Source organism: Streptomyces narbonensis (genome assembly GCF_014649015.1).
GTDB lineage: Bacteria > Actinomycetota > Actinomycetes > Streptomycetales > Streptomycetaceae > Streptomyces > Streptomyces narbonensis.
In genome coordinates this window covers 113599-168785 of sequence record NZ_BMSF01000004.1, presented here as the reverse complement: position 1 = coordinate 168785, position 55187 = coordinate 113599, and the positions used below count along the sequence as shown (strand labels likewise).

Here is a 55187-nt window from a genome sequence, read left to right as displayed (position 1 = left end):
CCACCTTCCGGCCGGCACCGACATGGCGCCGGCGTTCAAGGGCCTGGAGGACGACCTGTGCCCGTGCCCCCACTGGGGTTACCTCCTGAAGGGCCGGATCAGGATGCGGACCGCCTCCGGTGAGGAGATCTACGAGGCCGGACAGGCCTACTACTGGAGCCCGGGTCATGCGCCCGAGGCCCTTGAGGACGTCGACCTCGTGGAGTTCTCGCCGACCGACGAGTTCGCCGCGGTGATCGATCACGTGAAGGCGCAGATGGGCTGAGACGGGCCGATCCGCCGCGAAGGGGCGCCTCAGCGCGCGTCGCTGCCGCCGCCCGTCTTCGCGACGAGGATCTCGAAGCCGTCCAGGAGCCGTTCGAGGCCGAAGGCGAAGTGGTCGACCTCGCGGGAGAAGGTGTCCTCGGCCATGGCCGCCATCAGCGGGTAGGCGCCGGAGGCCATCGCCCGCTCCAGGTAGGGCTGTTGTGTGCGCCAGAACTCCTCGTCGTCCACGCCGGTCTCCTTCGCGGCCTCGACGGTCTGGAGCTCCATGCGGGCGATGCCCGCCGTGTAGCTCTGCACGGTGATGATGACCGAGATGGTCTCGGGGTCGCCCAGCCCCATGCCGTGCGGCCCCTTGAGCCCCGACAGGCAGAGCTCCAGGCCGCGCAGCGCGCTCGGGCCGAGGACGGAGCGGGCCTCGTTGACCTTGAGCAGCCAGGGGTGGGCCCGGTAGAGGCCGAGGGTCGTGCGGGCGAGCTCCGTGATCGTGTCGCGCCAGTGGGTGGGCGGGGGCGGGTCGGCCTCGAAGGACTCGCCCTGGACGCGGTCGAGCATCAGGTCGAGGAGCTCGGTCTTGCCGGGGACGTACCGGTAGAGCGACATCGTGCCGACGCCGAGCTCGCCCGCCACCCGCCGCATCGAGACGGCGTCGAGGCCTTCGGCGTCGGCCAGGCCGACGGCCGTGGCGACGATCCGGTCGAGGGTGAGGCCCGGCTTGGGGCCGCGGCTGGGTCGGTCGCCCGTGCCCCAGAGGAGGTCGAGGCTGCTCGTCGTCATGCCGCCACTCTAAAACTGAGTACGCTGTACTCTTAATTGGGTACGGTGTACTCAGATGCTCGCGGCGACGCGAGTCCACGACCCACCGGAGGTCCCCCATGCCCGAACACGCCGTCCTCGCCGAGGGCTTGAGCAAGCGGTACGGAAAGAAACGGCGCGACGACGTCACCCACGCCCTCGACGGCTTCGACCTCGCCGTCCGCCCCGGCACCGTCCACGGCCTCCTCGGCCCCAACGGCGCGGGCAAGACCACCGCCGTCCGCATCCTCGCGACCCTCCTCAGGGCCGACGGCGGCCGCGCCGAGGTCGCCGGCGTCGACGTGGCCCGCGACCCGCGCGGCGTCCGCGCCCGCATCGGCCTCGTCGGCCAGTTCGCCGCCGTGGACGAGGGCCTCACCGGGCGCCAGAACCTCGAACTCTTCGGCCGCCTCTTCCACCTCGGCGGCCGCGCCGCCCGCGTCCGGGCCGGTGAACTCCTCGACCTCTTCGCCCTCACCGAGGCCGCCGACAAGGGCGCCGGCCAGTACAGCGGAGGCATGCGCCGCCGCCTCGACCTCGCCGCCTCGATGATCCTCGCGCCCGCCGTCCTCTTCCTGGACGAGCCGACCACCGGCCTCGACCCGCGCGCCCGGGGCGAGGTCTGGGACGCGGTCCGCACCCTCGTCGCGGGCGGGACGACCGTCCTGCTCACCACCCAGTACCTGGACGAGGCCGACCGGCTCGCCTCCCGGATCACCGTCATGGACCGGGGCAGGGCCATCGCCGACGACACCCCCGACGGCCTCAAGGACCGGGTCGGCGGCGACCGCGTCGAGGTCGTCGTGGCCGAGCCCGCCGACCTCCCGGCCGCCCGCGCGGTCCTCGCCCGGATCGCGGGCACCGACCCCCGTACCGACGAGGCCGAACGGCGCGTCCACGCCCCCGTCACCGACCGGGTCGCCGCCCTGACCGAGGTCGCCCGCACGCTCCAGGAGGAACGGATCGCCGTCGAGGACCTGGCACTGCGCCGCCCCGCCCTCGACGACGTCTTCCTCAAGCTGACCGGCGGCCGGGAGACCACCACGGACACGGAGAAGGAAGAGGTCGCCGCATGAGCACGGTCAACGACATCACCGGCACCGGCACCGGCACCGGCACTGGTACAGGCGCTGGTACAGGCACCGGCACTGGTACCGGCCCTGGTGCTGCCACCGCCAACCGTGCCTACTGGGCCTGCGCCGACACCCTGACCCTCGTCCGCCGCACCCTGCTCAACTACCGCCGCACACCCTCCGCCATCGTCTGGCAGCTCGGCTTCCCCATCGTCTCCGTGCTCCTCTACGGCTTCGTCTTCGGCAGCGCCATGCTGGTGCCGGGCGGCGGTGACTACCGCGAGTTCCTCATGCCGGGGATGTTCACCATGACCATGGCCTTCGGGCTCATGAACACCGCGGCGGCCGTCGTCTCCGACAACTCCAAGGGGGTCGTCGACCGGTTCCGCTCCATGCCGATGGCCCCGTCCGCCGTCCCCATCGGCCGGAGCCTCTCCGACCTCATGGTCGCCGCCGCCGAGCTCGCCATCCTCGCCGCGACCGCCCTCGCCATCGGCTGGACCTCGGACGGCGGACCCGGCGCGACCCTCCTCGGCTTCGGCCTGCTGCTGTTCCTGCGCTTCAGCCTCATCTGGGTGGGCGTGTGGTGCGGTCTCGTCCTGCCGAACACGGAGGCGGCGGGCGCCCTCTACGCGGTGATCTTCCCGGTCACGATGATCTCCAGCGTGTACGTGGCGCCGGCGCTGATGCCCTCCTGGCTCGCGCCCGTCGCCGCCTGGAACCCGATCTCGTCCACGGTCACGGCCACCCGCGAACTCTTCGGCAACCCCGGCGCGGGCGGCGGTTCCTGGGTCGAACAGCACGCGGTCCTGATGGCCTTCGCCTGGCCCCTGGCGGTCACGGCGGTCTTCCTGCCCCTCGCGGTCCGCCGCTACCGGTCGCTGAGCCGGTGACGCACGAGCACGTACGGGTCCGGTGACGCACGAGCACGTACGGGGCCGGTGACGCACGCGGGCCCGGCGTCGGACGAGATCCGACGCCGGGCCCTTCGTGCGTGCGTACTCCGCGTACTACGGGTTCACAGCTTCTCGATGACGTAGTCGATGCACGCCGTCAGGGCGCGCACGTCCGCCGGGTCGATCGCCGGGAACATCGCGATCCGCAGCTGGTTGCGGCCCAGCTTGCGGTACGGCTCGGTGTCCACGATCCCGTTGGCGCGCAGCACCTTCGCGACCGCTGCCGCGTCGACCTCGTCCGCGAAGTCGATCGTGCCGATGACCTGCGAGCGCTTCGCCGCGTCCGCGACGAACGGCGAGGCGTACTTGGACTCCTCGGCCCAGCCGTACAGCGCGTCGGAGGACTCCTTCGTCCGGCCCACGGCCCAGTCGAGACCGCCCTGGCCGTTGATCCACTTCAGCTGCTCGTTGAGCAGGAAGAGGGTCGAGAGCGCCGGGGTGTTGTACGTCTGGTTCTTCAGCGAGTTGTCGATCGCCGTCGGCAGGGAGAAGAACTCCGGGATGTGGCGGCCGGACGCGTGGATCTTCTGCGCCCGCTCCAGCGCCGCCGGGGAGAAGGCCGCCAGCCACAGGCCGCCCTCGGCGGCGAAGGACTTCTGCGGGGCGAAGTAGTAGACGTCGGACTCGGTGATGTCGACGGGCAGGCCGCCCGCGCCCGAGGTCGCGTCGACCAGGACGAGCGCGCCCTCGTCGGCACCGGCGACCCGCTTGATCGGGGCGGCGACACCGGTGGAGGTCTCGTTGTGCGTGTACGCGTAGACGTCGACGCCCGCCTCGGCCACCGGCTCCGGGTGCGTGCCCGGGTCGGAGGAGATCACGGTCGGCTCGGCAAGCCAGGGAGCCAGCTTGGCGGCCTTCGCGAACTTGGAGGAGAACTCGCCGAAGGTGAGGTGCTGCGACTTGTTCTCGATGAGACCGTGGGTCGCGACGTCCCAGAAGGCGGTGGAGCCGCCGTTGCCCAGGATCACCTCGTAGCCCTCGGGCAGCGAGAAGAGGTCGGAGACACCGGCACGCACTTCGCCGACCAGGTTCTTGACCGGGGCCTGGCGGTGGGACGTGCCGAGGAGAGAGGAGCCGGTCGCGGCCAGGGCGTCCAGCGCCTCCGTACGCACCTTGGAGGGGCCCGCGCCGAAACGGCCGTCGGCGGGCTTGATGTCAGCGGGAATCTGGATCTCAGCCACGAGGCGGAGAGTATCGGGTCGGGAAGGGCCCGGTCGCGGGATGTCCGCCGGATGAGACGAGGACTGAGACATCCTGGCGTTGTGGGGACACACGAGGATCATGCGCCCGCCCTCGCCGCGGAGCTGCGCGCGGCCGTCGCCGGAGACGTCGACTTCTCCGTCACGGCGAGGGCCCTGACGACGATGGACGCCTCCAACTACCGCCGTGTGCCGGTCGGTACGGTCGCTCCGCGCGACGCGGACGACGTGGCGGCGGCCCTGGAGGTGTGCCGCGCCCACGGCACCACGCCGGTCGTCGCGCGCGGCGGCGGCACGTCCATCGGCGGCCAGGCCACCGGGACGGGCGTGGTGCTGGACCTCACACGGCACATGGGCGGGATCGTCTCCCTGGACCCGGAATCGCGCACGGCCGTGGTCCGGCCGGGGCTCGTCCTCGACCGGTTGCGGGAGGCGGCGAGGCCGTACGGGCTGACCTTCGGCCCCGATCCGTCGACGCACGGCCGCTGCACCCTCGGCGGCATGATCGGCAACAACGCGTGCGGGGCGCACTCGGTCGCCTGGGGGACCACGGCGGACAACGTGAGCTCGCTGGATGTGGTGACCTACCGAGGAGCGAGGTTGACGCTGGGCCGGGACGGGCAGGGTGCGCCGCCCGGACTGCGGGAGCTCGTCGACCGCCACCTCGCCCTGCTGCGGACCGGCTATCCGGCGGGCCTGCCGCGCCGGATCTCCGGCTACGCCCTCGACGCGCTGCTGCCGGAGCGGGGGACGGACGTCGTCCGGTCCTTCTGCGGGAGCGAGGGCACGCTCGGCGTGGTGACGGAGGCGATGGTCCGGCTCGTCCCGCTGCCGGCCGACCCGGTCCTCGTCGTCCTCGGGTACGCGGACGAGAGCGCGGCGGCGGAGGCGGCGGCGGGACTGCTTCCGTACAAGCCGCTGACGGTGGAGGGCATGGCCGCCGACCTGGTGCGCGGCGGCACGGCGGCGCTGCCCCGGGGTGGGGCGTGGCTGTTCGTCGAGATGGACGGGGCAGGGCCGGCCGCGGGCCTGGTCCGGGCGGCGGACGCCCTCGACGCGGCGGTGGTGTCGGATCCGGCCGGGCAGCGGGCGCTGTGGCGGATCCGGGAGGACGCGGCCGGGACGGCGACACGGATGCCGGACGGCGCGGAGGCGTGGCCGGGCTGGGAGGACTGCGCGGTGCCGCCCGCCCGGCTGGGCGCGTACCTGCGGGAATTCCGCTCGCTGCTGGGGGAGTTCGGCCTCCGGGGGACCCCGTACGGGCACTTCGGCGACGGCTGCGTGCACGTCCGGATCGACTTCGACCTCTGGACGGGCAAGGGGGTGCGGGACTTCCGCCGCTTCTCGGAGGCGGTGGCTGACCTCGTGGTCGCCCACGGCGGCTCGCTCTCCGGCGAGCACGGCGACGGGCAGGCGCGGGCCGAGCTGCTGCCGAGGATGTACGGGGACGAGCTGGTCGGCCTCTTCGGCGCGGTGAAGGGCGTGTGGGACCCGGACGGGGGACTGAACCCGGGGATGCTGGTCCACCCCAGGCGGCTCGACGAGGGGCTGCGGTTCGAGGGGCTGCCGCTGGTGGGGCTCGGCCGGGAGGCGGCGAGGTGCGTCGGGGTCGCCAAATGCCGTACGGAAGGCCCGAGTTCCGGACCGTCTGTCATGTGCCCCTCCTACCGCGCGACGGGGGAGGAGCGGCATTCCACGCGGGGCCGGGCACGGCTGCTGCACGAGATGGCGCTCGGGGAGGTCGTCACCGACGGGTGGCGCTCGGAGGAGGTCCGGGAGGCGCTCGACCTGTGCCTGTCCTGCAAGGGCTGCCGCAGCGACTGCCCGGTGGGCGTCGACATGGCCGCGTACAAGGCGGAGTTCCTCGACCGCCACTACGCGGGCCCGCTCGGCCTCCTGCGCCGGCCGCGCTCGCACTGGACGATGGGCGGGCTGCCCCGGTGGCTGGACCTCTTCGGGCGGGGTGTGAACACGGCGACGCGGCTGCCCTTCGCGGCGAGGCTCGCGGGGGTGACGCCGGAGCGGGCGCTGCCGAGGGTGGCGGGCCGGACCTTCGTGTCCTGGTTCGGGGAGCGCGGCTCCGGCCGCCCGTCGGCCCTCACCCTGTGGCCGGACACCTTCACGAACCACCTGGCCCCGGAGGTGGGCCGCGCGGCGGTGCGCGTCCTGGAGGACGCGGGCCTCGGGGTCTCCCTGCCGCCGGGCCGGGTCTGCTGCGGCCTGACGTACGTGTCGACGGGCCGGCTGGGGGCGGCCCGGAAGGTGATGCGGCGGACGCTGGACGTGGTGGGGGGCGTGGAGGGACCGCTGGTCGTCCTCGAACCCTCCTGCGCGGCGGCCCTCCGCACCGACCTGCCCGAACTGCTGCCGGACGACCCCCGGGCGGCCCGCCTCGCCGCCTCCGTCCTGACCTTCGCCGAGGCCCTGGAGACCCTGGCCCCCGACTGGGCCCCGCCGCGCCTCGACCGCCCGGTCACCGGCCAGACCCACTGCCACCAGCACGCGGTCCTGGGCGACGCGGCGGACCGCCGCCTCCGCGCCCGTGCGGGCCTGACGGGCGAGCCGGCGGGCGGCTGCTGCGGCCTGGCGGGCAACTTCGGCTTCGAACCGGGCCACTACGAGGTCTCGGTCGCCTGCGCCGAGGACCAGCTCCTCCCGGCGCTGCGCGCGGCACCGGACGGCACGACGCTCCTGGCGGACGGCTTCTCGTGCAGGACCCAGATCGCCGACCTCGCGGGCGCCCGGGCCCGCCACCTGGCGGAGGTGCTGGCGGAGGGCTTGGAGGAGGGCCGGGAAAGGTGACTCGTACACTCGCCTCGCCAGTAGCGGCGCGCGACGAGCTCTCCCGGAGGACGGTCATGTTCAAGGTCAACGAATACTTCGACGGCACGGTCAAGTCGATCGCCTTCGAGCAGGAGCAGGGCCCGGCGACCGTCGGCGTCATGGCTCCCGGCGAGTACGAGTTCGGCACGGCCGCTCCGGAGACGATGCACGTGGTCAGCGGCGCCCTGACGGTGAAGCTGCCGGGCGCCGGTGACTGGGAGACCTTCGGGGCGGGCACGCGGTTCGAGGTCCCGGGTGACAGCACGTTCCAGCTGAAGGTCGAGGTCGCGACCGCGTACCTCTGCGAATACCGCTGAGCGGAGCTCTCCTTCGGTACCTGAGGCGGGAAGTCCGACGGGTTCGGGGCGCCTGGCCGCGCCCGGGCCCGCCGGACACCCCCTAGAGGGCGTCCGGAAAGTCCCTAGTTCCTGTTCAGGGTCCTGGTCATCCCCGCGACGACGGCCGTGGTGAGCATCCAGCCCGTGGCGATCAGCACGTAGGCCAGCCACTGGCTGACGCCGTCCGTCCAGTACCAGGCCGTGCGGTGCCCGAGGCCGCCGATGGGAATGAGCAGGTCGAGGGTGTAGACGAAGGGCTGGAACGGGGCGCCTTCTCCCGGCTTCACCGGGGAGGGGGAGTCGGCTCGGAAGACGAGCGTGCCGAGCAGGGTCAGCGCGAGGAGCCATACGCCGGCCAGCCAGGGGCGGTAGCCGTAGCCGACGGTGACGTCCAGAAGGTGGCCCCACAGGCGTCCGGCGGGGTGCAGCGTGCGGCGGCGGTGGCGCTGTTTCGCGAGGAGCACCCTGCGCGCGTCGCCGTCGTGGCCTATCTGCCGGTACCGGCCCGCCAGTTGCTCGTACGGCTGCGGCGCGTAGCCGGGATTCCTGCGGACCCATGCCAGGCGGTTCGCGACATCGTCGCGTGTCGTCGCGCCTGTTGCGAAGGTCGTGTCCCCGGACCGGATGGAGTCGTACGTGAACCCTTCGAGCAGTACTTCCTCCGGCCAGGACCGCTCGCCGTCCTGACACCAGGTGGCGTGCGCGGACCGGAGATCCACCGCTCCGGTGGGGGGCGTGGCGGTCCTGAAGTCGAAGTCGCCCACGTGCATGGCGGTGCCGACCAGGGCGGTGCCGACCCCGTTCAGATGCGCTCCCTCGAAGGTCAGCATGTCCTCGATGCGCGCACCTCGCAGCCGTACGACGCCCTGGGCGGTGAACCCCTGGGAGCAGTCGATGGTCGAGGCGACGACATGGCCTGCGGCGAGTGCGGTGCCGTCGGGGTTCTCCAGTCGGGCGCCCTGGAGGAAGAGGCCCCCGGGCAGTTGTGCGCCGGGGATCCGGACCCCGCCCCGTGTGATGAGCCGCTTGGCGAACACGGCGCCCTCCATGACGAGTCCGCCGGCGAACACCGCCCATTCCTCCGGGCCGGAGATCCTGGCGTCGGTCAGGGCCAGCTCCCCTGCCACGCGGGCGTGGATGAGGGTTAGGCAGCCGCCTTCGACGGTCGTGCTCCTGAGGTCCAGGGCGCCCTCGATCCGGGCGAGCCCGGCGTCGATTCCGGGGACCCGGCAGTTCCGGATCCGCACCGTCCTGGTCGTCGCTCCCCGTAGCCTCACCGCTTCGTCCAGCAGGCAGTTCTCCAGCCACAGGGTGTGGCCGACCTCCGCTCCGGACAGGTCGAGGGTGCCGGTGATCCGCGCTCCGGCGAGCTGCAGGGCCGAGACGGCGCCGGCTCGCTCGCCGTTCGCGCCGAGGAGCAGCGCTGTGATGACGGCGGCCCGGACGGAGTGTTCGGGGGCGTGCTCGGTGCCGGCGGCGTACCCGCTCGCATCGGACGCGCTCGTACGCAGGCTTACTCGACGCCCCTCGGGGAAGGCATCCCACAACTCCCGCTCCGGCTGGGTCAACTCATCATAGGAAAGCACTCGTGCAGGGTAGTGAACCGCTCTTTCCCGGGGCCCCAGTCGGCGTGTTCCGGCGAACGGAGGGTGGTTGCATGGGTCCGGCCCCTGGTGGGAGCTTCCGGCGTGACGACCGGCTCGTGCTGCGCGAGCTCGTCGCCGGCGACGTACCGGCCGTGCACGGCGTCTACGGCTCCGAGGCCGCGACCGAGCACCTCAGCTTCCCGCCCCGGTCCCTCGACGAGGTCCGGGGGATCGTCGAGCGGTCGATGCTCTCCGCGCGGGCCCTTCCCCGGGAGGAGTACGCCCTCGGGGTCGTCGAGCGGGACACTGCCGCGCTCGTCGGGTTCGGGCGGCTCGCCGTCGATCCGCATCAGCAGCGCGCGGCGACCATGGGCTTCGCGCTGCGGCCCGAGGTGTGGGGCGTCGGGTACGGGCGCGAGACCGTCGGGCTGCTGCTCGCGCTGGCCTTCGGGGAACTCGGCCTGCACCGGGTCTGGGCCGCACGCGCGCCCCTGAACACCGCCTCCGCGCGGACGCTGCTCGCCGCCGGGTTCGTGGAAGAGGGGCGGATCCGGGGGCACGTCCACGTCCGGGGTGCCTGGCGGGACTCGATCACGTACGGGATCCTCCGCGAGGAGTGGGAGGCGCTGGGTTCCTCTCTCACTCCCCCCTGACGATCTCCCGGGCCATCGCGACCAGCGCGGCCGTCGCCGGGTGCGGGAAGGCGTCCCGCCAGGCCAGGACCAACGGCAGGGGCGGCGCGTCGGACAGAGGGCGGTAGGCGATGCCCGGGTGCGGGTGGAGCGTGGCGGTGGAGACGGAGGAGACGCCGGTGCCCCGGCCCGCGGCGATCGCGGTGAGCCAGTCGTCGTTGTTCGCGACGGTCAGGGTGGCCGCCGGGCGGGCCCCGGCCGGCCAGAGCGCGAGCGTGGTCGCACCGGAGACCGTGTTGATGACGATGGTCTCGGCGGCCAGATCCCCGAGGGCGAGGTCGCTTCGGTCGGCGAGCGGGCTGTCGGCGGGCAGCGCGGCGACCCGTTCCTCCGCGGCGAGCTCCTCGGTGACCAGACCCGGTGCGTCGACCGGGCCCCGGAGCAGCGCCGCGTCCACCTCGCCGCGGGCGAGCCCGGCCGTGCGGTCGTCGATGCGGAGGAGTTCGAGCGGGGTCTCGGGGTGGAGGCGCTGCCAGCGCCGGAGCAGCGGGGTGGTGTACGGGCCGAAGGCCGACCAGGCGTGCCCGAGGCGCAGGGGGCGGTGCCGGAGCCTGGCCGGGTCGACGGCGGCGTCGAAGGCGGCGATGGCCGCGGCGGCCCTGTCCTGGAAGGCCCGGCCCTCGGCGGTGAGCGCGAGGTGGTGGGTCGAGCGGTCGACGAGCCGGGCGCCGAGGTGCGCTTCGAGCGCGGCGAGCGTGCGGGAGACGGCGGGCTGGGTGAGGTGGAGCCGGGCGGCCGCCCTGGTCAGGCTGGGTTCCTCGGCGATGGCGAGGAAGCAGCGGAGGTGGCGCAACTCGATGCTCATGTCCTCGGAGCATAACCGCAGCCCAATCGGCATTTCCGGTGCCGCGCGGGTGCTCGTAGCGTGAGAGCGGAATCCTGGCGGGGAGGGCGAGCGAAGTTCACTTCGCTAAACTTCAAGTACAGTGAAGTGAACTATTGATGGTGTGGAGTGGAGGAGTGGCCCGGTGAACAGTCCGGTGAACAGCCCGGTCAAGGACGCGCCGGCGGCCTCCGCGACGGTCGCGCGTCCGAGTCTCTCCGCACCCGGGAAGGCGGCGTCCGGAACCGTGGCGCCCAGGAGGGGCGGTCGTCACCTCGGACCCGTCGCCCTGGTCGTCGCCGGCGGACTCTCCGTGCAGTTCGGCTCGGCCGTGGCCGTCCTCCTCATGCCGCGCGCCGGCGCACTCGGCGTCGTCACCCTCCGGCTCGTGCTCGCCGCCGTCGTCCTGCTGGCCGTCTGCCGGCCCACGGTGCGCGGCTACAGCAAGGCCGACTGGGGCACGATCGTCGCCTTCGGCACGGCCATGGCCGGGATGAACATCCTCTTCTACCAGGCCGCCGACCGGATCCCGCTGGGCGCCGCCGTGACCCTGGAGGTCCTCGGCCCGCTGATCCTCTCGGTGGTCGCCTCGCGCCGGGCGGCGAACCTGCTCTGGGCCGGACTCGCACTCGGCGGCGTCGTCCTGCTCAGCGGCGGCGGCTTCGACCGCCTCGATCCCGTCGGCGCGGCCTTCGCCCTCGCGGCGGGCGCGATGTGGGCGGCGTACATCGTCTTCAGCGCCCGCACCGGCCGCCGCTTCCCGCAGGCCGACGGGCTCGCGCTCGCGATGGCCTTCGGGGCCGTCCTCAGCCTGCCGCTGGGCATCGCGGAGGCGGGCGACAAGCTCCTCGTACCGTCGACGGTCCTGCTCGGCCTGGGCGTCGCCCTGATGTCGTCGGTCCTTCCGTACACCCTCGAACTCCTCGCCCTGCGCCGCCTGCCCGCACCCACCTTCGCGATCCTGATGAGCCTGGAACCGGCCATCGCGGCGGCGGCCGGCTTCCTCATCCTGAGCCAGGCGCTGTCGGTCACGGACGCCCTGGCCATCGCCCTGGTCATCGGGGCGAGCATGGGAGCGGTCCGCATGCAGGCCCGCGCGACGAAGCGCGCCACCTGACGCGGAAGCCACCTGACGCGGAAGCCGCGTGATGCGGAAGCCGCGTGATGCGGAAGCCGCGTGACGTGGAAGCCGCGTGACGTGGAAGCCGCGTGACGTGGAAGCCGCGTGATGCGGAAGCCTCCTGACGCGGATGTCTCCTGACGCGGTCGGCCCCCGCGTCTATAGGCTCCGGACGTGATCGCCGACCTGCAGTGCCTCGTCATCGACTGTCCCGCGCCCCGCGCGCTCGCGGAGTTCTACCGCCAGGTCCTGGGCGGGGAGGTCGACCGGCCGGACCGCCGCTGGTCCCTCGACGAGGCCTGGTCCACGCTGCACACCCCCGGCGGTCTCGTCCTCTGCTTCCAGGGCGTCACCGACCACCGCCCCCCGACCTGGCCGGACCCCGAGCGCCCCCAGCAGGCCCACCTCGACTTCGGCGTCCCGGACCTGGGCGCGGCCCAGGCCCAGGTCCTCGCCCACGGCGCGACCCTCCTGGACGCAGGCCCCGCCACCCGAAGCTGGCGGGTCTACGCCGATCCGGCCGGGCACCCCTTCTGCCTGGTCCGTCACTGAGGCCGTCCGGCGGGTGGCCCGATGTCTGTGATCTTTGGCTTCCGGCCTGTTTCGGGGGTGCGGCTCCCCCTCGGAGGATGAGGGGGTCGTCGGACGTTACGAGGAAGGGAGCCGGTCATGGCCCTGGAGATGCGAGACCGTTGCGAGCGCTGTGAGACCGCGGTCCTGACGGTGGACGGGCCCGCGCGGATCTGTACGTACGAGTGCAGCTTCTGCGTGCCGTGCGCCGACGCCATGGACGACGTCTGCCCCAACTGCGGGGGCGAGCTCGTCGCCCGTCCGCGGCGCACCGCCGCGTAGCTCCCGGCCCTCCGCACGAGCCGCTGCCCCGGCGCCCCGCCGCGGAATTCTCCTGTACGTACGGGAGTTGGCCACGACATGACGAAGCCCGCCGCACCCCGCGCCCTGTCCGACGACGCGCTCTCCGAGCTGCTGAGCTCGCAGCAGTTCGGCACCCTCGCCACCAACAAGAGCAGCGGGCACCCGCACCTCACCACCATGCTCTTCCACTGGGATCCCGCGGAGCGCGTCGTGCGGTTCTCCACCACCGCCGACCGCGTCAAGGTCAAGCAGATCCGGCGCGACCCGCGCGCGGCCGTGCACGTCCCCGGCGGGGACGTCTGGTCGTTCGCCGTGGCCGAGGGTGAGGCCGAGGTCTCCGAGGTCACGACCGTCCCGGGGGACGCGACCGGGCGCGAACTGCTCGCGATGGTGCCGGAGGCCGCCCGGCCGCGGGGCGAGGACGAGGCCGCGTTCCTGGCGCAGCTGGTCGACGAGCGCCGGGTGGTCATCAGGCTGAAGGTCTCCCGGCTCTACGGGACGGCCCTCGACATCAGCGGCTGAGGGGCCCGACGGAGTCCCGGGAAACTTCTTCCGGGATCCCGTCACATCTTCGTTCCGCCGTCCGTCAGTGCTGTGAAGACACCGACCAGACAGCGACCGAGGAGCCGGCCACCATGACGAACACCTCCCCCTCCATCTCCCGGATGTCCAACCCCGCCGAGTTCGTTCCCGAGGTGAACGACATCAGCGCCGCCCTCTTCCGGGCCACCGGCAACCAGTCCGTGCCGCGCACCACGATGAACCTCGTCCACCTGCGCGCCGGGCAGATCGTCCACAACACCTACCTGACCATCCTGAACACCGGGTTCCTCCGGAAGGCGGGGCAGTCCGAGGAGCGCATCACCGCCGTCTCCTCCTGGCAGGACGCCCCGTACTTCACCGACGCCGAGCGCGCCGCGCTCGCCCTCGTCGAGGCCACCCTCCAGCCCGCCCCGCACGGTAAGGAGCGCGTCTCCGACGAGCTGTACGCCGAGGTGGCGAAGCACTACGACGAGAAGGCGCTGGCCACCCTCACCATCGCCATCGGGCAGATCAACTTCTTCATCGCCCTCGCCGTCATCGGCAAGCCGCAGCCGGTCGCCTCCCTCGCCGACGAGCAGTGGGACTGAACAGCGGGGGGTGGCTCACGCCGCAGCGCGGCCCGTCCCCCGGCATCAATCAAAGCAAGCGTGCTTGATTGTTTTCTGGTTCGCTGCCATGCTCCGGGGCACGCCGTCGTGCCGTGGCCGTGTCCCGAGGGGAGCGCACCGTGTCCGATCCCGCCGTCGTCCTCGACGATCTGCGCGAGGAGAGCGAAGAACTCGACCTGCTGGTCGCAGAGCTGGGCGAGGAGCAGTGGGGTGCGCCCACCCCCGCGCCCGGCTGGACCGTCGCCCATCAGATCGCCCACCTCGCCTGGACCGACCGGGCGGCCCTCCTCGCCGCCACCGACCCCGAGGCCTTCGCCGCCGAGACCGAGAAGGCCCTCGCCGCCCCCGACCGCTTCGTCGACGAGGGCGCGGAGGAGGGTGCGAAGCTGCCGCCCGCGGAGCTGCTCGCCGCCTGGCGCGCGGGCCGCGAGCGCCTCCAGGAGGCCCTGCGGGCGGTCCCGCCCGGGGCGCGCTTCCCCTGGTACGGGCCGCCGATGAGCGCCCCGGCCATGGCCACCGCCCGGCTCATGGAGACCTGGGCGCACGGCCAGGACGTCGCCGACGCCCTCGGGGCGGTCCGGGCTCCCACGGCCCGGCTCCGGCACGTCGCGTGGATCGGCGTCCGCGCCCGCGACTACGCCTTCCTCGTCCGGGGCGTCCCGGCACCCGCCGAGCCCTTCCGCGTGGAACTCGCCGGCGTCGATGGGGAGATGTGGGCGTACGGCCCCGAGGGCGCCGCCCAGACCGTCACCGGCCCCGCCCTCGACTTCTGCCTCCTCGTCACCCAGCGCGTCCACCGCGACGACACCGCGCTCGTCGCGCACGGCCCCGACGCCGAGCGCTGGCTCACCCTCGCTCAGGCCTTCGCGGGCCCGGCGGGCCCGGGCCGCGCCCCCAGGGAGGCGGAGTAGTGGCTCCCCCCGGCGCCCCCGACCTCCCCGCCCGTCCCGACGCCCCCGCCCCTTCCGACCTCCCCGCCCGTCCCGACGCCCCCGCCCCTCCCGACCTCCCCTCCCGTCCCGACGCCCCCGCCCCTCCCGACCTCCCCGCCCCTCCCGTCCTCCGCATCGGCAACGCCTCCGGCTTCTACGGCGACCGCTTCGACGCCGTCCGAGAGATGCTCACGGGCGGAGAGCTCGACGTCCTCACCGGCGACTACCTCGCCGAGCTGACGATGCTCATCCTCGGCCGCGACCAGCTCAAGGACCCCGCCGCCGGTTACGCGAAGACCTTCCTGCGCCAGATGGAGGAGGGCCTCGGCCTCGCCCACGAGCGCGGGGTCCGCATCGTCGCCAACGCGGGCGGCCTGAACCCCGCCGGCCTCGCCGAGGCCCTGCGCGAGCTGGCCGCGAAGCTGGGCCTGCCGACCCGGATCGCCCACGTCGAGGGTGACCGACTCCCGCCCGGCGAAGGGGTGGTGACGTCCAACGCCTATCTCGGCGGGGCCGGCATCGCCGCCTGTCTCGCCGCCGGGGCCGACGTCGTCATCACCGGCCGGGTCACCGACGCCGCCCTCGTCACCGGGCCCGCGCAGTGGCACTTCGGCTGGGGACCGGAGGAGTACGACAGGCTCGCGGGCGCGGTCGTCGCCGGGCACGTCCTGGAGTGCGGCACCCAGGCCACCGGCGGCAACTACGCCTTCTTCGCCGACCACGACCCGGCCCTGTTCCGCCGCCCCGGCTTCCCGGTCGCCGAGCTCCACGCGGACGGCAGCGCCGTCATCACCAAGCACGCGGGTACGGGCGGCCTCGTCGACGTCGGCACGGTCACGGCCCAGCTGCTGTACGAGACGGCCGGCGCCCGCTACCCCGGGCCCGACGTGACGGCCCGGCTCGACACCGCACGCCTCGCCCAGGAGGGCACGGACCGGGTCAGGATCCACGGTGTGACGGGCGAGGCCCCGCCCCCCACCCTCAAGGCCGGCCTCAACCGCCTCGGCGGCTTCCGCAACGAGGTCGTCTTCGTCCTCACCGGCCTCGACATCGAGGCCAAGGCCCGGCTCGTCCGCGAGCAGATCGAGGACGCCTTCACCGGCACCGACTCCGCCCCCGCGGACGTCCGTTGGGAGCTGGCCCGCACCGACCGGGAGGACGCCGCCACCGAGGAGACCGCCAGCGCGCTGCTCCGGCTCGTCGTCCGCGCCCCCTCCCCGGACGCCGTCGGCCGCACCGTCACCGGCGCCGCGATCGAGCTGGCCCTCGCGAGCTACCCCGGCTTCCACGTCACCGCGCCTCCCGGGAAGGGCGCCCCCTACGGGGTCTTCGGGACCGCGTACGTCCCCGCCGCCGACGTCCCGCACACGGCGGTCCTCCCGGACGGCACCCGCCAGGAGATTCCCGCACCGGCACGGACCCTCGCCCTCACCCCCGTACCCGGCCCGCCCCTCCCCCCGCCCCTCGCGTACGACTCCACCCGGCGGACCCCCCTCGGCCGGATCGCCGGGGCCCGCAGCGGCGACAAGGGCGGCGACGCGAACGTCGGCGTCTGGGTCCGGACGGACGAGGAGTGGCGCTGGCTCGCCCACGCGCTCACCGTCGAGACCTTCCGCGCGCTCCTCCCGGAGACCGCCGGTCTGCCGGTCGTCCGGCACGTCCTCCCGCACCTGCGGGCCCTCAACTTCACCGTCGCAGGGATCCTCGGCGAGGGCGTCGCCTCCCAGGCCCGCTTCGACCCCCAGGCCAAGGCCCTCGGCGAATGGCTCCGCTCCCGGCACCTGGACATCCCGGAGGTACTGCTGTGACCGTCCTCGCCTCCGCCCTCGACACCGGCGGACCCGAGTACCGAGAGCACCGCTCGGCGATGCTCGACAAGCTCGCCGCCCTCGAAGCCGAGCACGACAAGGCCCTCGCGGGCGGCGGCGAGAAGTACACCGCCCGGCACCGGGCGCGCGGCAAGCTCCTCGCCCGCGAACGCATCGAGCTGCTCGTCGACCGCGACAGCCCCTTCCTGGAGCTGTCCCCGCTCGCCGCCTGGGGCAGCGACTACCAGGTGGGCGCCTCGCTCGTCACCGGCATAGGAGTCGTCGAGGGCGTCGAGTGCCTGATCACGGCCAACGACCCGACCGTGCGCGGCGGCGCCTCCAACCCGTGGACGCTGAAGAAGGCCCTGCGGGCCAACGAGATCGCGTTCGCCAACCGGCTGCCGGTCGTCTCGCTCGTGGAGTCGGGCGGCGCGGACCTCCCCTCCCAGAAGGAGATCTTCATCCCCGGCGGGGCGCTCTTCCGCGACCTCACACGGCTGTCCGCCGCCGGCATCCCCACCGTCGCGGTCGTCTTCGGCAACTCGACGGCCGGCGGCGCGTACGTCCCGGGCATGTCCGACCACACCGTGATGATCAAGGAGCGGTCGAAGGTCTTCCTCGGCGGCCCGCCGCTCGTGAAGATGGCGACGGGCGAGGAGAGCGACGACGAGTCCCTCGGCGGCGCCGAGATGCACGCCCGGACCTCCGGTCTCGCCGACCACTACGCCGTCGACGAGACGGACGCGATCCGCCAGGCCCGTCGGATCGTCGCCCGGCTCAACCACCGCAAGGCACAGGCCGATCCACAGCCTGGGGAAGCGCCGAAGTACGACGAGGACGAGCTCCTCGGCATCGTCCCCGGCGACCTCAAGACCCCCTTCGACCCGCGCGAGGTGATCGCACGGATCGTCGACGGCTCCGACTTCGACGAGTTCAAGCCCCTCTACGGGACGTCCCTGACGACCGGCTGGGCGCGGCTCCACGGCCATCCGGTCGGCATCCTCGCCAACGCGCAGGGCGTGCTGTTCTCCGCCGAATCCCAGAAGGCCGCGCAGTTCATCCAGCTCGCCAACCAGCGCGACATCCCACTCCTCTTCCTGCACAACACCACCGGCTACATGGTCGGCAGGGAGTACGAGCAGGGCGGCATCATCAAGCACGGCGCGATGATGATCAACGCCGTCGCGAACTCCCGCGTCCCGCACCTCTCCGTACTCATGGGCGCGTCGTACGGCGCGGGGCACTACGGCATGTGCGGCCGGGCGTACGACCCCCGCTTCCTCTTCGCCTGGCCCAGCGCGAAGTCCGCCGTCATGGGCCCGCAGCAGCTCGCCGGCGTGCTGTCGATCGTGGCGCGGGCCTCGGCCGCCGCGAAGGGGCAGCCCTACGACGACGAGGCCGACGCCGGCCTCCGCGCGCTCGTCGAGGCGCAGATCGAGTCGGAGTCCCTCCCGATGTTCCTCTCGGGGCGGCTGTACGACGACGGGGTCATCGACCCCCGCGACACCCGCACGGTCCTCGGGCTGTGCCTGTCCGCGATCCACACGGCACCGGTCGAGGGCGCGCGCGGCGGCTTCGGCGTCTTCCGAATGTGAGGGCTCAGATGAGGACGCAGAAGTTGGTCTCGACCGTACTGGTGGCGAACCGCGGCGAGATCGCCTGCCGGGTCTTCCGCACCTGCCGTGAGCTGGGCGTCTCCACCGTCGCCGTGTACTCCGACGCGGACGCCGGCGCCCTGCACGTCCGTGAGGCCGACGCGGCCGTGCGCCTGCCGGGGGCGGCGCCCTCGGAGACGTACCTGCGCGGCGACCTCGTCGTGAAGGCGGCGCTCGCGGCGGGCGCCGACGCCGTCCACCCCGGCTACGGCTTCCTCTCCGAGAACGCCGACTTCGCGCGGGCCGTGACCGACGCGGGCCTCGTCTGGATCGGTCCGCCGCCCGAGGCGATCGAGGCGATGGCCTCGAAGACCCGGGCGAAGGAGCTCCTGGGGATCGCGCCGCTCACGGACGTCACCGAGGCGGACCTGCCCGTCCTGGTGAAGGCGGCGGCCGGCGGCGGCGGCCGGGGCATGCGAGTCGTCCGCGAACTCGCCGCGCTGCCTGAGGAGTTGAAGGCCGCGTCGGCCGAGGCGGCGAGCGCGTTCGGGGACGGCGAGGTCTTCGTCGAGCCGTACGTGGAGAACGGCCGGCACGTCGAGGTTCAGCTCCTCCGCGACACCCACGGCACGTCCTGGGCGCTCGGCACCCGCGACTGCTCCCTCCAGCGCCGCCACCAGAAGGTCATCGAGGAGGCCCCCGCGCCCGGCCTGCCGGCCGAGCTGGAGGCGTCCCTCCTCGACACGGCCGTCCGCGCGGCGGAGGCCGTCGGCTACGTCGGCGCGGGCACGGTCGAGTTCCTGGTGGCGGACGGCCGGGCGCACTTCCTGGAGATGAACACCCGTCTCCAGGTCGAGCACCCGGTGACGGAGGAGGTGTACGGGGTCGACCTGGTCGCCCTCCAACTCGCCGTCGCGCAGGGCGAGGCGCTCCCGCCGGAGCCGCCGGCACCGCGCGGCCACGCGATCGAGGCCCGCCTCTACGCGGAGGACCCGGCCCGGGGCTGGGCGCCCCAGACGGGCGTCCTGCACCGCTTCGAGGTCCCCCGCGAGGGCCGGGTCCGGGTGGACACGGGATACGCCTCCGGGGACGAGGTCGGCATCCACTACGACCCGATGCTCGCGAAGGTCGTCGTCCACGCCGCCACGCGCGCCGAGGCCGCCCGCAAGCTCGCCCACACCCTGGAGCGGACCCGGATCCACGGCCCCGCCACCAACCGGGAGCTGCTCGTCGCGTCCCTGCGCCACCCCGAGTACGCCTCGGTGCGGAGCCTGGACACCGGCTTCTACGAGCGGAACCTCACCGCCCTGACCGCCGCCCCCGAGGGCGCCCGGTATGCCGCCGTGGCCGCCGCCCTCGCCGACGCGAGCGCCAACAGGTGCCGCTTCGGCGGTGGTTGGCGCAACCTCCGCTCCCAGGACGAGACGAGGACGTACGGTGACACCGAGATCCGGTACCGGCCGACCCGCGACGGCGGCTATGAGGTCACCGTGCCCGAGGGGGTGCGGGTGGTGTCGGCCGCGCCCGACCGCGTACGTCTCGAAGTGGACGGCGTGGTAAGGGACTTCGAGGTCGCTGCGTACGGACCGGGAGAGGTCGTCCACGCGGGTCCGCACCGCCTCCTCCCCCGCCCCCGCTTCCCCGACCCCGCGGACCAGCGGGAACCGGGATCGCTGCTCGCCCCCATGCCCGGCACCGTCGTCCGGCTCGCGGACGGCCTCGCCGTCGGCGACCGGGTCGCCGCCGGGCAGCCGCTCCTCTGGCTGGAGGCCATGAAGATGGAGCACCGCGTCACCGCTCCAGCCTCCGGCACGCTCACCGCGCTCCACGCCGCCCCCGGCCGCCAGGTCGAGGTCGGCGCCCTGCTCGCCGTCGTACAGACCGAAGCAACGGAGGAAGACCCCGTATGAGCACCCTCGTCGAGACCGAAGAGCTGTCCGCACTCCGCGCCGCCGTCTCCGCCCTCGGCCACCGCCACGGCCCCGGCTTCGACCGGGCCGCGCTGTGGGCCGAGGCGGGCAAGCTCGGCTACCTGGGCGTGAACCTGCCCGAGGAGTACGGGGGCGGGGGCGGCGGCATGGCCGAGCTGTCGATCGTCCTGGAGGAGGCGGGCGCCGCCGGTGCCCCGCTCCTGATGATGGTCGTCTCGCCCGCGATCTGCGGCACGGTCATCGCCCGCTTCGGCACCGAGGAGCAGAAGCGGGCCTGGCTCCCGGGCCTCGCCGACGGCAGCAAGACGATGGCCTTCGGCATCACGGAACCCGACGCGGGCTCCAACTCGCACCGCATCACGACGACCGCGACCCGCACCGAGGAGGGCTGGGTCCTGAGCGGCCGCAAGGTCTTCGTCTCGGGCGTCGACATCGCCGACGCGACGCTCATCGTGGGCCGCACCTCCGACGCCCGCACCGGCAGCCTCAAGCCCTGTCTCTTCATCGTCCCGCGCGACGCCCCGGGCTTCGGGCGGCGCCACATCGAGATGGAACTCGACGCGAACGAGAAGCAGTTCGAGCTGACCCTCGACGACGTCCACCTGCCCGCCGAGGCGCTCGTCGGCGACGAGGACGCGGGCCTGCTCCAGCTCTTCGCCGGCCTCAACCCGGAGCGGATCATGACGGCGGCCTTCGCCATCGGCATGGGCCGGTACGCCCTCGCCCAGGCCGTGAAGTACGCGAAGGAGCGTCAGGTCTGGAAGGCCCCGATCGGCGCCCACCAGGCCATCGCGCACCCCCTGGCCCAGGCCTACATCGAGCTCGAACTGGCCCGCCTGATGATGGCGAAGGCGGCCCACCTCTACGACGCGGGCGACGACATGGGCGCGGGCGAGGCCGCCAACATGGCGAAGTACGCGGCGGGCGAGGCCTGTGTGCGGGCGGTCGACACCTCGGTCCACACCCTCGGCGGCAACGGCCTCACGAAGGAGTTCGGCCTCGCCCGCCTGGTCACCGCCGCCCGCGTGGCCCGGATCGCCCCGGTCAGCCGGGAGATGATCCTCAACTTCGTCTCGCACCAGACGCTGGGGCTGCCCAAGTCGTACTGAGGTATGACCTCGTATCTGGCTCCACGGTGCGACGCCGGCGGCGCCGTGGGGGCGGGAGAGTCCGGGACGTCAGCACAGCGAGGGTGAGGAGCCCGAAGATGTCCCCGATCGCCAGAACCGTCCGGACCTCCGCCCGCGCGTTCCTCGCCCTCCCGGTGGGCCTGGCAGCGGTCGTGCTGACCCTGACGGGGCAGCGCGACCGGGCCGCCCGCCTGCGGAACCGTGTGGCGCACGACGGGACCCGCGGCACGACCGCGACCGGTGGCCTTGCGGGCGGCCGGGTCCTCGGTCGCGCCGTGCTCGGACTGCCGCTGGACGCGGCGGCCTTCGCCCTGGTCGGGTACGCGCTGTTCAACTCGGTCCGCAACCTCGGCTACCCGATCTGGTACCTGGACACCGACTACCACCAGGCCTGGGGCGGTCCGACGATGGCCGGCGTCTGGACGGTCCACGCCCTCGGCTGGCTGCTGTGCCTGGCCGTGCTCCTGCACTGGCCGGTGCGCTGGCTGGCCCGCGGCCAGGCCGCGTTGGACCGACGTCTCAGCTAGGTCAATCCCGCCTCCGGTTGTGAAGGCCGCGTGTACGATCCCTCCATTTCGCTCACACTCCGAGCGTCATGAGCCAGGGGAGAGATGCGCATGTACCAGCAGCCCAACCCGTACCAGAGCCCTCCCCCGTGGGTGCCGCCGCGTCGCTGGTGGCAGCATCCCGCGCTGGTCATCACCCTGTTGGTGCTCTTCCCGCCGGCCGGCATAGCCCTGGCCTGGCTGAGCCGCTGGACCAGCCGGACCAAGATCGTGGCCACGGTCCTCTCGGCCCTCTGGTTCATCGTCGCGCTCGCCGTCGACGACCCTGAGCAGAACGGCACGGACGACCCGAAGCCCACCACGACGGCCACGGCCCCCGCGACGCCGACACCCACCGAGCCCAGCCCCACCCCGACCACCGAGTCCCCGTCCCCGACCACCGAGGCACCCACCGAGGCACCCACGCCGACCACCGAGGCGCCCACCCCGTCGCCGACGCCCACCGCCGCCGAGCCCACCCCGGAGCCGACCACCGCCCCGCCCCGGACGTCCGCCCCCACCCGCACCCCCGCGCCGGCCCCCACGACCCGGGAGCCCGAGCCCGAGCCCGAGCCGGAGCCCACGCAGACCACCGAAGACGCCCCCGCCCCCGTCTCCTACAGCAACTGCTCCGAAGTCCGCGCCGCCGGCGCCGCCCCCATCTATGCCGGACAGCCCGGCTACAGCCGACGCCTCGACCGCGACGGCGACGGGGTCGCCTGCGAGAACTGACGTGCGGCGAGCGGTCGGTGGGGGATCGCCCGAGTGATCTCCAGGGCGTGCGACGACGTCTCGCACCGGACGCCGGGGCTGCCCAGGTCGTACTGACCGGGGCAGCCCGCCGCGACCACGTCAGCTGACGTGGTCGTACTTCCAGCCCGAGGCGATCTTGACGCGCGGGGCGAACGTGGAGGCGCCGCCGAGGCCGGTGGCCGTGTAGCGGTAGACGTCGCCGCTGGTCGTGACGGCGACCAGGTCGGCCCGCCCGTCGCCGGTCATGTCGCCCGGCGCGACCAGGTGCGCGTACCCGTCCCAGCCGGAGCCGATCAGGACTCGCGGAGCGAACGGCGCGGTGGGCGAGTCGGTGCCCGGGTGCACGTACAGGCGGTTGTCGTACCGGGAGATCAGGTCGGCCCGTCCGTCGCCGGTGACGTCCCCGGCGCCGACCATCCGGTCCACCTTCCAGCCCGTGCCGATCCGCACGCCCGCGCCGAGGCGGGTCGGCGTCTCGTTCTTCAGACCCGGGTAGAGGAACACGCCGCCCCACATGTCCAGGCCGATGACGTCCGTCGGTCCGTCCCCGGTGACGTCGCCGATCGAGATCCGCGCCGCGTAGTCACGGAAGGCCGGGCTGCTGGAGATCATGTAGCCGTCGTCACCCCACAGGCCGGCGTTGTTGGCGGTCAGCAGGGTGGCCCGGTCGTTCCTGTTCATCGCGTGCACGCTGGACATGCCCCAGTGGTAGGCGTACTCCCCGATCGCGCCGAACTGCTTGCGCGCGGTGAACGTGCCGTTGGAGAGCGTCCCGTACGTGTAGGCGGTGCCTGCGGGGTCGACGGCGAACAGACCGTGCTTGCCGTAGGCCGGTACACCGCCCTGGCCGAGGTAGTACGACAGGTTCTGGCCGCCGCCGCCGTAGTACGTCCGCGTCGCGAACCGGCCGCCACCGGAGGAGAGGTAGCGGTAGAACGAGCCGCTGGGGGTGCGGGCCAGGAGGTCGGCCCGGCCGTCGCTGTCGAGGTCGTCGGCGCCGATGATCTGGTTGTAGACCTGCCAGCCGCCGCCGATCCTGACACGGGGCTTGAACGGGACGGTGGCGGAGCCGGTGCCCTTGTAGAAGTAGAGGTCGCCGACGGGCGTCCGGGCGACCAGGTCGGCGATGGCGTCGCCGTCGACGTCGTTGGTGCCGACGAGCTGGTCGTAGGCCTGCCAGCCCTCGCCGACCTTGACGCGGGTCTTGAACGGTCCACCGTTGTAGACGGTGCCGCGGCCGGCGTACAGGTAGAGCGTGCCGGACGGGGTCCGGGCCAGCAGGTCCTGGAAGCCGTCCTTGGTGAGGTCGCCGGGGGCGAGGACCTTGTTGTAGATGTGCCAGCCGTAGCCCTGCCAGACGGCGCCGGGTTCGGTGGCCGTGGGGCTCTTGGCGGCGTGCAGCACGAGCGTGCCGTCGGAGCGGAGGGTCAGGAGTTCGGTTGCCTCGGTGCCCCAGAGGTTGTCCGCCGCCAGGATCTCCGTGCCGACGCTGCCGTCGAGGTCGTCGTTGCCGATCGTGAACGGCGCACTGGTGCCCGTCTTCGACAGGGAGACCGTCAGCTTGCCGGTGGTCGCCGACCGGTAGACCCGGTCACTGCGGCCGTCGCCGTCCCGGTCGAAGCGGGGCTTCGCGGGGGTCGCGGCGGGGGCCGCGTCCGCCGGCGTTGACGTGGGGCCGACGGACAGCAGACCCACGCCGAGCGCGAGGGCCACGCAGGCCGCGAGGCGGCGCGTGTGGAGCAAGGTTTCTCCTGGAACGGACGAGAGAAGAGGATCGGGAGCGTCCGGATCCTAGAGTCCGCGGGAAGCGGAAAAGAAGATCTCCCGCGTACAACCTTTCCCGGGCCCGGCCGCGCACGCGCCTGGCGGCTCGCGTGAGCCCGGCCGCACGTGCCCGGCCGGGCGTCAGGGAGTCGGGCGGCACTTTCGTCCGCTAGCCGACGGCCGTTCCCTCCAGTTCGACCAACTGCCCGGGAATCGCCAGCCGGACGACGCCGAGCATCGTGGTCGCCGGAGCCACGCCGGCGGCGCCCAGACGGCCCGCGAGCACGCCGTAGTGCGGGAAGAGCGCGTCGACGTCGGTCGTGTAGACGTTGAGACGGACGAGGTTCGCGAGGGTCATGCCCGCCTCGCCGAGCACCGCCTCCAGGTTCTCGACGCTCAGGGCCAACTGCGCTGCCATGTCGCCCTCGTGCAGCGGCTTGCCCTCGGCGCTCATCGCGGTCTGCCCGGAGACGTACAGGGTCCGGGTGTGCCCGGAGACGAGCTCGCCCTGGTTGAAGCCCATCTCCAGGGACCACGTCACCGGGTTGATCGCCGTTCGCTCCATCGCCATGTCGACTCCAGTCGGTTCGTCGGTTCTTCGTTCCTTGCTTCTGCGATGAGCCTTCCAACGAATCACGACACCCTCCGTCATGTATTCCGTTAGCGTTCCCGCATGCGCGCCGACCGGCTGGTCTCCCTGGTGCTCCTGCTGCGCCGGCACGGCCGGCTGACCGCGGACACGCTCGCCCGCGAGCTGGAGGTGTCCACCCGCACGGTGCTGCGCGACATCGAGGCGCTGTCCGTGGCGGGCGTGCCGGTCTACGCCGAGCGCGGGCGGCACGGGGGCTTCTCGCTGCTGCCCGGCTTCCGGACCGAGCTCACCGGGCTGAACCACGACGAGGCCCTCGCCCTGCTGACCGCCGGGCCCGGGCGCGGTGAGCAGGTGCTCGGCCTCGGCCCGGCACTCGCCTCAGCCGTACGGAAGGTCGTCGACGCGCTGCCCGAGGGTCGGCTGGCCACCGCGAGCGACGCCGCCCAGCGCTTCCTCGTCGACCCGGAGACCGATCTGCTCTCTCGGCGGCCGGTCACCGACGAGCTTCCCGGCGCCGTCATGACCGAGGTCCGGCGCGCCGTGCTCGCCGGGCACAAGCTGCGCATCCGGTACGCGGCCACGGGCGAGGCGGCGCGCTGGCGCACGGTGGACCCGATCGGTCTCGTCACCGTCCGGGAGCGGGGCTACCTGCTGGCCACGAGGGAGGGCGAGGACCGCACGTACCGGCTGTCGCGGGTGGCGGCGGCCGAGGAGCTCCCCGAAGCTGCCGCGCGGCCGGACGGGGTCGATCTGGACCGGCTCTGGCGGGAGCGCTCCGCGCGGTTCCTCTCCGACGGTCACATCACCGTGCTGGTGCGGGTCGACCCGGCGCGCCGGGAGGACCTGCTGGACACCGCGGTGGCCGTCCGCGCGGAGGAACCCGACGAGGACGGCCGGCTGCGCCTGGAGCTGACCTACCAGGACGCGTGGCATGCCGAATGGGCGCTGTGGCAGCTCGGCACGGACGTGGAGGCCCTGGCCCCGCGGTCGTTGCGGACGGCGCTGCGCGAGAGGGCCGCCGCGATCGTCGCCCGTTACGAGGACGCCCCCCGAGGCGGAGGGGACGGGCCCGCCCGGCGTCGCCCCTCCCAATAATCATGCATGCATGCTTGATTGTTTCGGCGGAGTGCTGACAAGGTCTCCCCAAGTCGTACCGACACGCGCGATCCTGGCGACCACCTTCCACCTCTCCCACCTCTCCAGGGGGCTTGCATGGTGTTCCACAGCGAGTACGAGGCCGTTCCCACCGTCTCCCTGCCGATCCACGACGCGGTGCTCGGCCGCGCGGCCGAGTGGGGCGACACCCCCGCACTGGTCGACGGCACAGGGGAGTTCACCCTCACGTACGGGCAGGTCGACGCCTTCCACCGGCGGGTCGCCGCCGGGCTCGCCGAGGCCGGTGTGCAGAAGGGGGACGTGCTCGCGCTGCACAGCCCCAACACCGTGCTCTTCCCCGTCGCGTTCTACGCCGCCACCCGCGCCGGCGCCTCCGTCACCACCGTCCACCCGCTCGCCACGCCCGAGGAGTTCGCCAAGCAGCTCCGCGACTCCTCCGCGCGCTGGATCGTCACCGTCTCCCCGCTGCTCCCGACGGCCCGCGCCGCGGCCGAACTCGCAGGCGGCGTCGAGGAGATATTCGTCTGCGACCAGGCCCCGGAGGGCGAGGGCATACGCTCGCTCCAGTCCTTCCTGGCCTCCACCGGACCCGTCCCGGAGCCGCCGATCGACCCCGACGAGGACGTGGCGGCCCTGCCGTACTCCTCCGGCACCACCGGCGTCCCCAAGGGCGTGATGCTCACGCACACCTCGATCGCCACCAACCTGACGCAGCTGGCCCCGCTGGTCCCGATGGGCCCCGGTGACCGAATTCTGGCCGTACTTCCCTTTTTTCACATCTACGGCTTGACGGCTCTCATGAACGCCCCGCTCCGCCACGGCGCCACCGTCGTCGTCCTGCCCCGTTTCGACCTCGACACCTTCCTCGGGGCCATCCAGAAGCACCGCATCAACGGCCTGTACGTCGCCCCGCCGATCATCCTGGCCCTGGCCAAGCACCCGGCCGTCGCCGACTACGACCTGTCGTCCCTGAAGTACATCGTCAGCTCAGCCGCCCCGCTCGACGCGGCCCTCGCCGAGGCCTGCTCGGCCCGGCTCGGGCTGCCGCCGGTCCGCCAGGCGTACGGCATGACGGAGCTCTCCCCGGGCACCCACGTCACCCCGCTCGACGTCCCGAGCCCCCCGCCCGGCACCGTCGGCAAGCTGCTGCCCTCCACCGAGCTGCGGATCCTCTCGCTCGACGACCCCGCGAAGGACGCGGCGCCCGGCGAGGCCGGCGAGGTCGCCATCCGGGGGCCGCAGGTCATGAAGGGGTACCTGGGGCGGCCCGACGCCACCGCCGCCATGATCGACGACGAAGGCTGGGTCCACACCGGCGACATCGGGAGGGTCGACGCCGACGGCTGGCTGTTCGTCGTCGACCGGGTCAAGGAGCTCATCAAGTACAAGGGCTTCCAGGTCGCCCCCGCCGAACTCGAAGCGCTCCTCCTCACCCACGAAGGCGTCGCCGACGCCGCCGTCATCGGCGTCACCGACGCCGAGGGCACCGAGACCCCCAAGGCCTTCGTCGTACGCCAGCCCTCGGCGCCTGGCCTGACCGCCGAGGACGTCATGGCGCACGTCGCGGCCCGGGTCGCCCCGTACAAGAAGGTCCGCGGCGTGGAGTTCGTCGACAGCATCCCGCGGGCGGTGTCCGGCAAGATCCTCCGCCGAGAATTGAGGAACCGCGCATGACCCTGCTCGACATCACCGAGGAGCGGGGCGTCACCACCCTCGCCCTCGACTCCCCGGCCACCCGCAACGCCCTCTCCACCCACCTCGTCACCGAACTCGCCGACGCCCTCACCGCCTGCGGCAAGGACCCGGCGGTCCGGGCGGTGGTCCTCACCCACACCGGCGGCACGTTCAGCGCGGGCGCCGACCTGAAGGCCCCGCCCAGCCCGTACGCCTTCGTGGACCTGCTCCGCCAGCTCGTCGAGCTGCCGAAACCGGTCGTCGGCCACGTCACCGGGCACGTCCGGGCCGGCGGACTCGGCCTCCTCGGGGCCTGCGACGTCGTGGTGGCGGGGGAGACGGCGGACTTCGCACTCACCGAGGTGCGCATCGGGGTCGCGCCCGCCGTCATCTCCCTCACCCTCCTCCCGAAGCTCGACCAGCGCGCGGCGGCCCGCTACTACCTGACGGGGGAGCGGTTCGGAGTGCCGGAGGCCGTCGCGATGGGCCTCGTCACGGCCGGGGCCGAGGCCCTCCCGGGCATCCTCGACGCCCTCCGCGCGGGCTCCCCGCAGGGCCTCCGGGAGGCGAAAAGGCTGGTCACCGCTAGAGTCCTGGAGACCTTCGAACGCGACGCGGAGGAGCTGGTGCAGAGGTCGGCCACACTCTTCGCCTCCGCCGAGGCGCGCGAAGGGATGACGGCCTTCCTCGAACGACGGGACCCCGAATGGCGGCTCTGACCGCGCCCAAGCCGGACCGGAACCCCAAGCAGGACAGGAGCCGCGCCACCCGGCAGCGGCTCCTGGAGGCCGCGGTGGCCTGCCTGGCCGAGCACGGCTGGGCGGGTTCCACGGTCGCCGTCGTCGCCGAACGGGCCGGCGTCTCCCGGGGCGCGGCCCAGCACCACTTCCCGACCCGCGAGGACCTCTTCACGGCGGCCGTCGAGTACGTCGCCGAGGAACGCTCGCAGGCCCTGCGGACCCTCCGTACGGACAACCGCGAGCAGGCCGTCGAGGCCCTCGTCGGCCTCTTCACCGGGCCCCTCTTCCGGGCCGCGCTCCACCTCTGGGTCGCGGCCTCCGACGAGGCCCAGCTCCGGGAGCGGGTCACCGAACTGGAGGCCCGGGTCGGCCGGGAGTCCCACCGGATCGCCGTCGAGGTCCTGGGCGCCGACGAGTCCCGCCCGGGCGTCCGCGAGACGGTCCAGGGCTTGCTGGACATGGCCCGCGGCCTGGGCCTCGCCACCCTCCTGACGGACGACCGCGCCCGCCGGGAACGGGTGGTGGCCCAGTGGGCGCGGCTGGTGAACGAGGCGCTGAGCGAGTAGGGCGTGTCCGGACGCCCGGGAACAGGCGTCCGGGGGCGCGCCGAATACCCGACCCGGGTTCACGCCGACTACCCGGGAAAAAGACGTCCGGGATCAGACGTCCGGGATCAGACCCCCGGGATCGCGCGCGCCCGGAAGGCGTTCCGTACCGCGTCCGCCGCGCCCTTGCCGTACATCCGCTCCGCCGTCGCGATCGTCGTCTTCGCCGCGGCCTCGAAGCTCGTGTCGGCGGCGAAGCCGAACTGGGCGTTGACGATGATCCGGTCGGCGGTCCGGGCGCCGAGCGAGGTGCGGATGTCGAGGAGCGCCCGCGACCAGATCTCGCCGTCGGCGTGGACCTCGCCCTCGCGCTCCGCGTACGTCTTCGTCCCGTCGATCCGGCGCAGGCAGTGCGGCGCCTCGCTGTAGCCGGTCGCGTCCCAGTCGGCCACGCAGGCCGCGTCGGCCTTCAGCGGCCAGCCGTACTTCGCGGCCGCGTGAGTGCCGACCGCGACGGCGAGGTAGTCGCCGAAGGCCTCGCCGATCGCGCCGGACTCGGCGTTCGTGCCGAAGCCGGGGACCTGGGCGTCGTGCACGGCGTGGCCGTACTCGTGGACGATGACGTCCGCGTCCTCGGCGTCGTCGACGCCGCCCTTGCCGAAGCGGATCTCGTCCTTCTTGTCGGTGAAGAAGGAGTTGTCGGCGCCCCACTGGTTGAGCCGGACCGGCTGCACCCGGTCGTTCGCCCCGGGCAGCTCGGTGCCGAAGCCGAGGCCCTGGAGGTACTCCTGCGCCTCGTTGACCCAGAAGTACGCCATGACCTGCTCGAACTGGTCCTGGGAGCGGTCGTACGAGGAGGCGTCGGCGACCTTGGCCGGCTTGCCCGTCTCGGAGCGGACGACCGCCCACTTCCCGGACAGACCGCCGCTCGCGTCGAGGTTCCGGAGCGTGACGGTGGCGTAGGCGGAGGCGGGCACGTCGCTCGCCGCGTCCTTGTGGTCCGCGAGGGACTGGTCGCCGGAGGACTGCACCGGGTTCACCATGAAGACCCGGGCCTGCGGCAGCGCGGCCGCGACGGCCCCCGTGGACGGGAGCAGGGCGGCGGCGGCCGTGCCGGCGACGGCGGCCGCGGCGACCAGGCCGCGCGAGGTACGGCGGGTGCGGCGGGTCATGGACATCCTCCTGCGATGGGCTGCTGCGACGGGAAGCTTGGCATGCGCGTGACACGCGTGGCGGCGATCTTCGCGCACGGCCACCGTTTTGGCCAGAGCCAGGGACCGGGACGTTCCGGTGACGCGGACGTGACGCGGACCACATCGCGTCGGGGCCCTCCGCAGTACGCTGTTCGCATGCCTTCGCTCGTACGCCGTCGCCACGTGGACTTCGTCCGCGTCACGAGCATGAGCTGTCGCCGCTCCGCCTGACCCCCTGACCTCCGGGCGCCACACCCCGCCCCCGGGTCCCCGGGTCCCTCGTTCAGAGCCCAAGACCGATCGGCACCCGTGGCCCCCGCCCCACCCCCGGCGGCCGCCCGGGCACCCCGTACACCCCGCGGACGCACCCATGAATCGCAGCTCGTACTCCCTCCCGCAGTCGACCCGCAGCGCGCGCTCCCACGAGCCGGTGGACGGCTCGAAGATCCACCCCTCGTACGCCTCGCAGCTCCCGATCGTCGACCTCTCCGCGGCGGACCGGGGCCCCCAGGCCCGCCGCCTGCTCCACGCCCAGCTGCACTCCGCGGCCCACGACGTCGGCTTCTTCCAGCTCGTCGGGCACGGCGTGACCGAGGCCGAGACGCAGGCCCTCACCGCCGCCATGCGCGCCTTCTTCGCACTGCCCGAGGCAGACCGGCTCGCCCTCGACAACATCAACTCGCCGCACTTCCGCGGCTACACCCGCATCGGCGACGAGCGCACAGCCGGCGCCCGCGACTGGCGCGACCAGCTCGACATCGGCGCCGAGCGCCCCGCGCACGCCCCCGCGCCCTGGGAAGCCCCGTACTGGTGGCTCGAAGGCCCCAACCAGTGGCCGGAGGCGCTCCCCGAGCTGCGGACCGCCGCCCTGCACTGGATCGACCGGCTCAGCGGCGTCGCCCAGCGGCTCCTGCACGAGCTGCTGACCTCGATCGGCGCGCCCGCGGACTTCTACGACGACATCTTCGGCCCGCGCGCCCATCCGCACCTCAAGCTGGTGCGCTACCCGGGCAGCAGCGGCGAGGGCGACGACCAGGGCGTCGGCGCGCACAAGGACTACGGCTTCCTGACGCTGCTGCTGCAGGACCAGGTCGGCGGGCTCCAGGTCCAGCGGGAGGACGGCGAGTTCCACGACGTGCCGCCGCTGCCGGGCGCCTTCGTCGTCAACCTCGGCGAACTCCTCGAAGTGGCCACGGACGGCTACCTGATCGCGACGAACCACCGCGTGGTGTCCCCGCCCGGGGCGACGGAGCGCTACTCCGTGCCGTTCTTCTACAACCCCCGCCTGGACGCCCGGATCGCGCCGCTGACCTTCCCGTACGCCTCCGGGGCCCCGGGCATCACGGCGGACCCGGCGAACCCGCTGTTCGCCGAGTACGGCCGGAACGAACTGAAGGGCAAGCTCCGGGCCCACCCGCTGGTGGCGGCCCGCCACCACGCGGACCTGCTGCTGCACCCGGAGACGTACCCGGCGATGGCGTCGTAACCGACTTCTTGGAGTCAGCCGCCTCAGCCGCCTCAGCCGCCTCAGCCGCCTCAGCCGCCTCAGCCGCCTCAGCCGCCTCAGCCGACGATGTCGGCGTACCCCTCGATCTCGCGCGGGTCCCGCTGGCCGGGACCCGTGTAGCGGGCCGACGGGCGCACGAGCCGCCCGGTCCGCTTCTGCTCCAGGATGTGCGCCGACCAGCCGGCCGTACGGGCGCAGCTGAACATCGACGTGAACATGTGCGCCGGGACCTCGGCGAAGTCGAGGACGATGGCCGCCCAGAACTCGACGTTCGTCGCCAGGATCCGGTCGGGGCGGCGGTTGTGCAGCTCCTCCAGGGCGGCCTTCTCCAGTGCGGCGGCCACCTCGTAGCGCGGGGCGTCCAGCTCCTTGGCGGTGCGGCGCAGGACGCGGGCGCGCGGGTCCTCGGCGCGGTAGACGCGGTGGCCGAAGCCCATGAGCCGCTCGCCCTTGTCGAGGGCCTGCTTCACCCACGCGGTGGCGTCGCCGGTCCGCTCGATCTCCTCGATCATGCCGAGGACGCGGGAGGGCGCGCCGCCGTGGAGCGGGCCGGACATGGCGCCGACGGCGCCGGAGAGCGCGGCTGCCACGTCGGCGCCGGTGGAGGCGATGACGCGGGCGGTGAAGGTGGACGCGTTCATGCCGTGCTCGGCGGCGGAGGTCCAGTAGGCGTCGACGGCCTTGACGTGCTTCGGGTCCGGCTCGCCGCGCCAGCGGATCATGAACCGCTCGACGACGGACTGCGCCTTGTCGATCTCGCTCTGCGGGACCATCGGCATGCCCTGGCCGCGCGCGGACTGGGCGACGTACGAGAGGGCCATGACGGCCGCGCGGGCGAGGTCGTCGCGGGCCTGCTCGACGGAGATGTCGAGGAGCGGCTTGAGACCCCACACGGGCGCGAGCATCGCGAGCGCGGACTGTACGTCGACCCGGATGTCGCCGGAGTGCACCGGGATCGGGAAGGGCTCGGCCGCCGGCAGGCCCGGGTTGAAGGCGCCGTCGACCAGCAGGCCCCAGACGTTGCCGAACGAGACGTGGCCGACGAGGTCCTCGATGTCGACGCCTCGGTAGCGAAGGGCGCCGCCCTCCTTGTCGGGTTCGGCGATCTCCGTCTCGAACGCGACGACTCCCTCGAGCCCGGGTACGAAGTCGGACATCAGGCGGCTCCTCTATCGATGATCGATCAACCGTGCGCTGGTCGATGGTGGAGAATCAACAGTCATCCAGCCCAAGAGTCTGTACGGTTCCGATGATGCGGGGAAGCGTGACATCCGGCACACTGCGCCGATTCGGCGAGTAAGGATTAGGGCCCGGGTGCGCCGGGCAGGCTCAGGTGCTGCGGCAGGATGGCCTCGTGACCGATCCCGTGACCGACGCCGTGACCGACGCCCTGGATCCCGCCGACATGCGCGAGCAGTACCGCACCACGGAGCTGACCGTGGCCGACCTCGCGCCCGAGCCGATCGCGCAGTTCTCCCGCTGGTTCAAGGAGACAGCGGAGAACCCGGCGATCCACGAGCCGAACGCGATGGTCGTCTCCACCGCGACCCCCGACGGCCGCCCGTCCTCCCGGACCGTCCTGCTGAAGCACTACGACGGGGCCGGCTTCGTCTTCTTCACCAACTACAGCTCCCGCAAGGGCGAGGAGCTGGCCGCCAACCCGCACGTCTCGCTGCTCTTCCCGTGGCACCCGCTGGCCCGCCAGGTCATCGTCACGGGCCGCGCGGTCCGCACCGGCCGCGACGAGACGGTCGCCTACTTCCGCACCCGCCCGCACGGCTCCCAGCTCGGCGCCTGGGCGAGCCACCAGTCCTCGGTGATCGCCTCCCGCGAGGAGCTCCTCGCCCGCTACGAGGAACTGGAGACCCGCTACCCCGAGGGCGAGCAGGTCCCGGTCCCGCCGGAGTGGGGCGGCGTGCGGGTGGTCCCGGACGCGATCGAGTTCTGGCAGGGCCACGAGAACCGGCTCCACGACCGCCTCCGCTACGTCCGCGACGGCGAGTCCTGGCGAGTGGAGCGCCTGGCCCCCTGAGCGCCCGACGCCGGAGCCACGGAAGGCCGGGAAAACGCAGACGACCGTGAGTCTGGTCCCGTCCGCCTAGGTTCGGACGGGAGCCGGCCGGACTTACCGGCGACTCACGGTCGGGTGACTGCGTTGTTCTTCGACAGACAGGCCTGCCGAGGTGCACAGAGTGCGACTGGCAGGCCTTTAGCCCGCAGTCACCTCGCTGGTCCGGTAAGAAATCACTTCCGGATCACCTCCTTTCATGCGTGACTCCCACGTTACGAACTCCCCCCGAAGCGCTCAACCGATTTATTCGGCTTCCTCGCGCCGGGCGTATGCGAACCCGTCGGCCCGCTGGAGCAGGCGCAGGTTCTCGTGGGACGCGTTGAACCGGCCGAGGGGTGTGGCGACGCTGTGCCGGCCCGTGCTGCGGACCGAGATCCGACCGGTCCAGACTCCTGTCCAGCGACCCTTCGGCACGGTGGCCCGTACGAGATCGCCGCTCGCGAAACCCTGGTGCCGCTTCCGGCGCGGGCGCACCAGCCGAGGAAAGCCGTAGCGGTCCGGCGTGGTGCGGGCGTAGGAACCGCGACCCGTGGCCGCGAAGACGTACACGGGGGTGGCGACGCGGACGACGGTGTCTCCGACGCCGGGATCCATCGGTCCCACGCAGAGCGCGTCGAGGGTGTGGGACTTCGCCAGTCCCGCGGCCGCTCGATTCGCCGAGGTCAGGGACGCGGGCCAGCGGCGCACCGGAAGGCCCGTCTCTTCGAGGAGCAGGAGGAGCCGCGCCTTCGTTGCGTTCATGGCGGCCGAGTCGGCGAGGGGCGATCGCAGTCGGCTCAGGACACCGGCCAGGTGTTCGGGCCGGTGGGCCAGGAACTCCTCGACGGGGCGGGCTGCCTTGGCCTGATTGCAGGGCACGCACGCGAGGAGGAGGTTGGCGGGACGGTCGGTGCCACCGCGGGCTCGGGGCCGAATGTGGTCGACGTCGAGTGGGACGCCGGACGCCCCGGCGACCCGCCCCCGAGAAGTGTTGGTGTGATCTGAGTCACACGAATGCGGAATGGGTGCGCCGCGCCGGGGGGGGGGGCGTGCTTGGCAGCCCCCCCCACGTCGCCTCAACCCATTTATTGAATTCGCGGGAACGGGGTGTGCCCTGCGTCACGTTTCCAGTTGAATGGTGCGCAGCATGGGGGGTACCGGGATGAGTGCTTTCACGGGGGCCGCGAGCGAGACCGCTTCGGTACCGGGAGCCGGGGCCGATCTGTTGGCCGCGCTGCTCGACGGGATGGACGCGGCGCTGTGTGCCCTGGACGCCGACGGGACGATCACACACTGGAACCGTGAGGCCGAGCGGATCCTCGGGTGGTCCTCCGCGGAGGCCGTCGGGCGGCGCGGGTTCGGCGGGTGGGCGGCGCGGGGCGCGGATGCCGAGGAGACCCTCGGGCGGCTGATGGGGGCCATGAAGGGCCCCGGCCGGCAGGTCCACGAGCTGGCGCTGCTGCGCAAGGACGGCGGGCGGGTGCTCGTGCGGAGCCAGGCCGCCGGGGTGCGCGGCGCCGACGGCGGTCCGGCGGGCGTCTACTGCGCCTTCAGCGAGGTGCACGTACAGCTCGATCTGGAGCGCTCGGTGGCGCTGAGCGAGGCCCTCTTCGAGGACGCCTCCTGGGGTGTCGTCCTCGTCGACGCCGACCTGCGCCCCGCCGTCGTCAACGGCCACGCCGCCCGCGCCTTCGGGACGGGTCGTACGTCCCTGCTCGGGCGCCCGCTCGGCGATGTCGTCGTGCACGGCGCGGAGGAGCTGGAGGGCGCGCTCCAGCACGTCCTGGCGGAGGGCACGCCGCCCGCGCCCGCCGAGGTGTGGGTGACGCTGCGGACTTCGGAGGGCGAGCGGCGCCGGTGCTGGCGCAGCGGCTTCCTGCGGCTCTCCTCGCCGATGGCGGAGGAGCCGGTGCCGCTGGGGGTGGCCTGGCTGTTCCAGGACGTGACGGAGGAGCGGCTCGCGGTGCGCGAGGCGGACCGGCTGCGGTTCCGGTGGAGCCAGCTGCACCGGGCGGGCGCGGCGGCCGCGGAGTGCGAGGACCCGGAGGAGGCGGTGACGGTCCTGCTCGACTTCGCCCTGGCCGGATTCGCGGACCACGCCCTGGTCGACCGGGTCGTGGGCGACCGTCGGCTGACCCGCGCCCTGGCCACCCCGCCCGGCGCCCCCGGCCCGTCCTCCCCGGTCGTGGGCGGTGGCATCCCGCTGCGGTACGGGCCGCGGCACCCGGCGCTCCAGGCCTGGGACCGGTCGGGCGCGGTGCGGGCGAGCGCGGGCCGGACCGCCGAGGTGTGGGCGGAGGCGCACCAGTGGCCCGGGGGCGCGGCGCACGCGCTGTGCGTGGTGCTGCGCACCCGGGGCCGGACGCTGGGCGTGCTGACGTTCCTGCGGGCGGCCTGCCGTCCGGGCTTCGAGCGGGAGGACGTGGTGTACGCGGAGACGGTGGCGTCCCGGGTCGCGGCGGAGCTCGGCGCCGGCGTCGCCATGGAGGAGTGACGGCGGGACGCCCCGCCCTGCCGGAGGGGTGGCGGCGGACGCCCCGCCCGCCGGGGGAGTGACGGCGGGACGCCCCGCCCGCCGGAGGGGTGACGGCGGGACGCCCCGCCCCGCCCGGCCTACGCCGTCTGCAGCGCCAGCGTCGGAGACAGCCGGGACGCCCGTACGGCCGGATACAGCCCCGCGACCGTGCCGATCACCAGCGTCGCGCCGAAGCCGCCGCCCACCGCCCAGGGCGGCACCACCCACGGAAGTCCGCCGGTGTGCGCGTACACGCCCGTCGCCGCCCCGCCGAGCGCCACGCCCGCCAGGCCGCCGAGGCCGGAGAGCATCAGGGACTCCGTCACGAACTGGATCCTGATCTGCCCCCGCGTCGCGCCGAGGGAGCGGCGCAGCCCGATCTCGTGGCGGCGTTCGAGCACCGAGATGATCATGGTGTTGGCGACGCCGACACCGCCCACGAGCAGGGCGATCCCGCCGAGGCCGAGCAGCAGGGTGGAGAAGGCGCCCTCGGTGGCCGCCTTGGCCTGGAGGGCCGCGGACGGGTCGCCGACCGACACGTTCCGCGGGTTCTCGGGGTCGATCGTCGGGGCGAGCAGCCGCTGGACGGACGGTACGGACGCGTCGGTGGACCGCTCGTACACCGCTGTCGGATGCCCGTCGAAGCCGAGGAGCCGCTGCGCGCCCTCCCAGCCGACCAGCGCCGCCCGCTCGATCTCGGGCGCGAGCGGCAGCGGGTCGAGGATGCCGACGACGGTGAAGTACCGGTCGTCGATCCAGACCTGCCGGCCGGGCTCGGTGATGCCGAGCCGTTCGGCCGCGACGTGGCCCAGCACCACTGCCGGGTAGCGGCCGTTGGCGGCGTTCAGCCAGGTGCCGGCCGCCGTCCCGCCGCGCAGGACGGCGAGCAGCCGTTCCGTGGCGGCCTTGACGGCGATGCCGCCCGTCTCGCCCTCGGGGATCTTCTCGGAGCGCCGGACCGAGCGGTCGAGGTCGGCGGTCGCGCCGACCTCCTCGACGCCGTCGATCCGGCCGACCATGCCCACCGCGTCCTTGGGGAGCTTGATCTCCTCCCCGCTGAACATCGCCTCGCCGGGCTTGGCCACCAGCATGTTCGTGCCGAGCGCGTCGAGCTGCCGCATCAACTGGGCCTGGCTGGAGGCCGATATGCCCACCACGGCGATCATCGTGGCGATCCCGATGGCGATGCCCAGCGCGGAAAGGACCACCCGCGCGGGCCGGCTGCGCAGTCCTGCCGAACCGACGTGGAGGACGTCACGCGGTCCGAGTCGCGCGGCCTTCAGCCCGATGCGCGCACGTCGTGCCCGCCGTACTCCTCTGCTGTGCGTCATCAGGCCGCGGCCTTTCCACGCGTCGTGTCCGCGACGATCCGTCCGTCGCGGATCCGGACCTGGCGCGGCAGCCGGTCGGCGATCTCCGTGTCGTGGGTGATGACCGCGATCGTCGCGCCCTGCTCGTTGAGGGCGTGCAGGAGGTCCATCACCGCCTCGCCGGACGCCGAGTCCAGTGCGCCCGTCGGTTCGTCGGCGAGCAGCAGATCGGGTTCGCCGACCACCGCGCGGGCGATGGCGACGCGCTGCTTCTGCCCGCCGGACAGCTCGTGGGGCCGGTGCTTCATCCGGTCGGCGAGACCGACGCGGGCGAGCGCGTCCGCGGCCAGCGCCCGCCGTCGCGCCCGGGGGAGCCCGGAGTACAGCAGCCCCTCGGCGACGTTCTCCAGCGCGCCGACACCGGGCACCAGGTGGAAGGCCTGGAAGACGAATCCGATGTGGCGCGAGCGCAGGGCGGACAGCCGGCGGTCCGGCAGCGCCGCCACGTCGTGGCCGGCGATCTCCACCGTCCCGGCGCTGGGCCGGTCCAGCGTGCCGACGATGTGCAGGAGCGTGGACTTGCCGGATCCGGACGGGCCGACGATGCCGAGGAGTTCCCCCGCGCCGACGGTGAGGTCGACGCCGTCGAGGGCCCGGACCCCGCCCGCGTACTCCTTGGTGACGCCGGAGAGCCTGACGACGGTGCTCGTCCGCGCACCGGCCTGCGCCGGGAGGTGTGTCCTCTCGCTCGTGCTCATGCGGACGGCACCCCGACCTTCATGCCCTCGCGGAGGCCCTTGCCGCTGATCTCGACCCGGCCCTGGCCGAACATGCCGAGCTCGACCTCGACGTCCCGGGTCCGGCCGTTCTCGACGACCTGGACGCCGAAGCCGCCGCCGGGCAGGGCGAGCAGGGCGTTCACGGGCACGGAGAGGACGTCCCTCCGTGTCTCCCCGGTGAGGTCGACGGTGACCGGGGACTGGTCGACGCCCTTGACCTTCGCCGGTGCGTCGAAGGAGACCGTGATGTCGATCTTCGGGGTCCGGTCCTGCGGCTCGTTGCCCGCGGAGGCGGTCCTGCCCACCGACGACACCTTTCCGGGCGCCGTGGTCCCGTCCGGGAGCTGTACGGAGACCTTGGTGCCGGTCTTGGCGAGGCCGGCGTCCGCGACGGGCAGCTTGAACCGTACGACCCGCTCGGAGCCGGTCACCGTGAGCACCGGCCGTCCGGGCCCCACCTGGTCGCCGGCGGCGGCGCCCGCCTCCTTGACGCGCACCGCGCTGCCGGCGAAGGCGATGGTGTCGGGGCCGAGGCTGCCGGTCCGCTTCAGGCCGTGGGACTTCTGCCAGCGCTTGACGGCGTCGGCCGTGTACGCCGTGTACTCGTCGTCGACGGTGAAGCCGACGTAGCCGAGGGCGGCGAGGTTCTCCTCCAGCTGCCGCACGTCCTTGCCCTTGTCGCCGGTCTTCAGGGTCCGGTACATGGGCTCGGCGCCGTACATGAGGAGGACGGGCCTGCCGTCGACCTCGTACAGCCGCTCGTCGCGCTCGACGGTGGAGCCGGCCGGGGCGATCCGGGTGAGGATCCCGGACGGCCCGGCGTTGAGCTTCCGCTCGCCGAGGTAGCCGAGGGTGCCGTCCTGCTGGGAGCTGTCGCTCAGGTCGCCGCGGGTGATCGGGGCGGTGGCGGGCACACGTCCCTCGTCCGCCACGGCCTTCTGTTCCTCCGGGGCGGCGAGCGCGGTCACCGCCACTCCGGCGCCCGCGACGACGACGATCGCGGCCAGGGCGGCCACGAGCTTGCGCCGGCTCATCGCGACACGCCCGCGCAGGCCTTGTCGGCCTTCTCGAACTTCGCGGCCTCCGCGCCCTGCGGTATCGGCCGGGCCGCGGTCATCCCGCCGCCGCCGAACTCCGGGTCGGGCATGTCGAAGCCGTTCTTCCGCATGCACTGGGCGTACTTGATCATCTTGTCCTTGTCGGCCTGGGTCAGCTCCTTGCCCATGCCGGCCCCGCCCTTGTCCTTGCAGGCCTTGAACGCCTTCTCCATCTTCTCCTTCGACATGCCGTCGCCGCCGATGGTCAGACCGACGCCCTTCTCGCCCGGCTTCGGCTCGGGCACGTCCAGGCCCTGCTCGCGCAGGCACTTGCGGTGTTCCAGGGCCTGATCGGCCTGCTTGGCCTCGTCGCTCACGCTCTCGCCGCCGCCCTTGCCCCCGTCGTCGGCGGTGCACGCGGTGGTGAGGAGGCAGAGGGCGGCGAGGGCGGCGGCGGCAGCCAGCTGGAGGGTGTCGCGGGTCGTGCGTCGGGTGATCGTGTTCGTCGTCATGGGCGGGAGCGTGCGCCCGGGCGGTGTTTCGTTTCCCTCACCGGATCGGTTTACGGAGACGAAAGCCCTGGTCCGGTAGACAGGGGCCATGCGCGTACTGGTGGTGGAGGACGAGGCGTTTCTCGCCGAGATGATCGCCGAGGGGCTGCGCCGCGACGCGCTCGCCGTGGACGTCGCCGGCGACGGCCTGGAGGCCCTGCGGAAGCTCCAGTTCGGGGAGTACGACGTCATGGTCCTCGACCGCGACCTGCCCGGGATGCACGGCGACGACGTCTGCCGGCGGGTCGTCGAGCACCGGCTGATGACCCGGGTCCTGATGCTGACGGCGGCCGGGACGGTACGGGACCGCGTCGAGGGGCTCGGGCTCGGCGCCGACGACTACCTCGCCAAGCCCTTCGCGTACGACGAGCTGCTCGCCCGCGTCCTCGCCCTGGGCCGCCGCGCCCGGCCCGCGCTGCCGCCCGTCCTCGAACGCGCCGGGATCGTCCTGGACACCGCGCGCCGCCAGGCGAGCCGCGACGGGCGGCACCTGCACCTGTCGCGGAAGGAGTTCGCGGTCCTGGAGTCGCTGCTGCGGGCCGAGGGTGCCGTCGTGAGCGGCGAGGACCTGATCGAGCAGGTGTGGGAGGAGCACACCAGCTACCGCACGAACGCGGTACGGGTGACCCTGAGCAAGCTCCGCGCGAAGCTCGGTGAGCCGCCGGTCGTGGAGACGGTGCCCGGCGCGGGCTACCGGATCGCGTGAGGCGGGCCATGAGGACTGCGAGGGCCGGACGGACCGCGGCTGCCGGGCGGAGCGCAGGGGCCAGGCGGTCCGCGCGGACCGTGAGGGCCTGGGCGCGAAGGGGCATGGGCGGCGAACGGGCCCGCCTGACGGCGCTGTACGGCGGACTGCTCCTCCTCGCGGGCGCGCTGCTCACCGGAGTCGTGTACTTCCTGGTGAAGGACGGTCTGTACTCGTCGATCAGCGTGGCCATGACGACGGCCGTGCCCGCGCAGCGCCTCCAGGACCTGCCCGCCGCCACCACGCCCAGCCCGCTGTGGACACCGGCCCTGCCCACGACCGCGGCGCCGCTGCCGCCGGGCGTGACACCGGGCGTGGCGATCACCCGGACGCTGAGCGACGCCGCCGAGAGCGCCGCTCTGGAGCGCCTCCTCACGGTCTCCCTGATCGTCCTCGCCGCGTACGCCGTCCTCTCCGTCGGGCTCGCCTGGTGGATGGCGGGCCGGGTCCTGCGCCCGGTCGCCGTGATCACCGACACGGCCCGCCGGCTGTCCGGGGAGAACCTGCACGAGCGGATCGCCCTGGACGCGCCGGCGGGAGAGCTGAAGCGCCTCGCGGACACCTTCGACGGGATGCTCGGGCGGATGGAGCGGCTGGTGTCGGCGCAGCAGCGGTTCGCCGCGAACGCGGCGCACGAGCTGCGGACCCCGGTCGCCGTGCAGCGGGCTGCGGCCGAGATCGGCCTCGCGGGCGATCCGGGCCCGGAGCGGGTCGCCCGGATCAGGGAGAAGCTGATCGAGGTCGCCGACGCCAGCGAGCGGACCATCGAGGGACTGCTGCTGCTCGCCTCCTGCGACCAGGGGCTGCTGGAGCGGCGCCCGGTGGCGGTGCACGAGGTCGCCGCGGGGGCGGTCGACGCGCTGGCGGCCGAGGCGGCCGAGCGCGGGATCACCGTCTCGCTGGACGCCCGGCCCCTGACCGTGCGCGGCGACGCGGTCCTCCTGGACCGGCTCGCGCACAACCTGGTCGCGAACGCCGTCCGGCACAACGTCCCGGACGGCCGCGTGGAGGTCCGTACGGGCCCGGAAGGCATCGAGGTGACGAACACCGGCCCGGTGGTGCCGCTCGACACCGTGCCCCTGCTCTTCGAGCCCTTCCGCCGCCTGTCCGCGCGCACCCAGGCCCCCGGCGAGGGCGTGGGCCTCGGCCTGTCGATCGTCGAGTCCATCGCCCGCGCCCACGACGCGAAGGCGACGGCGACGGCCAACGCGGAGGGCGGGGGCCTGACGGTCCGGGTGCGCTTCACTTCGTGGCCCGTGGCCCGTGGCCCGTGGCCCGTGGCCCGTGGCCCGTAGCTCCGGAGCCCCGTCGGTGGGTGGATCTAGTGCCGGTAGAAGATCCGGTCGGCGTACTCCGACATCACGCGGCCGTTCCACTCGTGCCCGCCGTCCACGTTCCCCGAGCGCAGCAGCGGCGGCTCGATGCCGCGGCGGACGAGCTCCTCGGCCGCGGCGGCCATCGCGGCCTGCATGAGCGCGCTGGTCACGACGGTCGAGGCGGGCGCGAAGGGCGCCTCGATGCCCTCGTGGGTGAGCTCCGCGTCGCCGACGGCGATCCGGGAGTCGAGGACGATGTCGCAGTGGTCCTTGAGGTACTGCCCCGAGACGTGCCGTGACTTCGTCTCCGTCGCGTACGCCACCGAGGTGACGCCGATGACGGTGAGGCCGAGCGCGCGGGCGTTCATCGCCATCTCGACGGGCAGCGCGTTGCGCCCGGAGAGGGAGATGATGATCAGGACGTCCCCGGCCTTGGCGGGGGAGGAGTCCAGGACGGCCCCGGCGAGGCCGTCGACGCGCTCGAGGGCCGAGCCGAGCGTGGCGGGCATGACGTCCACGCCGACGACGCCGGGGACGGCGAGCAGGTTCATCAGCGCGAGGCCGCCGGCCCGGTAGACGACGTCCTGGGCGGCGAGCGAGGAGTGGCCGGCGCCGAAGGCGAAGAGCCGGTTGCCGTTCGCGACGGCCTCCGCGATGGCCGCACCCGCGGCGGCGATCTCCTCGGAGTCCCCGTCGCGGACCTGCTGGAGCAGGCCGATCGCGGCGTCGAAGAACTGTCCGGCCAGCTTGCTCTCGCCCATGACGGCGGCTCCTTCTCGGCGTGGCTTCGCGTGGTTCTCGCGTGGTTCTCGCGTGGCTCTCGGCGTGCTTCCGGTCGTGCCTCACGCCGAGGCCGCGGATCACGGTGCGGTCTGGACCATTGCTCTGTCAATACCGCCTCACCCCGGTGAGGCCCGGTTGTCGGTGTCATGCGTCAGAATTGGGGCAGGGCCAGCGCACGACTCATCGAGGGGCACGTATGTCCGGACTGATCGACACAACGGAGATGTATCTCCGCACCATCCTCGAGCTTGAGGAGGAAGGTGTGGTCCCCATGCGTGCCCGGATCGCCGAGCGGCTCGACCAGAGCGGCCCCACGGTGAGCCAGACGGTGGCCCGGATGGAGCGCGACGGCCTGGTGGCCGTGGCGAGTGACCGCCATCTGGAGCTGACGGACGAGGGCCGTCGTCTCGCCACCCGCGTCATGCGCAAGCACCGGCTCGCGGAGTGTCTCCTCGTCGACGTGATCGGCCTGGAGTGGGAGCAGGTCCACGCGGAGGCCTGTCGCTGGGAGCACGTGATGAGCGAGGCCGTGGAGCGGCGGGTCCTGGAGCTGCTGCGTCACCCGACGGAGTCGCCGTACGGGAACCCGATCCCGGGCCTTGAGGAGCTCGGCGAGAAGGCGGAGGCCGAGGCGTTCCTGGACGACTCGATGGTCTCCCTCGCCGACCTGGACGCGAGCGGCGGCAAGACGGTGGTCGTGCGCCGGATCGGCGAGCCGATCCAGACGGACGCCCAGCTGATGTACACGCTGCGGAGGGCGGGCGTGCAGCCCGGTTCCGTGGTGTCGGTGACGGAGTCGCCGGGCGGTGTCCTGGTGGGCAGCAGCGGCGAGGCCGCCGAGCTGGACGCGGAGGTCGCGGCGCACGTCTTCGTCGCGAAGCGGTAGGCAGCCGCCTACCGGGCCCGCCGGGGCTCGCGGGTTCCCTTCCGGCCTTCCGGTCAGATGAAGGGGAGAGCGAGCCCCAGCGCGCCGAACACGAGGATCCCGAGGCCGATGACCAGGCTGACGGTGTACTTGAGCACCACCCAGGGGAGCGGCAGCCGGGCGACGTTCGTCCCCGGGGACTCCGGGAGGTAGATGATGTGGGCGGTCTGTCCTGCCCCGCTGCTGTCGCTGAGGTGCTCGTTCCCGTGCGCGTCGGTGTACGCGAAGTACCGCTTCGCCCGTCCGTTGGGGTGGTAGCCCTTGGTGGCGACGACGGTGATGCCGCGCCGGGCGAGCGCGACCCGGTCGAGCGCCTTGCCGATGAGGGCCCCGACGCAGGCCAGGCCGAGGAGTGCGATGGGGACGCTGAAGAAGGCGGCGACGGCGTCGAAGCCTTCGTGGGCGAGGCCGACCCATACGACGTAGCCGATGTAGGCGAGCAGGAAGGCGCTCCCCGCGCTCCACCACACCCAGGACCGGGTGCCCTCGTTGACCTCGGTGGTGACGAGGGTGCTGCCGGCCGGGTCCCGTTCCTCGGGCAGCGCCGCGTTCAGGGCGGCGAGGAAGGCCGCGGTGGCGGTCGCGTTGCCGCCCGGGATCGAGTGGACGGCCTCGTCGGTGAGGCGGACCCTGATGCCCGTCTCGCCGCTCAGGTCCGCCCGCTGGACGACCGCGAGAGGGATCTCGACGCGTACGCGTCCGCTGTCCCGCGTGAGGGTGAGCCGGTCGGGGGTGAGAGCCGCGGTCGAACCGTCCTTGATGAGCACCTGGGAAGAGATCACGCCAGATTGACCCACACGGGCGCGATCCGGTTGCACGGGGGCGGGGTCACGAATCGGTGTCGGAGCGGGCTCGGACGGCTCAACGGCCCGTCGTGCGCCCCGGTTTACGCCGGAATGGCCACGCCCGCCCCCTCGGCGTGCCACGCTGGTACGAGCTGGGCGTGGAAGGGGTGTGAGGTCATGAGGGCCACGGACGGCAGAGGTTCCCGAACAGCAGAGGGCCCCGGCGCCTGCTGGCGCCGGGGCCTGTCCTCCCCTGCGCTGACCTGGAGCCCCGAGCTCTCAAGGTCAGTCCCGTCGGACCGTTTTTCCCCGAGCGGTCCGCCTCCCGTTCAAGATCTCCCCTCGGCAGCGGGAGTCAATCCTTGAGCCCTGTCACTCGAACGAGGGGTGTTGGGTGGCAGAAGCGCATTTTCGAATGCGAGTTCGATACTGTGATGTGGTTCGACGGGAAAGAGGGGGTGCCAGGGAGATGGCGCGACGACTCGACGTCACCGGGGCCGGCGGCGTACGCCTGGCCGCCTGGGACTACACGAAGCTGACCGGCGAAGGCGAGGGCCCGAAGGCCACCCCGCGGCCACCCGCGCCCCGGCCCGCGGACGGCCTCCCGGTCCCCGCCGCCACCAGGGCCGCCGCGGCCGCCACTCCGACGACCACTCCCTCCACTCCCTCCGCCCAGGGCGTCTTACTCCTCCACGGCCTCATGGGCCACGCCGCCCACTGGGCCCCGGCAGTAAGCCGTCTGACCGGCCGTCACCGCGTCATCGCCCTCGACCAGCGCGGCCACGGCCACAGCCAGAAGCCGTCCGCCGGGCCCTTCACCCGCGAGGCGTACGTGGCGGACGCGGCCGCCGTCATCGAGCAGCTGGGCCTCGGCCCCGTCACCCTCGTCGGCCACTCCATGGGCGCCCTCACCGCCTGGCAGCTCGCCGCCGAGCGCCCCGACCTGGTCCGCGCCCTCGTCATCTGCGACATGCGGGCCTCCGCACTCGGCGCCGCCTCGCAGCGCGCGTGGCAGGACTGGTTCCGGGGCTGGCCCGCGCCCTTCCCTTCGCTGGACGCCGTCCGCCGCTGGTTCGGCGACGACGACCCGTGGGTCGAGCGCCCGAACCCGGCCCGGGGCGCCTTCTTCGCCGAGGTGATGGCCGAGCACCCGGACGGCTGGCGCCCGGTCTTCGACCCGGCGCAGATGCTGACCTCCCGCGAGACCTGGGTCCACGACGCCCACTGGGACTCGCTCGCCCAGGTCCGCTGCCCGACGCTCGTCGTCCGCGGCCTCGACGGGGAGCTGGGCCGAGCGGAGGCCCAGGAGATGGTCAGGGTCCTGCCCCACGGGGCGTACGCGGAGATCCCCGACGCGGGCCATCTCCTCCACTACGAGCACCCGGAGGCCTGGGGCGAGGCGGTCGAACCCTTCCTGAACGGGGTGCTGACGCCTTAGAGGGTGCCCGGGGTGCCCGGGGTGCCCGGGGTGCCCGGGGTGCCCGGAAAGTCCCGTCGGGCCCGCGGCGCCTGGCGCGCCCGCCCGTCGGGCCGGCGGCGACCCCGGAGCGGGACATTCCGGATACCGGGGCCCCCGCGGAGAAGCGTGCGGCCCGGCGCGATACGGTCCCCCTCCCGGCGCGTCGAGGACTTCTCCGCGCCACCTCACAAGGGGAAGAATTGCGCATCTCACTGCTGAAGCGCCTGGCCACGGTGGCCACGGCGCTGGGCCTCACCTCGGCCGGTCTCCTGGGCGCGGGCGCCGCCCCGGCGCAGGCCGCCATCAGCGACTGCCCGTCGGGCTACTTCTGTGCCTGGAAGACCGACAACGGCACCGGCACGATGTACAAGACGACCGTGAACACGGCGACGCTGGGGACCTGGGACAACACGTTCCGCTCGGTCGTCAACCGCACGAACAAGTTCGCGTGCCTGTACGACGACCCGAACTACGGCGACAGCGCCGGCGCCGGCGTCATCCCCTCCAGCCCGTCGGGCACCGAGTGGGGCGGCCCCGGCAGCAACTCCGTCAGCTCGCTGAAGTTCGTCCCCACCGAGCGCGAGTGCGTCCTGCCCGCCTACCCCGAGTGGTACTCCACGACCACCTGGAAGCTGTCGGGCTTCGGTGACATGACGGCCGACCTCCAGTCGGACGTCATGGCCCGCGACAAGGCCGGCCGCCTCTGGTTCCTGCCCGGCGACGGCACGGGCAAGCTCGTGGGCGCCGGCGGCTGGAACGCCATGAACGCCATGACGCGGCACGGCGACTTCTCCGGCGACGGCCGCGAGGACGTCATCGCCCGCGAGGCCTCCACCGGCAAGCTGTGGCTCTACCCGAACAGCGGCAGCGCCACCGGCGGCCTCGGCACGCGCAAGCTCATCGGCAGCGGCGGCTGGAACGCCATGGACAAGCTCACCGCCTTCGGTGACCTGACCGCCGACGGCCGCTCGGACCTGCTCGCCGTGGAGAAGACCACCGGCAAGCTGTGGCTGTACCCGGGCACCTCGACGGGCGCCCTCGGCGCGCGCAAGCTCCTCGGCGCGGGCGGCTGGAACGCTATGAACGCCCTGGTCGGCACCGGCGACCTGAACGGCGACGACCGGGCCGACCTGGTCGCCCGCGAGGGCTCGACGGGCAAGCTCTGGTTCTACCCGGGCACCGCCACCGGCACCCTCGGCTCGCGCGTGCTGATCGGCAGCGGCGGCTGGAACGTCATGGCCTCGTTCCTCGCGGTCGGCGACTACGACGGCGACGGCCGCCACGACCTGGCGACGATCACCAACAGCAGCTACTCCTCCCCCGAGTGCTCGGGCGCGGGCTGCCTCGTCCTCTACACGGGCAAGGGCACGGGCGCCTTCAACGCGGGCATCCCGGAGGACGGCAACTGGTGGGGCCTGAACGGCGCCTTCTGATCCGGTGACCCGACACGGACGACGGTGAAGGCCCCCGCCCCACGGGCGGGGGCCTTCACCGTTCCCCTCCGCCCCGCCCCCGCCCCCGCCCGCGTCCCATCCCCGTCCCGGCGGGCGGGGCATCCGCCCAGCTCACGCGGCCGGGACCGTCCCGCCGTCCCAGGAGGCCGGTGTTAGTTGCGGCGGCTCGGGACGCCCTGCCAGCGTCGTCCCCGTTCGACACCGGCAACGTCACCGAATGAAGGGAAAGCACATGCGACCGAGCGTTCTGACGAGGGCCTTCGTCAGTGCCACCGCAGTCGTCGGCCTGGCGGCGGGAACCCTCGCCACCGCGGGCACCGGCTTCGCGGCATCTCCGCCGGCGGCCCAGCAGGCGGTGGGCGCCGAGGCCTTCGGCACGCTGGCGACGAACAACTTCGGCCTGAGCACCACGCAGGCCAAGAACGTGCAGCGCTGGCTGGCCCAGTACTGGGACTACAACGGCAGCATCGACGGTCTCCTCGGCACCAACAGCTGGAAGGCCTACCAGCGCTGCCTGAAGCAGTACTGGGGCTACACCGGCGCGATCGACGGAGACCCCGGTCCCAACACGATCAAGGCGCTCCAGCGGCAGCTGAAGGCGACCAGCGGCTACACCGGTGAGATCGACGGCGAGGCCGGGCCGGCGACGCGGGCCGCGTTCGCGCGGTTCGCCAACGCCCACGCCTGATCCGTACGCACCCGCCTCACCTCTCTACGGGGGAGGTGAGGCGGGCGCGCTCGTCCTCAGCGGGACGCGGACGCCGACGGGGCGGCCGGGGTCTTCTTCAGGGCCCGCTCGCAGTGCGGCCAGTCGCCGAAGTCGCGCTCGCGGCTCCACAGCTTCCGGGCGGCCTGGATGTTCCATTCGGGCTCCAGCGCCCGTGCGGGCGTACCGCCCAGCTCGGCCAGGCGGGCGTCGGAGATCTGGAACAGCCCCCAGTTCCTGCTGCCGTTGGTGTTCGGCAGGATGTGCAGGGGGTCGAGGAAGGACTGGCAGTCGGCGATCGCCACCGCGTCGTCCGGGACCTCCGTGAACACCTCGCGGACCCGCCGGCGCACCTTCTCGGGCGACCAGGTCTCCATGCGGACCTCCGACTCGTGGAGGGCCTTCTTCGTCGGGTCGCCGACGACACCGTTCGGTACGAGCCCCGCGAGGACCTGGAACGCCGTCACCCGGCGCAGGGTCTCCGGTCCGAAGGAGCCGTCGACGCCGATGCGGGCGCCGTGGTCGCGCAGCCGCTCCTGCACGTCCCGCACGCACCCGTCGTTCTGCCCCATGCTGATCACGGGCCCGCAGGCCTCCGAGAACAGCAGCCGCCCGTCGGGCGCGGTGTCGTCGGCGGGGAAGGCGAGGACGGAGACGCCCCAGGCCGCGAGGGCGAGGACGAGCCCGGTGACGGCGAGGGCGACGCCGAGCCCCCGCCAGGACCGTCGCTCCGTCGCGGGGTGGACGACCCCGGGAGCCGGCTCCGGATCCACTGCTCCGACGACGGGCGTGACGCCGGGTGGGACGGCGGGTGTCACGACGCGCTCGACGGCTCCGCTCGCCTCAGGCGCCTCAGTGGCCTCAGCAGGTTCCGCAGGCACGGCGGATTCTGGAGGCTCGGGCGCTTCGGCCGGCTCCGCCGCCTCGGCCCGTTCGGCGTCGGCCAGGGCCCAGAGCCGGTGCAGCTCACGCAGCTCGGCGGGGGTGGCTCCGCAGACGACGGCGATGCGGTGAGCGGGGCCGTAGTCCTGCGGTACGGAGGAGCCGGTGCAGTAGCGGTGCACGCTGGAACGGCTCGTGCCGGTCTTCTGGGCGAGGGTCTCGTAGCTGTAGTCGGCTCTCTGGCGTAACTCGCGCAGCCGGGACGCGAACCGCTCGGCCGCCGTGAATCGTTTCAACATGAACTCCTGACGAGAGCACCCCCGGCCGTCGGCCCAGTGACGTCCCAGGGTTCGGCGTAGTCCTCGGTCCGGGGCGCCCCGCCGCCCCGACGTCCCAATGTGCCAGAACTGGACTGGGGAGTCCCGTAGTTGAGGCCGGACCGCATGTCGTCGGGAAACGCTCGGCACTCACATCACACAAGTCACGGGAGGCAAGGATGGAACGAAGGAATCTCCGAGGGCTACTGGCTCTCACCGGGGCGTCGCTCGCGCTGCTGCTCGCGTCGACGACGGCGTCGACGGCGACGGCCGATGCGGCCGGACGCGCCGCCCGGGGAGGACCGGTGGCCGCCGTGTGCGGTCACTCCGACGCGCGCCCGACCCTGCGACGCGGCGCGAGCGGCGCCGAGGTCCAGGAGGCCCAGTGCCTGCTGAACCTGACGATGGAGCCCGGCCACCACCCGCCCCTCGTGGTCGACGGCGACTTCGGCGGAGGGACGGAGAGCAGGGTCGCCCAGTTCCAGTCGTGCGCCGGTCTGGCCAAGGACGGGATCGTCGGCCCGAACACCTGGGCCGCACTGGCCGACTGGTCCGCCCGGGGCACGTACTGCGAACCGCCCCGCCCGGCGGGCTACGCCGTCGACGGCGTGGACACCTCCGTGTACCAGCACCCCGGAGGCGCGGCGATCGACTGGAGCGGCCTTCGCGCGGAAGGCGTCGAGTTCGCGACGGTCAAGGCCACGAGGGGCCTCAACGTCACGGACCCCTACCTCGCCACCGACCTGGAAGCGGCCCGGCGGGCGGGCCTCGCGGTTGCCCCGTACCACTTCTACACCGCGGCGACAGCGCCGACCGGACCCGCACAGGCGGACCGTTTCATCGCCGCCGTACGCGCCACCGGCTACACCGGCCACCGCCCCGGAGACCTGCCGCCCGTCCTGGACCTGGAGCGCATGGACGACGGCACCGGCCGCTGCCCGGTCCACGGCTCGGTGGCCGACGTGACGGCATGGCTGAACAAGGTGGAGACCGCGTTCGGCCGGAAGCCGGTGATCTACACCCAGAAGTCGTTCCTGGACGACTGCATGGGCTCGACGACGGCCTTCGCCGGATACGGCCTCCAGCTCGCGGACTACCGCCGGTCGATCACCCGGCCGCCGCTGCCGGCGGGCTCGGCGAGCTGGCTGATGTGGCAGTACACGGAGTCCGCGCTCTTCGACGCGATCAGGGCTCCGGTGAACGCGGACGTCTTCAACGGCACCCGGGCCGACCTGGACCGCCTCGCGAACCGCTGAGGTCAGCCGATCCGCGCCACGAAGGCGGCCCAGGCGTCGGGCGAGAGCTCCAAGGACGGGATGTCGACGTCCTTGGAGTCCCGGACGTGGATGGAGTGGGCGGAGGGGACGAGCGCGCTGGGCGGGAGCGGCAGGAGTGAGTCGTGCGTCGGGATCCAGGCGCTGCACGGGTTGACCTGGCCGTTGGGCTGACGGTCGGGGTCGGCGCTCGAAGATCCGTTCGTGGAGGCGGAGTTGTTGCATTGGACCGTCAATTGTGCGCTACGGTAACCCTGTTATCACGCTCCGTAAATGGAGCGGTCCCCGGCGGTGCGCCAACACCGTCCGAGGACCTTCACGCCCAGTGGAAAGCAGGTCCACCAGAAATGCTTCGGCATGTTATCGCGCCTGTGCGCAGTTACACCAAGGCCGCGAACGACATCGTGCGCCATCGGCGGATGGACAGTGACGCGAAGATCCTGCTCCTCCTCGTTCAGGGGCTGCCCGAGTCCGCGTGCGAAGGGGCCCTCAGTCAGGTCGCGGAGGCCGAGCTGGGCTGGAACTCCCGGAAGTACCGGAAGGCGAAGAAGGATCTGACCGAGAGCGGCTTCCTGCACGAGTGGAAGTGGCAGGACGGGCGCGGGCGCTGGGTCACCCAGCAGCTCCTGTCGAACGTCACCCTCACGCGTGACGAGGCGAGCAGCGCTCGGAAGGGGAATCCCCCCGAGTCGCCGAGTGGGCAGACCCCGACCGTCGGTTCTTCAGGGGGCCGGAAAACCGGAAGTCATTTACCGGTAGACGAAGACTGTGAGAAGAACACTCCCCACCCACCCCCCGAAGCGCGGGCGGAGCGCGAACCGAGCCGGGACCCGAGCCCGGAACCGGGCCCAGCTCCCGAGGCGGCCCCCGAGGCCGACGCCACCCCATCCGACGACGACCCGGAACTCTTCGAGGCCGAGCGCCTGTTGCTCTCGCTCCGCCACTCCCACAAGGACCTGCTGCTCGGGGTCCGGGAGGCGCGGGGGCTGGCCGATCAGGCGGCGGAATGGCTCCGTCGCGGCGTCTCGGCCGCCGATCTGCGCCGTGCCCTGACGGCGTACCTGCCGAGCAACGGCGTTCGATCGGCGGTCGGCTTCCTGCGGCACCGCCTGACGGAGAAGATGCCGGTACCGGACGCCCCACCCAAGCCGCCGACTCGCCCGGCGCTGGTCGCCTGCGAGAGCCCGGACGCCTCGCACGTCTTCCGGCCGGTGGCCGGCGAGACCTGGTGCGGCCCCTGCCGCAGGGACGCGGCCTGGGAAGAGCACGAGCAGAGCCACGGCCTGCCTCGGAGCCGCCCTGACGACAAGCCGGTCCCCTGGCGGGAACGCTTCGACCGGTACGTCGAGGGCGCCGTCACCTAGAGGTGTCGTGGTGTCCGGGTGTGCGGGTCAGGAGCCCGCCGCCACGGTCGTCAGCCAGGCGTTCCAGTCGCTCTCGTAGTCCAGCGAGGTGAGGTGGGAGCGCGCCGCGGCCCAGTTTCCGGTGCGGTAGTGGCCGAGCACGGTGGTGACGTCGTCCGGGTGTCTCTCGATCATGTAGCGGACGGCGAGGTAGCCCCAGCTGTAGGTGCGGGTGGCGTCGCTGTTGGCGTAGGTGGTGTCGAAGAGCGTGCGCAGGGGGTAGGTGTGCTTGCCGGCCTCGGCTATCGCGTTGGTGTAGCTGACGCCGCGGTAGGAATACGATATGTACTCCGCGAGGCCCTCGCCCCACCACACGGTCGGGGTGGTCTGGCCGGCGTTGAAGTCGCCGTACAGGTCGAAGCGGCCGTCGAGGTAGTGGGCGTACTCGTGGTTGAGGTTCCAGATCTGCCAGCCCGGACTCACGTCGGTGCGCTCGTAGCAGATGAACCGCGGCTGGTTGCCCGCCGTGGCGGGGTCTCCCTCCAGGTACATGCCGCCGTTGTTGGTGTCGATGCCGTAGATCTTCCGCGCGTAGGCCTTGTAGTCGGCGCTTGAATTGAAGACGTCGACCTCCAGGGTGGTGTTGTAGTCGTTCGCGACCGGCCCCGAGTCCTTCACCACGCCGTGGAAGAAGGCGTCCTGGTTGGCCAGGCTCTCGCAGGTCGCCGTCAGTTGGGCAGCCGTCATCTCCTGTGCCCGGATTCTCAGGGACGGGCTACACGTGTGGACGATCGGCAGGATGCGGGACTCCAGCCCGCCGCCCCCGCCGGGAGCGCCCTTGGTGTTGCCGTGGGCCGGGCGCTGCCCTGGGTCCGTGACGGCATGGTCCGGCTTGGGCCCGGGCGGGGCGGCTTGGGCGGCTTGTGCGGTCTGGAGCGGGGTGGCCGCGATGGCCGTGATCAGCAGAGCGGTGACGAGGGCACGCAAGATTCACTCCCAGAGACTGGAACAGATGTCCCACCCGTGACGGGCTGGCAGTAAAATGGCACACGTCACATTGCTTGGCAATGGATCGCGCGAAGGCCGGTACCGGCGTCATGCCGAACCTGGCGCGCAACGGCGTTAGGTCGGCGGCCCAGGGCTCCGCGCCGGCGGCGGCCGCTACTTCGCGAGTGCCGCCCCGACCACCTCCACGACCCGGTCGCGTTGCGCCTCGGGGGTGGCCGTGGCGTCGGGGCGCAGGGTGTAGGTGACGCGGCGGTGTGGGTCGGTGGTCGCGAACACGCCGCTGGTCCAGCCGCCGCTGGAGCCGGTCTTGCCCCAGACCCGGGTGCCGTCCAGGTCGATGCCCATCAGTCCGCCGGCGCTGAAGCAGGCCGTGTCCTTGGGGCAGCTGGTGTTCCCGGCGGCACCCGGCACCGCGGGGATCTCGAAGAGGTGCCGCTGCTGGGCCGGCGGGAGCAGTCGCCCGCCCATGAGGGCGCGGAGGAATCTGTCGAGGTCGGCCGCGGTGGACGTCAGCCCGCCCTCCGCCCAGGACCAGGCGATGGCCGGCTCCTGGGAGAGCGCGGTGTCGCGCAGGGCGAGCGGGCGCAGGACGCGTCGGTCGAGCTCGTCGGCGTAGGTGCGGCCCGTGAGGCGTTCCGCGAGCAGCCCGGCGACGAAGCTGTTGAGCCCGTTGTACTGCTGGACGGTGCCGGGCGCCGGGACGCGGGCCGCCGTATCCGCCTCGAAGGAGGCGGTCACCACGCCGCGCGGGGCGAGCGGGACCTTGGCGGGGCGGGGGAAGTCGCTGGTGTGGTCGAGGATCTGGCGGACCGTCACCGCGGAGTAGGCGGCCGGGATCAGCTCGGGCAGGTGGCGGCGCACGGGCTCGTCGATGCCGATCCGGCCCTCGGCGACGAGCTGGAGGAGCACGGCGTCGGTGAACACCTTGGTCACGCTCCCCACCGGGAACCGCGCGTCCGACGCCACCGGCCCGGCCGCCCCGGTGTACGAGCCGCGTACGCCCCGGCCGGTCACCCGCACCAGGGCCGCGTCCGTCACGTCGTCGGGCAGGGTGGCGAGCAACGCCCGTACGGCGTCGCTGGAGTGGCGCGCCACCGGGGCCGCCGATGCGGCCGGCGCGGCCGTCGCCGCGGGGGCGGCGCCGAGCCCGGCGGTGACGGCCGTCAACGCGAGGCCGGTGACGGCGAAACGGCGAAGGGCGCGGGGACGGGAACGGCGGGAGTGGGGGAGAGCGGTCATCGGTGGCTCCTGGGGACGGTGCGGCGGGTTCGGCTGTCTCGGCGGGGTCGACTCGTTCGACTGGTTCAACCATCGCTTCCGCGCTGCCCGTTGCTCATCGGTGATCACCCGGACGCGCCCCCGATCGCACCCTGACTCCCCCTCAGGGGCGGACGTGGGGGGCGGCCCCGGTCAGAGGTGAGGCATGGGCGGCAGCGCACTCCCGACCACCCCTATACACCACGTGTATACACGGTGCGTATAGTCGGCTCCATGGCCCCGCCCCCGCGCACCGCGACCGCCCCCCGTCTCCTCAAGGCGCTGATCGTCTCCCTGATCGCCGTCGCGGCGGCGCATCTCGTGCTCTCCGACACCCTGAGGCTGTCGTTCAGCAGCCAGGCCGCCTCGACGCTGGGCGCCGCGCCCGGCTACTCGGCGGACCAGGCGTTCACGAATGCGCTGATCAACACGTTCCTGGCGATGCCGTTCGTCCTGTGGGCGGGGATGCGGATCAGCGGGGAGCGGCGGGTCGGCCCGATGGTGCTGGTCGGCACCGTCGCCTGGGTCGTCGCCCTGGGGAACGGCATCGACCTCATCGACGACGCCCCCGGGACACTCCTGCCCCTCCGCTCCCTCGTCCTCGTTGTCGGTCTCACCGCGCTCGCGTCCCTGGTGCGGCGCCGGTCACCCGCCTCCTGACGGGTGACCGGTGACCGGCGGCCGGCCCGAGGGGTCACCCCTTGCTGACCGCCGTCAGGATCTCCGGCAGCCGCCGCGCCGTGCGCGGGGCCGCCAGCTTCAGGCCCGCCTGGACGAGCAGCGCGCCGTACACGACGCCGGCCGGGAGGACGATCCACAGCAGGGACTGCTGGTCGGAGAGGTGCAGATAGACCGTCGCGCCGATGAGCGGGGCGCACAGCAGCATGGATCCGATCATGCCGCCGAGGATCGACATCCAGGCCAGACCGCCCTGCCCCGGCACCACGTTCTTGTAGCCGCTGTCCTGCGGGATCGAGTACGGGAAGACCGCCGAGGCCACCGCGCCCGAACCCAGCAGCGCGCCCAGCAGGCCGAACGACAGGCCGAGCGCCTCCGGGAGGGCCGACCAGTCGCCGAGGACGGCGGCCGTCGCGACCGTCACCAGCGCGGTGAACGGCAGGGTCACGGACAGCAGCGCCAGGGCCCGCGCCCGGAGTTCGGCATACGCGTCGG

Annotated in this window: 53 protein-coding genes and 1 pseudogene (2 of these 54 only partly in view); 34 read left to right on the top strand and 20 right to left on the bottom strand. The window is 72.9% G+C overall.

The window, feature by feature from the left end; all coding sequences use genetic code 11:
* Positions 1–265 carry the 3' portion of a cupin domain-containing protein gene (locus IE124_RS09220; RefSeq protein WP_189506703.1) on the top strand. Its footprint begins 101 nt before the window's first position, so only the last 265 of its 366 coding nucleotides appear in the window; its start codon lies off the left edge, out of view; the stop codon is at positions 263–265.
* 29 nt (positions 266–294) lie between these two features.
* Here the strand turns inward: IE124_RS09220 and IE124_RS09215 are convergent, their stop codons facing one another.
* Positions 295–1041: a TetR/AcrR family transcriptional regulator gene (locus tag IE124_RS09215; RefSeq protein ID WP_189506700.1), complete on the bottom strand. Its 747-nt coding sequence runs from the start codon at positions 1039–1041 to the stop codon at positions 295–297.
* Between the two features lie 98 nt (positions 1042–1139).
* Here IE124_RS09215 and IE124_RS09210 point away from each other — a divergent pair, with 98 nt between their 5' ends.
* Positions 1140–2135, top strand: a complete 996-nt coding sequence (locus tag IE124_RS09210; RefSeq protein ID WP_189506698.1) for an ATP-binding cassette domain-containing protein — start codon at positions 1140–1142, stop codon at positions 2133–2135.
* Positions 2132–3025, top strand: a complete 894-nt coding sequence (locus IE124_RS09205; RefSeq protein ID WP_189506696.1) for an ABC transporter permease — start codon at positions 2132–2134, stop codon at positions 3023–3025. Before IE124_RS09210 ends, IE124_RS09205 begins: the two co-directional genes overlap by 4 nt.
* Positions 3026–3150: 125 nt before the next feature.
* On the opposite strand, the gene serC is transcribed toward IE124_RS09205, so the two are convergent.
* Entirely contained in the window at positions 3151–4269 is a 1119-nt protein-coding gene (gene serC, locus IE124_RS09200) for a phosphoserine transaminase (RefSeq protein WP_189506694.1), read from the bottom strand.
* Between the two features lie 51 nt (positions 4270–4320).
* On the opposite strand from serC, the gene IE124_RS09195 reads away from it, so the two are divergent.
* Together IE124_RS09195 and ppnP are read left to right on the top strand one after the other, a co-directional pair.
* Positions 4321–7089: an FAD-binding and (Fe-S)-binding domain-containing protein gene (locus tag IE124_RS09195; RefSeq protein WP_189506692.1), complete on the top strand. Its 2769-nt coding sequence runs from the start codon at positions 4321–4323 to the stop codon at positions 7087–7089.
* Positions 7086–7427 carry a pyrimidine/purine nucleoside phosphorylase gene (ppnP, locus tag IE124_RS09190; protein WP_229832306.1) on the top strand — a complete coding sequence of 114 codons (342 nt, stop codon included), beginning with the start codon at positions 7086–7088 and terminating at the stop codon, positions 7425–7427. The genes IE124_RS09195 and ppnP overlap by 4 nt, the downstream gene beginning before the upstream one ends.
* A 104-nt stretch (positions 7428–7531) precedes the next feature.
* Here ppnP and IE124_RS09185 read toward each other — a convergent pair whose 3' ends face one another.
* Complete coding sequence (locus IE124_RS09185) at positions 7532–9034, bottom strand: oxidoreductase (protein ID WP_189506690.1); 1503 nt, start codon at positions 9032–9034, stop codon at positions 7532–7534.
* Between the two features lie 71 nt (positions 9035–9105).
* Between IE124_RS09185 and IE124_RS09180 the strand changes: the two genes are divergently transcribed.
* Positions 9106–9687, top strand: coding sequence for a GNAT family N-acetyltransferase (locus IE124_RS09180; RefSeq protein ID WP_189506688.1), 582 nt, complete (start codon positions 9106–9108; stop codon positions 9685–9687).
* On the opposite strand, the gene IE124_RS09175 is transcribed toward IE124_RS09180, so the two are convergent.
* Positions 9674–10531 carry a LysR family transcriptional regulator gene (locus IE124_RS09175; RefSeq protein WP_229832305.1) on the bottom strand — a complete coding sequence of 286 codons (858 nt, stop codon included), beginning with the start codon at positions 10529–10531 and terminating at the stop codon, positions 9674–9676. The genes IE124_RS09180 and IE124_RS09175 overlap by 14 nt on opposite strands.
* A gap of 163 nt (positions 10532–10694) precedes the next feature.
* Between IE124_RS09175 and IE124_RS09170 the strand changes: the two genes are divergently transcribed.
* The 12 genes from IE124_RS09170 to IE124_RS34735 all read left to right on the top strand — a co-directional run bounded on the left by IE124_RS09170 (position 10695) and on the right by IE124_RS34735 (position 22366).
* A complete protein-coding gene (locus IE124_RS09170) occupies positions 10695–11666 on the top strand; it encodes an EamA family transporter (RefSeq protein ID WP_189506683.1) in 972 nt (323 codons plus the stop codon).
* Positions 11667–11843: 177 nt separating this feature from the next.
* Positions 11844–12221 (top strand): VOC family protein, encoded by a 378-nt coding sequence (locus IE124_RS09165; protein WP_189506681.1) that lies wholly within the window; start codon positions 11844–11846, stop codon positions 12219–12221.
* Between the two features lie 117 nt (positions 12222–12338).
* Positions 12339–12521: a DUF1272 domain-containing protein gene (locus IE124_RS09160; protein WP_189506679.1), complete on the top strand. Its 183-nt coding sequence runs from the start codon at positions 12339–12341 to the stop codon at positions 12519–12521.
* A gap of 78 nt (positions 12522–12599) precedes the next feature.
* Positions 12600–13064: a pyridoxamine 5'-phosphate oxidase family protein gene (locus IE124_RS09155; protein ID WP_189506677.1), complete on the top strand. Its 465-nt coding sequence runs from the start codon at positions 12600–12602 to the stop codon at positions 13062–13064.
* Between the two features lie 113 nt (positions 13065–13177).
* Entirely contained in the window at positions 13178–13672 is a 495-nt protein-coding gene (locus IE124_RS09150; protein ID WP_189506675.1) for a carboxymuconolactone decarboxylase family protein, read from the top strand.
* 140 nt (positions 13673–13812) lie between these two features.
* Positions 13813–14604, top strand: coding sequence for a TIGR03084 family metal-binding protein (locus IE124_RS09145; RefSeq protein ID WP_189506673.1), 792 nt, complete (start codon positions 13813–13815; stop codon positions 14602–14604).
* Between the two features lie 155 nt (positions 14605–14759).
* Positions 14760–16433: an acyclic terpene utilization AtuA family protein gene (locus IE124_RS09140; RefSeq protein ID WP_189507213.1), complete on the top strand. Its 1674-nt coding sequence runs from the start codon at positions 14760–14762 to the stop codon at positions 16431–16433.
* Positions 16430–18028, top strand: coding sequence for an acyl-CoA carboxylase subunit beta (locus tag IE124_RS09135; RefSeq protein WP_189506671.1), 1599 nt, complete (start codon positions 16430–16432; stop codon positions 18026–18028). The genes IE124_RS09140 and IE124_RS09135 overlap by 4 nt, the downstream gene beginning before the upstream one ends.
* 23 nt (positions 18029–18051) lie before the next feature.
* Positions 18052–19938: an acetyl/propionyl/methylcrotonyl-CoA carboxylase subunit alpha gene (locus tag IE124_RS09130; protein ID WP_189507211.1), complete on the top strand. Its 1887-nt coding sequence runs from the start codon at positions 18052–18054 to the stop codon at positions 19936–19938.
* Positions 19935–21068 (top strand): acyl-CoA dehydrogenase family protein, encoded by a 1134-nt coding sequence (locus IE124_RS09125; RefSeq protein WP_189506668.1) that lies wholly within the window; start codon positions 19935–19937, stop codon positions 21066–21068. Before IE124_RS09130 ends, IE124_RS09125 begins: the two co-directional genes overlap by 4 nt.
* Positions 21069–21166: 98 nt before the next feature.
* Positions 21167–21616: a hypothetical protein gene (locus IE124_RS09120; RefSeq protein WP_189506666.1), complete on the top strand. Its 450-nt coding sequence runs from the start codon at positions 21167–21169 to the stop codon at positions 21614–21616.
* 90 nt (positions 21617–21706) lie between these two features.
* A complete protein-coding gene (locus tag IE124_RS34735; protein WP_229832304.1) occupies positions 21707–22366 on the top strand; it encodes an excalibur calcium-binding domain-containing protein in 660 nt (219 codons plus the stop codon).
* A gap of 120 nt (positions 22367–22486) precedes the next feature.
* Here the strand turns inward: IE124_RS34735 and IE124_RS09110 are convergent, their stop codons facing one another.
* Positions 22487–24130 carry an FG-GAP repeat domain-containing protein gene (locus tag IE124_RS09110; RefSeq protein ID WP_189506664.1) on the bottom strand — a complete coding sequence of 548 codons (1644 nt, stop codon included), beginning with the start codon at positions 24128–24130 and terminating at the stop codon, positions 22487–22489.
* Positions 24131–24320: 190 nt separating this feature from the next.
* Complete coding sequence (locus tag IE124_RS09105; RefSeq protein WP_189507209.1) at positions 24321–24716, bottom strand: RidA family protein; 396 nt, start codon at positions 24714–24716, stop codon at positions 24321–24323.
* A gap of 108 nt (positions 24717–24824) precedes the next feature.
* On the opposite strand from IE124_RS09105, the gene IE124_RS09100 reads away from it, so the two are divergent.
* The 4 genes from IE124_RS09100 to IE124_RS09085 all read left to right on the top strand — a co-directional run bounded on the left by IE124_RS09100 (position 24825) and on the right by IE124_RS09085 (position 28839).
* On the top strand, positions 24825–25838 hold the full coding sequence (locus tag IE124_RS09100) for a helix-turn-helix transcriptional regulator (RefSeq protein WP_189506662.1): 1014 nt from the start codon (positions 24825–24827) through the stop codon (positions 25836–25838).
* Positions 25839–25955: 117 nt separating this feature from the next.
* Complete coding sequence (locus tag IE124_RS09095; RefSeq protein ID WP_189506660.1) at positions 25956–27533, top strand: 4-coumarate--CoA ligase family protein; 1578 nt, start codon at positions 25956–25958, stop codon at positions 27531–27533.
* Positions 27530–28252: an enoyl-CoA hydratase family protein gene (locus IE124_RS09090; RefSeq protein ID WP_189506658.1), complete on the top strand. Its 723-nt coding sequence runs from the start codon at positions 27530–27532 to the stop codon at positions 28250–28252. The genes IE124_RS09095 and IE124_RS09090 overlap by 4 nt, the downstream gene beginning before the upstream one ends.
* Positions 28240–28839, top strand: coding sequence for a TetR/AcrR family transcriptional regulator (locus IE124_RS09085; protein ID WP_189506656.1), 600 nt, complete (start codon positions 28240–28242; stop codon positions 28837–28839). The genes IE124_RS09090 and IE124_RS09085 overlap by 13 nt, the downstream gene beginning before the upstream one ends.
* 107 nt (positions 28840–28946) lie before the next feature.
* On the opposite strand, the gene IE124_RS09080 is transcribed toward IE124_RS09085, so the two are convergent.
* Positions 28947–29990: a M4 family metallopeptidase gene (locus IE124_RS09080; RefSeq protein ID WP_229832303.1), complete on the bottom strand. Its 1044-nt coding sequence runs from the start codon at positions 29988–29990 to the stop codon at positions 28947–28949.
* Positions 29991–30381: 391 nt separating this feature from the next.
* On the opposite strand from IE124_RS09080, the gene IE124_RS09075 reads away from it, so the two are divergent.
* Positions 30382–31497 (top strand): isopenicillin N synthase family dioxygenase, encoded by a 1116-nt coding sequence (locus IE124_RS09075; RefSeq protein ID WP_229832301.1) that lies wholly within the window; start codon positions 30382–30384, stop codon positions 31495–31497.
* A gap of 77 nt (positions 31498–31574) precedes the next feature.
* Here IE124_RS09075 and IE124_RS09070 read toward each other — a convergent pair whose 3' ends face one another.
* Complete coding sequence (locus tag IE124_RS09070) at positions 31575–32675, bottom strand: citrate synthase 2 (protein WP_055642003.1); 1101 nt, start codon at positions 32673–32675, stop codon at positions 31575–31577.
* Positions 32676–32923: 248 nt separating this feature from the next.
* On the opposite strand from IE124_RS09070, the gene pdxH reads away from it, so the two are divergent.
* Positions 32924–33550 (top strand): pyridoxamine 5'-phosphate oxidase, encoded by a 627-nt coding sequence (gene pdxH / locus IE124_RS09065; RefSeq protein WP_229832338.1) that lies wholly within the window; start codon positions 32924–32926, stop codon positions 33548–33550.
* 282 nt (positions 33551–33832) lie between these two features.
* Here the strand turns inward: pdxH and IE124_RS09060 are convergent, their stop codons facing one another.
* Positions 33833–34648, bottom strand: coding sequence for an HNH endonuclease (locus IE124_RS09060; RefSeq protein WP_268246710.1), 816 nt, complete (start codon positions 34646–34648; stop codon positions 33833–33835).
* A gap of 82 nt (positions 34649–34730) precedes the next feature.
* Between IE124_RS09060 and IE124_RS09055 the strand changes: the two genes are divergently transcribed.
* On the top strand, positions 34731–36062 hold the full coding sequence (locus IE124_RS09055; protein WP_189506652.1) for a PAS domain-containing protein: 1332 nt from the start codon (positions 34731–34733) through the stop codon (positions 36060–36062).
* A gap of 119 nt (positions 36063–36181) precedes the next feature.
* On the opposite strand, the gene IE124_RS09050 is transcribed toward IE124_RS09055, so the two are convergent.
* The 4 genes from IE124_RS09050 to IE124_RS09035 are packed head-to-tail and all read right to left on the bottom strand — an operon-like array spanning position 36182 to position 39721.
* Entirely contained in the window at positions 36182–37414 is a 1233-nt protein-coding gene (locus tag IE124_RS09050; RefSeq protein WP_189506651.1) for an ABC transporter permease, read from the bottom strand.
* Positions 37414–38151: an ABC transporter ATP-binding protein gene (locus tag IE124_RS09045; protein WP_189506650.1), complete on the bottom strand. Its 738-nt coding sequence runs from the start codon at positions 38149–38151 to the stop codon at positions 37414–37416. The genes IE124_RS09050 and IE124_RS09045 overlap by 1 nt, the downstream gene beginning before the upstream one ends.
* Positions 38148–39206: a peptidoglycan-binding protein gene (locus IE124_RS09040; RefSeq protein WP_189506649.1), complete on the bottom strand. Its 1059-nt coding sequence runs from the start codon at positions 39204–39206 to the stop codon at positions 38148–38150. The genes IE124_RS09045 and IE124_RS09040 overlap by 4 nt, the downstream gene beginning before the upstream one ends.
* Complete coding sequence (locus tag IE124_RS09035; protein ID WP_189506648.1) at positions 39203–39721, bottom strand: hypothetical protein; 519 nt, start codon at positions 39719–39721, stop codon at positions 39203–39205. The genes IE124_RS09040 and IE124_RS09035 overlap by 4 nt, the downstream gene beginning before the upstream one ends.
* Positions 39722–39809: 88 nt before the next feature.
* Between IE124_RS09035 and IE124_RS09030 the strand changes: the two genes are divergently transcribed.
* Together IE124_RS09030 and IE124_RS09025 are read left to right on the top strand one after the other, a co-directional pair.
* The gene (locus IE124_RS09030) at positions 39810–40466 is read left to right on the top strand and encodes a response regulator transcription factor (RefSeq protein WP_189506647.1); all 657 of its coding nucleotides are present in this window, start codon (positions 39810–39812) and stop codon (positions 40464–40466) included.
* A 104-nt stretch (positions 40467–40570) separates the two neighbouring features.
* The gene (locus IE124_RS09025) at positions 40571–41800 is read left to right on the top strand and encodes a sensor histidine kinase (protein ID WP_189506645.1); all 1230 of its coding nucleotides are present in this window, start codon (positions 40571–40573) and stop codon (positions 41798–41800) included.
* 26 nt (positions 41801–41826) lie between these two features.
* Here IE124_RS09025 and IE124_RS09020 read toward each other — a convergent pair whose 3' ends face one another.
* Positions 41827–42582 carry an SIS domain-containing protein gene (locus IE124_RS09020; RefSeq protein ID WP_150267386.1) on the bottom strand — a complete coding sequence of 252 codons (756 nt, stop codon included), beginning with the start codon at positions 42580–42582 and terminating at the stop codon, positions 41827–41829.
* Positions 42583–42800: 218 nt separating this feature from the next.
* Here IE124_RS09020 and IE124_RS09015 point away from each other — a divergent pair, with 218 nt between their 5' ends.
* Positions 42801–43490, top strand: coding sequence for an iron-dependent transcriptional repressor DtxR (locus IE124_RS09015; protein ID WP_055642001.1), 690 nt, complete (start codon positions 42801–42803; stop codon positions 43488–43490).
* A gap of 53 nt (positions 43491–43543) precedes the next feature.
* On the opposite strand, the gene IE124_RS09010 is transcribed toward IE124_RS09015, so the two are convergent.
* Complete coding sequence (locus tag IE124_RS09010) at positions 43544–44311, bottom strand: hypothetical protein (protein WP_189506643.1); 768 nt, start codon at positions 44309–44311, stop codon at positions 43544–43546.
* Positions 44312–44783: 472 nt separating this feature from the next.
* Between IE124_RS09010 and IE124_RS09005 the strand changes: the two genes are divergently transcribed.
* The 3 genes from IE124_RS09005 to IE124_RS08995 all read left to right on the top strand — a co-directional run bounded on the left by IE124_RS09005 (position 44784) and on the right by IE124_RS08995 (position 47915).
* Positions 44784–45752, top strand: coding sequence for an alpha/beta fold hydrolase (locus IE124_RS09005; RefSeq protein ID WP_189506641.1), 969 nt, complete (start codon positions 44784–44786; stop codon positions 45750–45752).
* Between the two features lie 221 nt (positions 45753–45973).
* On the top strand, positions 45974–47206 hold the full coding sequence (locus IE124_RS09000) for a peptidase inhibitor family I36 protein (RefSeq protein WP_189506639.1): 1233 nt from the start codon (positions 45974–45976) through the stop codon (positions 47204–47206).
* A 253-nt stretch (positions 47207–47459) separates the two neighbouring features.
* The gene (locus IE124_RS08995; protein ID WP_189506637.1) at positions 47460–47915 is read left to right on the top strand and encodes a peptidoglycan-binding protein; all 456 of its coding nucleotides are present in this window, start codon (positions 47460–47462) and stop codon (positions 47913–47915) included.
* A 56-nt stretch (positions 47916–47971) separates the two neighbouring features.
* On the opposite strand, the gene IE124_RS08990 is transcribed toward IE124_RS08995, so the two are convergent.
* On the bottom strand, positions 47972–49114 hold the full coding sequence (locus IE124_RS08990; protein WP_189506635.1) for a helix-turn-helix domain-containing protein: 1143 nt from the start codon (positions 49112–49114) through the stop codon (positions 47972–47974).
* Positions 49115–49311: 197 nt separating this feature from the next.
* Here IE124_RS08990 and IE124_RS08985 point away from each other — a divergent pair, with 197 nt between their 5' ends.
* Positions 49312–50388 carry a GH25 family lysozyme gene (locus IE124_RS08985; RefSeq protein ID WP_189506633.1) on the top strand — a complete coding sequence of 359 codons (1077 nt, stop codon included), beginning with the start codon at positions 49312–49314 and terminating at the stop codon, positions 50386–50388.
* A 2-nt stretch (positions 50389–50390) separates the two neighbouring features.
* On the opposite strand, the gene IE124_RS34725 is transcribed toward IE124_RS08985, so the two are convergent.
* Complete coding sequence (locus tag IE124_RS34725) at positions 50391–50642, bottom strand: DUF397 domain-containing protein (protein ID WP_229832300.1); 252 nt, start codon at positions 50640–50642, stop codon at positions 50391–50393.
* 135 nt (positions 50643–50777) lie between these two features.
* Here IE124_RS34725 and IE124_RS08975 point away from each other — a divergent pair, with 135 nt between their 5' ends.
* Complete coding sequence (locus IE124_RS08975; protein ID WP_229832297.1) at positions 50778–51770, top strand: hypothetical protein; 993 nt, start codon at positions 50778–50780, stop codon at positions 51768–51770.
* 33 nt (positions 51771–51803) lie between these two features.
* On the opposite strand, the pseudogene IE124_RS08970 reads toward IE124_RS08975, so the two are convergent.
* Both IE124_RS08970 and IE124_RS08965 read right to left on the bottom strand, forming a co-directional pair.
* Positions 51804–52562 (bottom strand): annotated as a pseudogene (locus IE124_RS08970) (collagenase); the annotation flags it as partial.
* Between the two features lie 348 nt (positions 52563–52910).
* Positions 52911–53996 carry a serine hydrolase domain-containing protein gene (locus tag IE124_RS08965; RefSeq protein ID WP_189506628.1) on the bottom strand — a complete coding sequence of 362 codons (1086 nt, stop codon included), beginning with the start codon at positions 53994–53996 and terminating at the stop codon, positions 52911–52913.
* A 252-nt stretch (positions 53997–54248) separates the two neighbouring features.
* Here IE124_RS08965 and IE124_RS08960 point away from each other — a divergent pair, with 252 nt between their 5' ends.
* Positions 54249–54674, top strand: coding sequence for a hypothetical protein (locus tag IE124_RS08960; RefSeq protein WP_189506626.1), 426 nt, complete (start codon positions 54249–54251; stop codon positions 54672–54674).
* 34 nt (positions 54675–54708) lie between these two features.
* On the opposite strand, the gene IE124_RS08955 is transcribed toward IE124_RS08960, so the two are convergent.
* On the bottom strand, positions 54709–55187 hold the end of the coding sequence (locus IE124_RS08955) for a transporter (RefSeq protein ID WP_189506624.1). Its footprint extends 1183 nt past the window's final position; the window shows 479 of its 1662 coding nt (coding positions 1184–1662); its start codon lies off the right edge, out of view — the gene reads right to left on this strand; the stop codon is at positions 54709–54711.

What these genes read in the sequence shown, in the direction of transcription:
- IE124_RS09215 (WP_189506700.1), bottom strand. Translation starts at nt 1,041, where the DNA reads ATGACGACGAGCAGCCTCGACCTCCTCTGGGGCACGGGCGACCGACCC.
- IE124_RS09210 (WP_189506698.1), top strand. Translation starts at nt 1,140, where the DNA reads ATGCCCGAACACGCCGTCCTCGCCGAGGGCTTGAGCAAGCGGTACGGA.
- IE124_RS09205 (WP_189506696.1), top strand. Translation starts at nt 2,132, where the DNA reads ATGAGCACGGTCAACGACATCACCGGCACCGGCACCGGCACCGGCACT.
- IE124_RS09195 (WP_189506692.1), top strand. Translation starts at nt 4,321, where the DNA reads ATGAGACGAGGACTGAGACATCCTGGCGTTGTGGGGACACACGAGGAT.
- IE124_RS09180 (WP_189506688.1), top strand. Translation starts at nt 9,106, where the DNA reads ATGGGTCCGGCCCCTGGTGGGAGCTTCCGGCGTGACGACCGGCTCGTG.
- IE124_RS09175 (WP_229832305.1), bottom strand. Translation starts at nt 10,531, where the DNA reads ATGAGCATCGAGTTGCGCCACCTCCGCTGCTTCCTCGCCATCGCCGAG.
- IE124_RS09160 (WP_189506679.1), top strand. Translation starts at nt 12,339, where the DNA reads ATGGCCCTGGAGATGCGAGACCGTTGCGAGCGCTGTGAGACCGCGGTC.
- IE124_RS09155 (WP_189506677.1), top strand. Translation starts at nt 12,600, where the DNA reads ATGACGAAGCCCGCCGCACCCCGCGCCCTGTCCGACGACGCGCTCTCC.
- IE124_RS09150 (WP_189506675.1), top strand. Translation starts at nt 13,178, where the DNA reads ATGACGAACACCTCCCCCTCCATCTCCCGGATGTCCAACCCCGCCGAG.
- IE124_RS09125 (WP_189506668.1), top strand. Translation starts at nt 19,935, where the DNA reads ATGAGCACCCTCGTCGAGACCGAAGAGCTGTCCGCACTCCGCGCCGCC.
- IE124_RS09120 (WP_189506666.1), top strand. Translation starts at nt 21,167, where the DNA reads ATGTCCCCGATCGCCAGAACCGTCCGGACCTCCGCCCGCGCGTTCCTC.
- IE124_RS34735 (WP_229832304.1), top strand. Translation starts at nt 21,707, where the DNA reads ATGTACCAGCAGCCCAACCCGTACCAGAGCCCTCCCCCGTGGGTGCCG.
- IE124_RS09105 (WP_189507209.1), bottom strand. Translation starts at nt 24,716, where the DNA reads ATGGAGCGAACGGCGATCAACCCGGTGACGTGGTCCCTGGAGATGGGC.
- IE124_RS09100 (WP_189506662.1), top strand. Translation starts at nt 24,825, where the DNA reads ATGCGCGCCGACCGGCTGGTCTCCCTGGTGCTCCTGCTGCGCCGGCAC.
- IE124_RS09095 (WP_189506660.1), top strand. Translation starts at nt 25,956, where the DNA reads ATGGTGTTCCACAGCGAGTACGAGGCCGTTCCCACCGTCTCCCTGCCG.
- IE124_RS09090 (WP_189506658.1), top strand. Translation starts at nt 27,530, where the DNA reads ATGACCCTGCTCGACATCACCGAGGAGCGGGGCGTCACCACCCTCGCC.
- IE124_RS09085 (WP_189506656.1), top strand. Translation starts at nt 28,240, where the DNA reads ATGGCGGCTCTGACCGCGCCCAAGCCGGACCGGAACCCCAAGCAGGAC.
- IE124_RS09080 (WP_229832303.1), bottom strand. Translation starts at nt 29,990, where the DNA reads ATGACCCGCCGCACCCGCCGTACCTCGCGCGGCCTGGTCGCCGCGGCC.
- IE124_RS09075 (WP_229832301.1), top strand. Translation starts at nt 30,382, where the DNA reads ATGAATCGCAGCTCGTACTCCCTCCCGCAGTCGACCCGCAGCGCGCGC.
- IE124_RS09070 (WP_055642003.1), bottom strand. Translation starts at nt 32,675, where the DNA reads ATGTCCGACTTCGTACCCGGGCTCGAGGGAGTCGTCGCGTTCGAGACG.
- pdxH (WP_229832338.1), top strand. Translation starts at nt 32,924, where the DNA reads ATGCGCGAGCAGTACCGCACCACGGAGCTGACCGTGGCCGACCTCGCG.
- IE124_RS09055 (WP_189506652.1), top strand. Translation starts at nt 34,731, where the DNA reads ATGAGTGCTTTCACGGGGGCCGCGAGCGAGACCGCTTCGGTACCGGGA.
- IE124_RS09050 (WP_189506651.1), bottom strand. Translation starts at nt 37,414, where the DNA reads ATGACGCACAGCAGAGGAGTACGGCGGGCACGACGTGCGCGCATCGGG.
- IE124_RS09045 (WP_189506650.1), bottom strand. Translation starts at nt 38,151, where the DNA reads ATGAGCACGAGCGAGAGGACACACCTCCCGGCGCAGGCCGGTGCGCGG.
- IE124_RS09040 (WP_189506649.1), bottom strand. Translation starts at nt 39,206, where the DNA reads ATGAGCCGGCGCAAGCTCGTGGCCGCCCTGGCCGCGATCGTCGTCGTC.
- IE124_RS09035 (WP_189506648.1), bottom strand. Translation starts at nt 39,721, where the DNA reads ATGACGACGAACACGATCACCCGACGCACGACCCGCGACACCCTCCAG.
- IE124_RS09030 (WP_189506647.1), top strand. Translation starts at nt 39,810, where the DNA reads ATGCGCGTACTGGTGGTGGAGGACGAGGCGTTTCTCGCCGAGATGATC.
- IE124_RS09025 (WP_189506645.1), top strand. Translation starts at nt 40,571, where the DNA reads ATGGGCGGCGAACGGGCCCGCCTGACGGCGCTGTACGGCGGACTGCTC.
- IE124_RS09020 (WP_150267386.1), bottom strand. Translation starts at nt 42,582, where the DNA reads ATGGGCGAGAGCAAGCTGGCCGGACAGTTCTTCGACGCCGCGATCGGC.
- IE124_RS09015 (WP_055642001.1), top strand. Translation starts at nt 42,801, where the DNA reads ATGTCCGGACTGATCGACACAACGGAGATGTATCTCCGCACCATCCTC.
- IE124_RS09005 (WP_189506641.1), top strand. Translation starts at nt 44,784, where the DNA reads ATGGCGCGACGACTCGACGTCACCGGGGCCGGCGGCGTACGCCTGGCC.
- IE124_RS08995 (WP_189506637.1), top strand. Translation starts at nt 47,460, where the DNA reads ATGCGACCGAGCGTTCTGACGAGGGCCTTCGTCAGTGCCACCGCAGTC.
- IE124_RS08990 (WP_189506635.1), bottom strand. Translation starts at nt 49,114, where the DNA reads ATGTTGAAACGATTCACGGCGGCCGAGCGGTTCGCGTCCCGGCTGCGC.
- IE124_RS08985 (WP_189506633.1), top strand. Translation starts at nt 49,312, where the DNA reads ATGGAACGAAGGAATCTCCGAGGGCTACTGGCTCTCACCGGGGCGTCG.
- IE124_RS08965 (WP_189506628.1), bottom strand. Translation starts at nt 53,996, where the DNA reads ATGACCGCTCTCCCCCACTCCCGCCGTTCCCGTCCCCGCGCCCTTCGC.
- IE124_RS08960 (WP_189506626.1), top strand. Translation starts at nt 54,249, where the DNA reads ATGGCCCCGCCCCCGCGCACCGCGACCGCCCCCCGTCTCCTCAAGGCG.